The 54,879-nt window shown below is 64.4% G+C and carries 60 protein-coding genes, 4 tRNA genes and 1 pseudogene (2 of these 65 running past the window's edge); 4 read left to right on the plus strand and 61 right to left on the minus strand.

The features are described 5' to 3' along the window. The 15 genes and pseudogenes from rpsM to ABE85_RS20220 all read right to left on the minus strand — a co-directional run. Nucleotides 1–305: the 5' portion of a 30S ribosomal protein S13 gene (gene rpsM, locus ABE85_RS20160; protein ID WP_067278817.1), read on the minus strand. It extends 61 nt beyond the left edge of the window; 305 of the gene's 366 nt are visible here — the first part of the coding sequence; the start codon lies at nt 303–305; its stop codon lies off the left edge, out of view. 36 nt (nt 306–341) lie between these two features. After that, nucleotides 342–455: a 50S ribosomal protein L36 gene (gene rpmJ / locus ABE85_RS27110; protein WP_058933616.1), complete on the minus strand. Its 114-nt coding sequence runs from the start codon at nt 453–455 to the stop codon at nt 342–344. Nucleotides 456–517: 62 nt separating this feature from the next. Next, nucleotides 518–695 (minus strand): annotated as a pseudogene (gene infA, locus ABE85_RS28105) (translation initiation factor IF-1). A 59-nt stretch (nt 696–754) separates the two neighbouring features. After that, nucleotides 755–2,065 (minus strand): preprotein translocase subunit SecY, encoded by a 1,311-nt coding sequence (gene secY / locus ABE85_RS20165; RefSeq protein WP_067278819.1) that lies wholly within the window; start codon nt 2,063–2,065, stop codon nt 755–757. A gap of 26 nt (nt 2,066–2,091) precedes the next feature. After that, on the minus strand, nt 2,092–2,523 hold the full coding sequence (gene rplO, locus ABE85_RS20170; protein ID WP_067278821.1) for a 50S ribosomal protein L15: 432 nt from the start codon (nt 2,521–2,523) through the stop codon (nt 2,092–2,094). 25 nt (nt 2,524–2,548) lie between these two features. Continuing rightward, the gene (gene rpmD, locus ABE85_RS20175; protein ID WP_067278823.1) at nt 2,549–2,731 is read right to left on the minus strand and encodes a 50S ribosomal protein L30; all 183 of its coding nucleotides are present in this window, start codon (nt 2,729–2,731) and stop codon (nt 2,549–2,551) included. A gap of 16 nt (nt 2,732–2,747) precedes the next feature. Continuing rightward, complete coding sequence (rpsE, locus tag ABE85_RS20180) at nt 2,748–3,266, minus strand: 30S ribosomal protein S5 (protein WP_067278825.1); 519 nt, start codon at nt 3,264–3,266, stop codon at nt 2,748–2,750. 18 nt (nt 3,267–3,284) lie between these two features. After that, complete coding sequence (gene rplR, locus ABE85_RS20185) at nt 3,285–3,644, minus strand: 50S ribosomal protein L18 (protein ID WP_067278827.1); 360 nt, start codon at nt 3,642–3,644, stop codon at nt 3,285–3,287. Nucleotides 3,645–3,655: 11 nt separating this feature from the next. Then, nucleotides 3,656–4,189 (minus strand): 50S ribosomal protein L6, encoded by a 534-nt coding sequence (gene rplF / locus ABE85_RS20190; protein ID WP_067278830.1) that lies wholly within the window; start codon nt 4,187–4,189, stop codon nt 3,656–3,658. A gap of 18 nt (nt 4,190–4,207) precedes the next feature. Next, entirely contained in the window at nt 4,208–4,603 is a 396-nt protein-coding gene (rpsH, locus tag ABE85_RS20195; protein WP_058933609.1) for a 30S ribosomal protein S8, read from the minus strand. Between the two features lie 23 nt (nt 4,604–4,626). Next, nucleotides 4,627–4,932: a 30S ribosomal protein S14 gene (gene rpsN, locus ABE85_RS20200; protein WP_067065192.1), complete on the minus strand. Its 306-nt coding sequence runs from the start codon at nt 4,930–4,932 to the stop codon at nt 4,627–4,629. 8 nt (nt 4,933–4,940) lie between these two features. Next, nucleotides 4,941–5,480 (minus strand): 50S ribosomal protein L5, encoded by a 540-nt coding sequence (rplE, locus tag ABE85_RS20205; RefSeq protein ID WP_067278833.1) that lies wholly within the window; start codon nt 5,478–5,480, stop codon nt 4,941–4,943. A 10-nt stretch (nt 5,481–5,490) separates the two neighbouring features. Continuing rightward, complete coding sequence (gene rplX, locus ABE85_RS20210) at nt 5,491–5,808, minus strand: 50S ribosomal protein L24 (protein ID WP_067278835.1); 318 nt, start codon at nt 5,806–5,808, stop codon at nt 5,491–5,493. A 25-nt stretch (nt 5,809–5,833) separates the two neighbouring features. Further along, on the minus strand, nt 5,834–6,202 hold the full coding sequence (gene rplN / locus ABE85_RS20215) for a 50S ribosomal protein L14 (RefSeq protein ID WP_058933605.1): 369 nt from the start codon (nt 6,200–6,202) through the stop codon (nt 5,834–5,836). 258 nt (nt 6,203–6,460) lie between these two features. Further along, on the minus strand, nt 6,461–6,970 hold the full coding sequence (locus ABE85_RS20220; protein ID WP_067278838.1) for a peroxiredoxin: 510 nt from the start codon (nt 6,968–6,970) through the stop codon (nt 6,461–6,463). Between the two features lie 29 nt (nt 6,971–6,999). On the opposite strand from ABE85_RS20220, the gene ABE85_RS27725 reads away from it, so the two are divergent. Further along, nucleotides 7,000–7,146 (plus strand): hypothetical protein, encoded by a 147-nt coding sequence (locus ABE85_RS27725; protein WP_157522673.1) that lies wholly within the window; start codon nt 7,000–7,002, stop codon nt 7,144–7,146. Here ABE85_RS27725 and rpsQ read toward each other — a convergent pair. The 15 genes from rpsQ to rpsL form a co-directional block, all read right to left on the minus strand. Continuing rightward, complete coding sequence (rpsQ, locus tag ABE85_RS20225; protein WP_067278841.1) at nt 7,134–7,403, minus strand: 30S ribosomal protein S17; 270 nt, start codon at nt 7,401–7,403, stop codon at nt 7,134–7,136. The two genes, ABE85_RS27725 and rpsQ, sit on opposite strands and share 13 nt — an antisense overlap. Next, nucleotides 7,400–7,597 (minus strand): 50S ribosomal protein L29, encoded by a 198-nt coding sequence (gene rpmC, locus ABE85_RS20230; RefSeq protein ID WP_067278845.1) that lies wholly within the window; start codon nt 7,595–7,597, stop codon nt 7,400–7,402. Before rpmC ends, rpsQ begins: the two co-directional genes overlap by 4 nt. Before the next feature lie 14 nt (nt 7,598–7,611). Then, a complete protein-coding gene (gene rplP, locus ABE85_RS20235; protein WP_067278848.1) occupies nt 7,612–8,028 on the minus strand; it encodes a 50S ribosomal protein L16 in 417 nt (138 codons plus the stop codon). Nucleotides 8,029–8,040: 12 nt separating this feature from the next. Next, complete coding sequence (rpsC, locus tag ABE85_RS20240) at nt 8,041–8,850, minus strand: 30S ribosomal protein S3 (protein WP_067278851.1); 810 nt, start codon at nt 8,848–8,850, stop codon at nt 8,041–8,043. Nucleotides 8,851–8,865: 15 nt separating this feature from the next. Further along, a complete protein-coding gene (gene rplV / locus ABE85_RS20245; protein ID WP_067283213.1) occupies nt 8,866–9,195 on the minus strand; it encodes a 50S ribosomal protein L22 in 330 nt (109 codons plus the stop codon). A gap of 11 nt (nt 9,196–9,206) precedes the next feature. Further along, entirely contained in the window at nt 9,207–9,485 is a 279-nt protein-coding gene (gene rpsS / locus ABE85_RS20250; RefSeq protein WP_058933599.1) for a 30S ribosomal protein S19, read from the minus strand. Between the two features lie 13 nt (nt 9,486–9,498). Next, nucleotides 9,499–10,323, minus strand: coding sequence for a 50S ribosomal protein L2 (gene rplB, locus ABE85_RS20255; RefSeq protein WP_067278854.1), 825 nt, complete (start codon nt 10,321–10,323; stop codon nt 9,499–9,501). Continuing rightward, nucleotides 10,323–10,637, minus strand: coding sequence for a 50S ribosomal protein L23 (gene rplW, locus ABE85_RS20260; RefSeq protein WP_067278857.1), 315 nt, complete (start codon nt 10,635–10,637; stop codon nt 10,323–10,325). Before rplW ends, rplB begins: the two co-directional genes overlap by 1 nt. Beyond that, a complete protein-coding gene (rplD, locus tag ABE85_RS20265) occupies nt 10,634–11,254 on the minus strand; it encodes a 50S ribosomal protein L4 (protein ID WP_067278862.1) in 621 nt (206 codons plus the stop codon). Before rplD ends, rplW begins: the two co-directional genes overlap by 4 nt. Next, nucleotides 11,254–11,925 (minus strand): 50S ribosomal protein L3, encoded by a 672-nt coding sequence (rplC, locus tag ABE85_RS20270; protein WP_067278865.1) that lies wholly within the window; start codon nt 11,923–11,925, stop codon nt 11,254–11,256. Before rplC ends, rplD begins: the two co-directional genes overlap by 1 nt. 306 nt (nt 11,926–12,231) lie before the next feature. Further along, entirely contained in the window at nt 12,232–12,546 is a 315-nt protein-coding gene (gene rpsJ / locus ABE85_RS20275) for a 30S ribosomal protein S10 (RefSeq protein WP_067278868.1), read from the minus strand. A gap of 134 nt (nt 12,547–12,680) precedes the next feature. Beyond that, nucleotides 12,681–13,871 (minus strand): elongation factor Tu, encoded by a 1,191-nt coding sequence (gene tuf / locus ABE85_RS20280; RefSeq protein WP_067278870.1) that lies wholly within the window; start codon nt 13,869–13,871, stop codon nt 12,681–12,683. A gap of 158 nt (nt 13,872–14,029) precedes the next feature. Next, nucleotides 14,030–16,132, minus strand: coding sequence for an elongation factor G (gene fusA, locus ABE85_RS20285; RefSeq protein WP_067278872.1), 2,103 nt, complete (start codon nt 16,130–16,132; stop codon nt 14,030–14,032). Between the two features lie 69 nt (nt 16,133–16,201). Continuing rightward, nucleotides 16,202–16,672 (minus strand): 30S ribosomal protein S7, encoded by a 471-nt coding sequence (gene rpsG, locus ABE85_RS20290; protein WP_067070490.1) that lies wholly within the window; start codon nt 16,670–16,672, stop codon nt 16,202–16,204. Nucleotides 16,673–16,831: 159 nt separating this feature from the next. After that, complete coding sequence (rpsL, locus tag ABE85_RS20295; protein WP_067278874.1) at nt 16,832–17,206, minus strand: 30S ribosomal protein S12; 375 nt, start codon at nt 17,204–17,206, stop codon at nt 16,832–16,834. 234 nt (nt 17,207–17,440) lie between these two features. Between rpsL and ABE85_RS20300 the strand changes: the two genes are divergently transcribed. After that, nucleotides 17,441–17,929 (plus strand): putative toxin-antitoxin system toxin component, PIN family, encoded by a 489-nt coding sequence (locus ABE85_RS20300; protein ID WP_197507086.1) that lies wholly within the window; start codon nt 17,441–17,443, stop codon nt 17,927–17,929. A gap of 99 nt (nt 17,930–18,028) precedes the next feature. On the opposite strand, the gene rpoC is transcribed toward ABE85_RS20300, so the two are convergent. The 13 genes from rpoC to ABE85_RS20365 form a co-directional block, all read right to left on the minus strand. Next, a complete protein-coding gene (gene rpoC, locus ABE85_RS20305) occupies nt 18,029–22,246 on the minus strand; it encodes a DNA-directed RNA polymerase subunit beta' (RefSeq protein WP_067278877.1) in 4,218 nt (1,405 codons plus the stop codon). Between the two features lie 18 nt (nt 22,247–22,264). Then, a complete protein-coding gene (gene rpoB, locus ABE85_RS20310) occupies nt 22,265–26,386 on the minus strand; it encodes a DNA-directed RNA polymerase subunit beta (protein WP_067278880.1) in 4,122 nt (1,373 codons plus the stop codon). Nucleotides 26,387–26,766: 380 nt separating this feature from the next. Continuing rightward, nucleotides 26,767–27,147 carry a 50S ribosomal protein L7/L12 gene (rplL, locus tag ABE85_RS20315; protein ID WP_067278882.1) on the minus strand — a complete coding sequence of 127 codons (381 nt, stop codon included), beginning with the start codon at nt 27,145–27,147 and terminating at the stop codon, nt 26,767–26,769. A gap of 49 nt (nt 27,148–27,196) precedes the next feature. After that, nucleotides 27,197–27,724, minus strand: coding sequence for a 50S ribosomal protein L10 (gene rplJ, locus ABE85_RS20320; protein ID WP_067278884.1), 528 nt, complete (start codon nt 27,722–27,724; stop codon nt 27,197–27,199). 289 nt (nt 27,725–28,013) lie between these two features. Continuing rightward, nucleotides 28,014–28,721 carry a 50S ribosomal protein L1 gene (gene rplA / locus ABE85_RS20325; RefSeq protein ID WP_067278888.1) on the minus strand — a complete coding sequence of 236 codons (708 nt, stop codon included), beginning with the start codon at nt 28,719–28,721 and terminating at the stop codon, nt 28,014–28,016. A gap of 1 nt (nt 28,722) precedes the next feature. Next, nucleotides 28,723–29,154, minus strand: coding sequence for a 50S ribosomal protein L11 (rplK, locus tag ABE85_RS20330; protein WP_067278896.1), 432 nt, complete (start codon nt 29,152–29,154; stop codon nt 28,723–28,725). 211 nt (nt 29,155–29,365) lie between these two features. Then, a complete protein-coding gene (gene nusG / locus ABE85_RS20335) occupies nt 29,366–29,950 on the minus strand; it encodes a transcription termination/antitermination protein NusG (RefSeq protein ID WP_067278900.1) in 585 nt (194 codons plus the stop codon). A 22-nt stretch (nt 29,951–29,972) separates the two neighbouring features. Further along, complete coding sequence (secE, locus tag ABE85_RS20340) at nt 29,973–30,356, minus strand: preprotein translocase subunit SecE (protein ID WP_067278903.1); 384 nt, start codon at nt 30,354–30,356, stop codon at nt 29,973–29,975. 146 nt (nt 30,357–30,502) lie between these two features. Continuing rightward, nucleotides 30,503–30,578: transfer RNA gene (locus tag ABE85_RS20345), tRNA-Trp, on the minus strand. Between the two features lie 17 nt (nt 30,579–30,595). Further along, nucleotides 30,596–31,786 carry an elongation factor Tu gene (tuf, locus tag ABE85_RS20350; protein WP_067278870.1) on the minus strand — a complete coding sequence of 397 codons (1,191 nt, stop codon included), beginning with the start codon at nt 31,784–31,786 and terminating at the stop codon, nt 30,596–30,598. A gap of 49 nt (nt 31,787–31,835) precedes the next feature. Next, nucleotides 31,836–31,910: transfer RNA gene (locus ABE85_RS20355), tRNA-Thr, on the minus strand. A 71-nt stretch (nt 31,911–31,981) separates the two neighbouring features. Further along, a tRNA-Gly gene (locus ABE85_RS20360) sits at nt 31,982–32,055 on the minus strand. Between the two features lie 83 nt (nt 32,056–32,138). Beyond that, a tRNA-Tyr gene (locus ABE85_RS20365) sits at nt 32,139–32,224 on the minus strand. Nucleotides 32,225–32,710: 486 nt separating this feature from the next. Here ABE85_RS20365 and ABE85_RS20370 point away from each other — a divergent pair. Then, nucleotides 32,711–35,350, plus strand: a complete 2,640-nt coding sequence (locus tag ABE85_RS20370; protein ID WP_067278906.1) for a TonB-dependent receptor — start codon at nt 32,711–32,713, stop codon at nt 35,348–35,350. Between the two features lie 136 nt (nt 35,351–35,486). On the opposite strand, the gene ABE85_RS20375 is transcribed toward ABE85_RS20370, so the two are convergent. The 15 genes from ABE85_RS20375 to trpE all read right to left on the minus strand — a co-directional run bounded on the left by ABE85_RS20375 (nt 35,487) and on the right by trpE (nt 50,951). Further along, entirely contained in the window at nt 35,487–36,197 is a 711-nt protein-coding gene (locus tag ABE85_RS20375) for a DUF6445 family protein (RefSeq protein ID WP_197507088.1), read from the minus strand. A gap of 27 nt (nt 36,198–36,224) precedes the next feature. Continuing rightward, nucleotides 36,225–37,298, minus strand: coding sequence for an acyltransferase family protein (locus tag ABE85_RS20380; RefSeq protein WP_067278910.1), 1,074 nt, complete (start codon nt 37,296–37,298; stop codon nt 36,225–36,227). 19 nt (nt 37,299–37,317) lie between these two features. Further along, the gene (locus ABE85_RS20385; RefSeq protein WP_067278911.1) at nt 37,318–38,217 is read right to left on the minus strand and encodes a glycoside hydrolase family 16 protein; all 900 of its coding nucleotides are present in this window, start codon (nt 38,215–38,217) and stop codon (nt 37,318–37,320) included. Further along, complete coding sequence (locus ABE85_RS20390; protein ID WP_067278914.1) at nt 38,214–39,545, minus strand: MFS transporter; 1,332 nt, start codon at nt 39,543–39,545, stop codon at nt 38,214–38,216. The genes ABE85_RS20385 and ABE85_RS20390 overlap by 4 nt, the downstream gene beginning before the upstream one ends. Before the next feature lie 46 nt (nt 39,546–39,591). Beyond that, entirely contained in the window at nt 39,592–41,073 is a 1,482-nt protein-coding gene (gene nagZ, locus ABE85_RS20395) for a beta-N-acetylhexosaminidase (RefSeq protein ID WP_067278917.1), read from the minus strand. Between the two features lie 68 nt (nt 41,074–41,141). Continuing rightward, on the minus strand, nt 41,142–42,152 hold the full coding sequence (locus ABE85_RS20400) for an SIS domain-containing protein (RefSeq protein WP_067278920.1): 1,011 nt from the start codon (nt 42,150–42,152) through the stop codon (nt 41,142–41,144). Next, nucleotides 42,142–43,281: an N-acetylglucosamine-6-phosphate deacetylase gene (gene nagA, locus ABE85_RS20405; RefSeq protein ID WP_067278923.1), complete on the minus strand. Its 1,140-nt coding sequence runs from the start codon at nt 43,279–43,281 to the stop codon at nt 42,142–42,144. Before nagA ends, ABE85_RS20400 begins: the two co-directional genes overlap by 11 nt. Continuing rightward, the gene (locus ABE85_RS20410) at nt 43,278–44,021 is read right to left on the minus strand and encodes a GntR family transcriptional regulator (protein ID WP_067278925.1); all 744 of its coding nucleotides are present in this window, start codon (nt 44,019–44,021) and stop codon (nt 43,278–43,280) included. The genes nagA and ABE85_RS20410 overlap by 4 nt, the downstream gene beginning before the upstream one ends. A 14-nt stretch (nt 44,022–44,035) precedes the next feature. Beyond that, on the minus strand, nt 44,036–44,980 hold the full coding sequence (locus ABE85_RS20415) for a BadF/BadG/BcrA/BcrD ATPase family protein (protein WP_067278928.1): 945 nt from the start codon (nt 44,978–44,980) through the stop codon (nt 44,036–44,038). 216 nt (nt 44,981–45,196) lie between these two features. Next, complete coding sequence (locus ABE85_RS20420; protein ID WP_067278932.1) at nt 45,197–45,898, minus strand: uracil-DNA glycosylase; 702 nt, start codon at nt 45,896–45,898, stop codon at nt 45,197–45,199. A 9-nt stretch (nt 45,899–45,907) separates the two neighbouring features. Continuing rightward, a complete protein-coding gene (gene trpC, locus ABE85_RS20425) occupies nt 45,908–46,699 on the minus strand; it encodes an indole-3-glycerol phosphate synthase TrpC (RefSeq protein ID WP_067278935.1) in 792 nt (263 codons plus the stop codon). A gap of 25 nt (nt 46,700–46,724) precedes the next feature. Then, nucleotides 46,725–47,765 (minus strand): anthranilate phosphoribosyltransferase, encoded by a 1,041-nt coding sequence (trpD, locus tag ABE85_RS20430; protein WP_082938794.1) that lies wholly within the window; start codon nt 47,763–47,765, stop codon nt 46,725–46,727. A gap of 13 nt (nt 47,766–47,778) precedes the next feature. After that, nucleotides 47,779–48,858, minus strand: a complete 1,080-nt coding sequence (gene ltaE, locus ABE85_RS20435; protein ID WP_067278944.1) for a low-specificity L-threonine aldolase — start codon at nt 48,856–48,858, stop codon at nt 47,779–47,781. Beyond that, nucleotides 48,855–49,439: an aminodeoxychorismate/anthranilate synthase component II gene (locus ABE85_RS20440; protein ID WP_067278947.1), complete on the minus strand. Its 585-nt coding sequence runs from the start codon at nt 49,437–49,439 to the stop codon at nt 48,855–48,857. Before ABE85_RS20440 ends, ltaE begins: the two co-directional genes overlap by 4 nt. A gap of 27 nt (nt 49,440–49,466) precedes the next feature. Next, complete coding sequence (gene trpE / locus ABE85_RS20445) at nt 49,467–50,951, minus strand: anthranilate synthase component I (protein WP_067278948.1); 1,485 nt, start codon at nt 50,949–50,951, stop codon at nt 49,467–49,469. Between the two features lie 393 nt (nt 50,952–51,344). Here trpE and ABE85_RS20450 point away from each other — a divergent pair, with 393 nt between their 5' ends. Then, complete coding sequence (locus ABE85_RS20450; protein ID WP_231993143.1) at nt 51,345–52,037, plus strand: chalcone isomerase family protein; 693 nt, start codon at nt 51,345–51,347, stop codon at nt 52,035–52,037. Between the two features lie 73 nt (nt 52,038–52,110). Here ABE85_RS20450 and gph read toward each other — a convergent pair whose 3' ends face one another. The 3 genes from gph to ABE85_RS20465 all read right to left on the minus strand — a co-directional run. Continuing rightward, nucleotides 52,111–52,770: a phosphoglycolate phosphatase gene (gene gph, locus ABE85_RS20455; RefSeq protein WP_067278950.1), complete on the minus strand. Its 660-nt coding sequence runs from the start codon at nt 52,768–52,770 to the stop codon at nt 52,111–52,113. A gap of 20 nt (nt 52,771–52,790) precedes the next feature. Further along, entirely contained in the window at nt 52,791–53,723 is a 933-nt protein-coding gene (locus tag ABE85_RS20460; RefSeq protein WP_067278953.1) for a LysR family transcriptional regulator, read from the minus strand. Between the two features lie 129 nt (nt 53,724–53,852). After that, nucleotides 53,853–54,879: the 3' portion of a methyl-accepting chemotaxis protein gene (locus ABE85_RS20465; RefSeq protein ID WP_067283221.1), read on the minus strand. 491 nt of this gene lie beyond the right edge of the window; 1,027 of the gene's 1,518 nt are visible here — the last part of the coding sequence; its start codon lies off the right edge, out of view; the stop codon is at nt 53,853–53,855.

Below are 54,879 nucleotides of genomic sequence, written 5' to 3' on the forward strand. Positions count from 1 at the left end.
GTACGCTGGCCGCGCACCGGCAGGCCACGGCGATGCCGGAAGCCACGATAGCAACCCAGATCCATCAGGCGCTTGATGTTGATGGACATCTCGCGACGCAGGTCGCCTTCGATGGTCATGCGGCCGACTTCCTCACGAATCTTTTCCAGATCGGAGTCGTTCAGGTCCTTGACCTTCTTGTCCAGCGGGATGCCGCAGTTGTTGCAGATCTTCTGCGCGGTCATACGGCCAATGCCGTAGATCGAAGTCAGACCGATCTCCGTGTGCTTATGCGGCGGAATGTTGATACCAGCAATACGTGCCATGTGCGTCCTCTAATTCGCTTGCAGTCGTTAGGCCAATCAGCCTTGGCGCTGCTTGTGCCGCGGATCGGTACAGATCACACGCACCACGCCATTACGACGGATGATCTTGCAATTGCGGCACATCTTCTTGACAGATGCCGAAACTTTCATGGTCTGCTCCTTGACCTACTCTGTTCGCTCAATCAGCGTTGATCCGGGGGTTGCTAAAAAGCTCACTTCGCCCGGAACACGATGCGAGCACGACTCAAATCGTACTGCGTCAGTTCATCGGTCACTCTGCCCTGAAAGCGGGATGGAGCGATCGAGAACGACGTAACTGCTTTCCAATTCGGTTTGGAAGGTCGCATTGGGAAAGTCCTCAAGAACTCCCTTTGCATTCGAATGACGCATCTCTCGTCATACCTTCACATTCGCCAAATTGGATCCAATATTTCTATTTGCCCAGCGTCTCAGTTGGCCTTGAAACTGGCCTTCTTCAGCAACGACTCGTACTGCTGGCTCATCACATAGGACTGAACCTGAGCCCAGAAATCCATTGTGACGACCACGATGATCAGCAGCGAAGTGCCACCGAAGTAGAACGGTACGTTGTACTTCAGCGTGAGGAACTCAGGCAGCAGGCACACGCCAGTGATATACACCGCGCCAGCCAGCGTCAACCGCGACAGGATCTTGTCGATGTGCCGAGCGGTTTGATCACCAGGACGAATCCCAGGAATGAACGCACCACTCTTTTTCAGGTTGTCTGCGGTCTCACGGCTGTTGAACACCAGCGCCGTGTAGAAGAAGCAGAAGAACACGATCGCTGCTGAATACAGCAGCACATAGATCGGCTGCCCCGGACGCAGTGCATCCGAGATGTCCTTCAACCAGCGCATGCTGTCACCCGTCGCAAACCAACTCACGAGCGTGGTCGGCAGCAGGATGATCGACGACGCGAAGATCGGCGGAATCACACCCGACATGTTCAGCTTCAGCGGCAGATGCGAGCTTTGGCCGCCATACACCTTGTTCCCAACCTGTCTCTTGGCGTAATTCACCAAGATCTTTCGCTGACCACGTTCCACGAACACAACCAGATAGGTCACGCCGATGATGATTGCAATCACCAGCAGGCAGGAGATCACGCTCATCGCGCCGGTCCGAACCAACTCGAGAAGACCACCGATGGCACCCGGCAGACCTGCGGCGATACCGCCGAAGATCAGGATCGAAATACCATTACCCAGACCGCGCTCGGTGATCTGCTCACCCAGCCACATCAGGAACATCGTGCCGGCCACCAAACTCGTCACCGCAGTGATGCGGAAGCCGAAGCCCGGGCTCAGCACCAGCCCAGGCGAGCTTTCCAGCGCGAAAGCAATGCTCAAGCTTTGGAAAATCGCCAGACCCAAGGTGCCATAGCGCGTGTACTGCGTGATCTTGCGACGCCCCGCTTCGCCTTCCTTCTTCAGCGCCTCCAAGCTCGGCACCACGTATGTCATCAACTGCATGACGATCGAGGCCGAAATGTAGGGCATGATGCCCAGCGCGAAGACGGTAAAGCGCGACAGCGCACCGCCAGAGAACATGTTGAACAGGCTCAGGATGCCGCCCTGCTGACCCTTGAACAGCTGCTGGAGCTGCGTCGGATCGATGCCGGGTACAGGGATGTGAGCCCCAACGCGGTAGACGACCAGCGCGAGCACCAGGAACACAAGCCGGCGACGCAGGTCGCCGAACTTGCCACTCTTGGCCAACTGTGATGCGTTGCTTGCCACTGCTGCCTAGTCCTGTGCTTGGATGATCAAGCGACGGAGCCGCCGGCGGCTTCGATCGCCGCCTTCGCGCCAGCCGTCACGCCCAAGCCTTTGATGCTCACCTTGCGAGTGATCTCACCGGACTTGATGACCTTGACAGCCTTCGCCAGCTCGGACACCAGGCCAACGGCCTTGAGCGTCAGCAGGTCAATCTCTTCGCCGGTCAGCTGGTTCAGTTCCGACAGCGTCACTTCCGCATTGAACGGACGAGCCAGCGACTTGAAACCACGCTTGGGCAAGCGACGTTGCAGCGGCATCTGGCCGCCTTCGAAGCCCACCTTGTGGAAGCCACCGGCGCGCGACTTCTGACCCTTGTGCCCACGGCCTGCGGTCTTACCCAGACCGGAGCCAATGCCACGGCCCACGCGACGCTTGGCGTGCTTGGAACCGGTGGCTGGCTTGATGGTATTGAGTTGCATGTTGTGTTCCTCGTCGATGCCGTGCTTACAGCACCTGCACCAGGTAGGCAATCTTGTTGATCATGCCGCGGACCGCCGGGGTGTCCTCCAGCGTCTTCGTGCTGTTCAGCTTGCGAAGACCCAGGCCAACCACCGTCGCGCGATGATCCTCGCGGCAGCCGATCGGGCTACGGACCAGCTTGACCGTGAGCGTTTTCTTTTCAGACATCTCGATCTCCTGGCGCTCAGTTGAAGATTTCTTCAACCGTCTTGCCGCGCTTCGCTGCCACTTGGGCAGGCGTGGAGCAGCGCTTGAGCGCGTCCAGCGTGGCACGGACCATGTTGTAAGGGTTGGTCGAACCGTGGCTCTTGGTCACGATGTCGGTCACACCCATCACTTCGAAGACGGCGCGCATGGGACCGCCTGCGATCACACCGGTACCGGCCGGAGCCGGAGCCATGATCACGTGCGCCGCACCGTGCTCACCCACCACGTTGTGCTGGATGGTGCCGTTACGCAGCTGAACCTTGACCATGTTGCGGCGGGCCGATTCCATTGCCTTTTGCACGGCAACCGGAACTTCCTTGGCCTTGCCCTTGCCCATGCCGATGCGGCCATCGCCGTCACCGACCACGGTCAGCGCAGCGAAGGACAGCGTGCGGCCGCCCTTCACAACCTTCGTGACGCGGTTGACCGCGATCATCTTTTCCTTCAGGCCGTCGTCGTTGCCTTCGGTCTGAGCGCGGGGTTGAAACTTTGCCATTTCCTAATCCTTTGAGCGTCAGAACTGCAGGCCGGCTTCGCGAGCGGCTTCAGCCAAGGCCTTGACACGACCGTGGTAGGCGAAGCCCGAGCGATCGAAAGCCACCTTCTCGACGCCAGCAGCCTTCGCCTTTTCGGCGATGCGCTTGCCGATCAGGCTCGCGGCGGCGACGTTGCCACCCTTGCCGGACAGCTGCGTACGCACTTCCTTCTCGGCAGTCGAGGCGGAAGCCAGCACGCGCTGACCGTCTTCGGAGATGACCGAAGCGTAGATGTGCAGGTTCGAGCGGAAGACCGTCAGACGGGCCACGCGCTGCAGGGCGATGCGAGCACGCGTTTGACGCGAACGACGCAGGCGTTGTTCCTTCTTGTTCAGCATGGCGCGGCTCCTTACTTCTTCTTGGTCTCTTTGAGGGAGACCTTTTCGTCGGCGTAGCGGATGCCCTTGCCCTTGTAGGGCTCCGGCGGACGGATCGCACGCACTTCAGCGGCAATCTGACCGACGACTTGGCGATCGGCACCCTTGATCAGGATTTCCGTCTGCGTCGGGCATTCGACCTTGATACCAGCCGGCATGTCCTTGACGACCGGGTGCGAGAACCCGATCTGCAGATTCAGCTTCTGACCTTGAGCCTGGGCGCGGAAACCCACGCCGACCAAGTTCAGCTTCTTTTCGAAGCCCTTGCTGACGCCGTTGGCCATGTTGGCCAGCAAGGCACGCATCGTGCCGCTCATCGCATCAGCTTCCGCCGATTCGTTGACCGGAACGAACGTCAGCTTGCCGCCTTCGAGCTTGACCGTGACCAGAGGGTTCACCGCCACGAACAGAGTGCCCTGGGCACCCTTGACGCTGATCTTCTCAGCAGTGATCGTCACTTCCACGCCTTGCGGGAGGACGACCGGCATTTTTCCAACGCGGGACATTGTCTGTCTCTCCTTGGCTTATGCGACGTAGCAGAGCACTTCGCCGCCGACACCGGCTTGACGTGCTTTGCGGTCGGTCATCACGCCCTTCGGGGTGGTGACGATCGCCACACCCAGGCCATTCATGACCTGGGGAATATCGTGGCGGCCCTTGTAGATGCGCAGGCCGGGACGGCTCACGCGCTCGATGCGCTCGATCACCGGACGGCCGGCGTAATACTTCAGCGCGATCTCGAGCTCCGGGCGGGCTGCATCGCCACGCACCGCGAAATCATCGATATAGCCTTCATCCTTCAGGACCTTGGCGATCGCGACCTTCAGCTTCGACGAAGGCATCACGACGCTGGCCTTCTCAACGCTCTGGGCGTTGCGAATGCGGGTCAGCATATCGGCGATAGGATCACTCATGCTCATACGAAATCTCCTAAACCTGCCGATTACCAGCTGGCCTTGACGACACCGGGGATGTCGCCCTTGAAGGCCAGCTCACGAATCTTGTTACGTGCCAGGCCGAACTTGCGGAACGTACCGCGGGGGCGGCCGGTCAGCTCGCAGCGGTTGCGCTGGCGGGTCGGGTTGGCGTTGCGGGGCAGCTTCTGCAGCTCCAGGCGGGCCAGATAGCGCTCTTCGTCCGACTTCTTGCTGTCGTCGATGATGGCCTTCAGTTCCGCGTACTTCTTCGCGTACTTGGCGACCAGTTGGGCGCGCTTCAGCTCACGTTGCTTGATCGAGAGTTTTGCCACGGGTCACCTCAGTTCTTGAACGGGAACTTGAACGCAGCCAGCAGTGCCTTGGCTTCGTCGTCCGTCTTGGCAGTCGTCGTGATGCTGATGTTCAGACCACGCAGAGCATCCACCTTGTCGTATTCGATTTCGGGGAAGATGATCTGTTCCTTGACGCCGATGTTGTAGTTACCGCGACCGTCGAACGAACGACCCGAGATACCACGGAAGTCACGCACGCGCGGCAGGGCCACGGTCACGAAACGGTCCAGGAATTCGTACATCGTGGCGCCACGCAGGGTCACCATGCAGCCGATAGGCACGCCGTCACGAATCTTGAAGCCGGCGATCGCCTTCTTCGACTTCGTAACGACCGGCTTCTGGCCAGCGATCTTGGTCAGGTCGCCCACGGCGTGGTCCATGACCTTCTTGTCGGCGACCGCCTCGCTCACGCCCATGTTCAGCGTGATCTTGGTGATGCGCGGCACTTCCATCACGGACTTGTAGCCGAACTTCTCGGTCAGACCGGGGACGACTTTCTCGCGATAGAACTCTTGCAAACGAGCCATGTCTTACCCCTTAGGCCTTGATCTCTTCGCCGGTCGACTTGAACACGCGCACCCGCTTGCCATCGGCGCCGAGCTTGATGCCCACGCGATCGGCCTTGCCGGAAGCGGCGTTGAAGATCGCCACGTTGGATTGATGGATGGGCATGGACTTGTCAACGATGCCGCCAGTCGTACCCTTCAGCGGATTCGGCTTGACGTGCTTCTTGACGACGTTGATGCCGTCGATGACGACATGGTCAGCGTCCACACGCAGCGTAACGGTGCCGCGCTTACCCTTGTCGCGGCCGGTCAGGACGATGATCTCGTCGCCTGTGCGAATCTTGTTCATGGCAATACCTTTGTCTGAGCGGGGCTTAGAGCACCTCAGGCGCCAGCGACACGATCTTCATGAAGCGCTCGGTACGCAGTTCACGCGTGACCGGGCCGAAGATGCGGGTGCCGATGGGCTCCAGCTTGGCGTTCAGCAGCACGGCGGCATTGCCGTCGAACTTGACCAGGGAGCCGTCTTGGCGGCGCACACCCTTGGCAGTGCGCACGACCACCGCGTTATAGACCTCGCCTTTTTTGACGCGGCCTCGCGGCGCAGCTTCCTTGATGCTGACCTTGATGATGTCGCCAATATGTGCATAACGACGCTTGGAACCACCAAGCACCTTGATGCACATGACGGACTTGGCGCCAGTGTTGTCCGCGACGTCGAGTCGCGATTGCATTTGGATCATGTCTGTCCCCAACTTTTCCCGCTAAGGCAACTGCGACCATCGCAGCCATCCAGAGAGCGGTCAGTCTTGGGCCCGTAAGCCAATCACCTGTCACCTTGCGGCGACCCGCGTCTGGCCTAAATGGGCAAGAAACCTAGAACCGAAGGCTGCTGTCCTGTGCGCTGGTCACAGAACCCGTCGAGCGACGGAGCCACCATTCGGCGAAGCTGCGGATTATGCGGCAAGCACAATCCGCCTGTCAACTGATGTTGTTGCTCGTCAGAGCGATTGCGCCTGCTTGAGCAGCGTTCCCGCATCGCTGACCTCGAATTTGCCCGGCGCCTCAATGTTGAGACTCTTGACCACGCCGTCCTTGACCAGCATCGAGTAGCGCTGCGAGCGCAGGCCCATGCCGCGCGCGACAAGGTCGAGCGTCAAACCAGTGGCTTGGGTGAACGTGGCGCTGCCATCAGCCATCATGCGGACCTTGCCGGCGGTCTTCTGTTCACGACCCCAGGCCCCCATCACGAACGCATCGTTGACGGACACACACCAGATTTCATCCACACCCGCAGCCTTGAGCGCATCAGCCTCCGCGACATAGCCGGGGACATGCTGCGCGGAGCAGGTCGGCGTGAACGCGCCAGGCAGCGCGAAAATCGCCACCGTCTTTCCCGCAGTCAGCTTCTCAATGTCGAAACTGTTCGGGCCGAGCGAGCAACCCTCGCCCTCGACCTCGATGAATTCCTGCAAATTACCGGCCGGCAGTTGATCGCCCACTTTCAGCATGTCGCGCTCCTGATTCTGTTGTCGGTTGAATGAAAGCGGCAGAGTGTGCCGCGAAAAATGAAAAATGGCTGGACACCGGGAATTCCGATGTTCCAGCCATTTCCGGCCAGGTCGCGGTCTCCCGCGCGTGGCACATGTCGCGCTCGCTGCGCGACATTGGCGATCAGACCAACTGAGCCTTCTGGACCAGGCGGGTCACAACCCAGCTCTTGGTCTTCGAAAGCGGACGGCCTTCGGCGATCTCGACCACGTCACCCATCTTGTACTCGCCATTTTCATCATGGGCGTGGTACTTGCGGGAACGGGCCACGATCTTGCCGTAAAGCTCGTGCTTGGCACGGCGCTCAACCAGCACGGTGATCGTCTTGGCGCGCTTGTCGCTGACGACGCGACCGATCAGGGTGCGGGTGTTCTTCTCTTGAGCTTGCGTCATTTCGCGGCTCCCTTCTTCTCGGCCAGGATGGTCTTGGCGCGGGCGATGTCACGACGCGTATTGCCCAACACCGAAGTGTTGGTCAGTTGTTGCGTCGCCTTTTGCATGCGCAGACCAAAGTGGGCCTTCAGCAGATCGGTGACTTCCTTCTTCAAGGCGGTCACGTCTTTCGCGCGCAGTTCAGATGCTTTCATGGGGTGTTCTCCAATCAGGCGCCGAGCTGGCGGGCCACGAAGGTGCAGCGCAGGGGCAGCTTGGCAGCGGCCAGCGTGAACGCCTCGCGCGCCAGAGCCTCAGGCACGCCATTGACCTCGTAGAGCACCTTGCCGGGCTGGATCTCAGCCACGTAGTACTCCGGATTTCCCTTGCCGTTGCCCATACGGACTTCGGCGGGCTTTTGCGAGATCGGCTTATCCGGGAAGATCCGGATGAAAATCCGGCCACCGCGCTTGATGTGACGCGAGATGGCGCGGCGAGCCGCTTCAATCTGACGAGCCGTGATGCGGCCGCGTTCGGTGGCCTTCAGGCCGAAGTCACCGAAAGCAACGGTCGCGCCGCGGGTCGCAACACCAGTGTTGCGGCCCTTTTGCTCCTTGCGGTATTTGCGACGAGCGGGTTGCAGCATGTTGAGTTCTCCTTACGCCTGGCCGCCGTCAGCGGCGGGCTTGCGCACCACACGCTTCGCAGCAGGCTTGTCGCCGCCTTCGGCAGGCTTGTCGCCACGACCACGGCCACCCGGCGCGCCCGGACGGGCATTGCGACGGGGACGACGATCATCTTCGGCACCCGGGGGGGTGTTGATCACGGGGGCCTCGCCATTGGCCAGGCGGTCACCGCGGTACACCCACACCTTGACGCCGATCACGCCGTAGGTGGTCTTGGCTTCGGAGAAGCCGTAATCGATGTCAGCCTTCAGGGTGTGCAGGGGCACACGGCCTTCGCGATACCACTCGGTACGAGCGATTTCGATGCCGTTCAGACGGCCGGCAGACATGATCTTGATGCCCTGCGCGCCCAGACGCATCGCGTTCTGCATCGCGCGCTTCATGGCACGACGGAACATGATGCGCTTTTCGAGCTGCTGGGTGATCGAGTCGGCGATCAGCTGGGCATCGATTTCAGGCTTGCGCACTTCCTCGATGTTGACCGCCACAGGCACGCCCAGACGCTTGGTCAGTTCGGCCTTCAGGTTCTCGATGTCCTCGCCCTTCTTGCCGATCACCACGCCCGGACGGGCCGAGAAGATCGTGATGCGGGCGTTCTTCGCAGGACGCTCGATCAGGATGCGCGAAACGGCGGCGTTCTTCAGCTTGGCCTTCAGGAACTCGCGAACTTGCAGATCTTCGGCCAGCATCGTGGCGAAGTTCTGGTTGTTCGCGTACCAGCGCGACGCCCAGTTACGGGTGACGGGCAGGCGGAAGCCAGTCGGATGAATTTTCTGTCCCATAGTCTTCCTTCAGGCTCAGTGGCCGACGGTCACGTAGATATGGCAGGTCGGCTTGCTGATGCGATTGCCGCGGCCCTTGGCGCGCGCGGAGAACCGCTTCAGCGTGGTGCCCTGCTCCACGTAGATCGAAGTGACCTTCAGCTCGTCAATGTCGGCACCGTCGTTGTGCTCGGCATTGGCGATCGCCGATTCCAGCGCCTTCTTGATGATCAGCGCGGCCTTCTTCTGGGTGAACTCGAGGATGTTCAGCGCTTGATCCACCTTCTTGCCGCGGATCAGGTCCGCCACGAGGCGGCCCTTATCAAACGACAGGCGGACGCCACGAACGATTGCTTTGGTTTCCATCGTCGTCATCCTTACTTCTTGCCGGCCTTCTTGTCGGCCGGGTGGCCTTTGAAGGTACGGGTCAGAGCGAACTCACCCAGCTTGTGACCAACCATCTGGTCGGACACATAGACCGGCACGTGCTGCTTGCCGTTGTGCACAGCGATCGTCAGACCGATGAACTCGGGCAGGATCGTCGAACGGCGCGACCAGGTCTTGATCGGCTTCTTGTCCTTGATGGCAACAGCCTTGTCGACCTTGGCCATCAGGTGATGGTCCACGAAGGGACCCTTCTTGAGGGAACGAGCCATGTTGGTCTACCCCTTACTTCTTGCGACGCGAGACGATGAAAGTCTGCGTGCGCTTGTTGTTGCGAGTGCGGTAGCCCTTCGTCAGGGTGTTCCACGGCGACACAGGGGCCTGACCTTCACCCGTACGACCCTCACCACCACCGTGCGGGTGGTCGACCGGGTTCATGGCGGTACCACGCACGGTCGGGCGGATGCCCTTCCAGCGGATGGCGCCGGCCTTGCCGTACTGGCGCAGGCTGTGCTCTTCGTTGCTCACTTCACCGATGGTGGCGCGGCAGTCGATGTGCACGCGGCGGACTTCGCCGGAGCGCAGACGGATCTGGGCGTACGAACCATCACGCGCCATCAGCACCACGGAGGTACCAGCGGAACGCGCGATCTGGGCACCCTTGCTCGGCAGCAGTTCCACGCAGTGGATCGTCGAACCCACGGGAATGTTGCGGATAGGCAAGGTGTTGCCGACCTTGATCGGAGCCTCAGCGCCGCTCAGGATCGTCGAGCCGACTTCCAGATTGCGCGGAGCAATGATGTAGCGACGCTCGCCGTCGGCATAGCACACCAGAGCGATGTGGGCCGTACGGTTCGGGTCGTACTCGATGCGCTCGACCTTCGCCGGGATGCCATCCTTGTTGCGACGGAAGTCGACCACACGGTAGTGGTGCTTGTGACCACCGCCCTTGTGGCGCATCGTGATGTGACCGTTGTTGTTACGGCCGGAGTTCTGCTTCTGGGGCTCGAGCAGCGAAGCCTCGGGAGCGCCCTTGTGCAGGTGCTTATGCACCACCTTCACCACGCCACGACGGCCTGGCGAAGTCGGCTTGACTTTAACGACGGCCATTACGCAGCCTCCCCGGAGAAGTTGAGCTCCTGGCCAGCCTTCAACGACACATACGCCTTCTTGACGTGGTCGCGACGGCCTTGACGGCCACCGAAGCGCTTGGTCTTGCCCTTGACGTTGACGACGTTCACAGCGTCGACCTCGACCTTGAACATCAGTTCAACAGCGGCCTTGATCTCGGGCTTCGTCGCATCGCGCAAGACCTTGAACAGGACTTGGTTGTGCTTTTCGCCAGCCATCGTGGCCTTCTCGGACACGATCGGAGCGAGCAGCACCTTGGCCAGACGGCCATCAGCAAACTTGGGCGCGCTCATGCCAGCATCTCCTTCAATTGCTCGATCGCAGCCTTCGTCACCAGGATCTTCTTGTAGAAGACCAGCGACAGCGGATCGACGTAACGCGGCTCGACCACCAGCACGTTCGGCAGATTGCGCGAAGCGAGCAGCAGGTTGTCGTCCACTTGGTCGGAGATCACCATGACGTGATTCAGACCCATGCCCTTGAGCTTGGCAGCCAGCAGCTTGGTCTTGGGCGCCTCGATCGAGATCGAGTCCACCACAGCCAGACGGCCTTCACGGGCCAGTTGCGACAGGATCGCAACCATGCCAGCGCGGTACATCTTCTTGTTCAGCTTGTGCGAGAAGTTCTCGTCAGGCTTGTTCGGGAAGATGCGACCGCCCCCACGCCACAGCGGCGAGGACGTCATACCAGCACGCGCGTTGCCAGTGCCCTTTTGACGGAACGGCTTCTTCGTCGAGTGACGAACTTCAGCACGAGTCAGCTGGGCGCGGGTACCTTGACGGGCATTGGCCTGATAGGCCACGACCACCTGGTGCACCAGGGCTTCGTTGTAGTCACGAGCGAAAAGGGTATCGGGAGCGTCGACCTTCGACGTCGCCTGACCCTGCTCATTCAGGAGCTCGAGTTGCATCAGTTGGCTCCCTTCTTGGCCTTGACCTTGACGGCCGGATGGATCACGACGAATCCTTCCTTCGCGCCAGGAACGGCGCCACGCACCAGCACCAGCTGACGGGCTTCGTCGATGCGGACGACATCCAGGTTCTGGACGGTCACGGTGACGTCACCAAGGTGGCCCGACATCTTCTTGCCCGGGAACACGCGACCCGGATCCTGCGCCATCGAGATGGAGCCAGGAACATTGTGCGAGCGGCTGTTACCGTGCGAAGCGCGTTGCGAACTGAAGTTGTGGCGCTTGATGGTGCCTGCGAAGCCCTTACCGATCGAGGTGCCCTGCACGTCGACCAGTTGGCCGGCGGCGAGCAGCGTCACGGGGACTTGAGCGCCGGCCTTGTATTCGGCGGCGACCGCGGCATCCACGCGGAATTCTTTGATGATTTCACCGGCTTCAACACCAGCCTTGGCGAGGTGACCCGCTTGCGGCTTGGTGACGCGCGATGCCTTGCGAGCACCGTACGTCACCTGGATGGCGCTGTAGCCGTCGGTTTCTTCGGTCTTGATCTGGGTCACGCGGTTGTTGGACACGTCCAGCACGGTCACGGGGACGGTATCACCGTCAACCGTGAACACACGCATCATGCCCACCTTGCGGCCCAGCAATCCGAGACGATTGCTAAGACTCATGGTTTTCTCCTGACCCCGAACGCTTCGACGGAGACACCGCCGAACGCCTGAAGTCATTTCACACACCCGACATCGATTGGCCGGGCCGACAAGCATCGCTCCTTCGATGAGGACAGGGGTAAAGGCCCCAAACCCCTTCGACGGCGATGCGACGAAGCCGCGCCAGGGAATCCCGGCGCGGAAAAGCTGCGGAGTATAGCGCCAACCCTGACCGCACCGCAAGCCGAGCGCCACCTGCGCCCAAAGAAAAAGGCGACCCGAAGGTCGCCTTTCAATAAGCAGCCGGATCGCTCCGGCGCGACTGCATTACTGCAGCTTGATCTCGACGTCCACGCCGGCCGGCAGGTCCAGCTTCATCAGCGCGTCGACGGTCTTGTCGGTCGGGTCGACGATGTCCATCAGACGCTGATGGGTGCGGATTTCAAACTGGTCACGCGACGTCTTGTTGACGTGCGGCGAACGCAGGATGTCGAAACGTTCCTTGCGGGTCGGCAGGGGCACGGGACCCTTGACGATCGCGCCAGTGCGCTTGGCGGTTTCCACGATTTCCAGGGCCGATTGGTCGATCAGCTTGTAATCGAAGGCTTTCAGCCGGATGCGGATCTTTTGCTTGGTAGACATGACTTTTCCTTCAAAGAGCGACGCAATGCTCGAGGCATCGCGGAGGCAGCGATGGCGCCGCCGAGTGGGGGACGAGCCACCCGCCGAAGTGGGCGACTCGTCTCACCGGTACCCGACGGGTACCAGCAAAAGATTTACTCGATGATGGTGGCCACGACGCCCGAGCCGACGGTACGACCGCCTTCACGGATGGCGAAGCGCAGACCCTGCTCCATGGCGATCGGAGCGATCAGCTTCACGGTGATGCTGACGTTGTCGCCAGGCATGACCATTTCCTTGTCCTTCGGCAGCTCCACGGCGCCAGTCACGTCCGTCGTGCGGAAGTAGAACTGGGGGCGGTAGTTGTTGAAGAACGGGGTGTGACGGCCGCCCTCTTCCTTGCTCAGAACATAGATCTCAGCGGTGAAGTGGGTGTGCGGCTTGATCGAGCCGGGCTTGGCCAGCACTTGGCCGCGCTCGACGTCTTCACGCTTGGTGCCGCGCAGCAGGATACCGACGTTGTCGCCAGCTTGGCCCTGGTCCAGCAGCTTGCGGAACATTTCCACGCCGGTCACGGTCGTCTTCTGGACTTCGCGGATACCGATGATCTCGATTTCCTCGCCGACCTTGATGATGCCGCGCTCGACACGGCCCGTCACCACGGTGCCACGGCCCGAGATCGAGAACACGTCTTCCACCGGCAGCAGGAACGCGCCGTCAATGGCACGGTCCGGCTGGGGGATGTAGGTGTCCAACGCGTCAGCCAGACGCATGATGGCCTGCTCGCCCAGATCGCCCGTGTCGCCTTCCAGCGCCAGCTTGGCCGAACCCTTGATGATCGGGGTGTCGTCGCCGGGGAAGTCGTACTTGCTCAGCAGCTCGCGGACTTCCATTTCCACCAGCTCCAGCAGCTCGGCGTCGTCCACCATGTCGCACTTGTTCAGGAAGACGATGATGAACTTCACACCGACCTGACGCGCCAGCAGGATGTGCTCGCGGGTCTGGGGCATCGGGCCGTCAGCGGCCGAGCACACCAGGATCGCGCCGTCCATCTGCGCCGCGCCAGTGATCATGTTCTTCACATAGTCAGCGTGCCCCGGGCAGTCAACGTGCGCGTAGTGGCGGTTGGCCGTCTCGTACTCGACGTGCGCGGTGTTGATCGTGATACCACGAGCCTTCTCTTCCGGCGCCGCGTCGATCTGGTCGTAAGCCTTGGCTTCGCCGCCGAACTTCTTCGACAGCACGGTCGCGATCGCGGCCGTCAGCGTCGTCTTGCCATGGTCCACGTGACCAATCGTGCCCACGTTCACGTGCGGCTTGGTACGTTCAAACTTGCCTTTTGCCATTTCAATTCTCCAAAAAGAGCATCTGCCCGGTCTGTTGGTTTAGCGTTTCCGCAGTGTCCTGATGCCCCGGCGACCGGCAACCGGGAGGAGTCACTGCGAAGACGATTCGGTGATCGAAAACGAAGCGAGCCGGCGCGCAGGAGCACCGGCTCAGGTCATCACTTCGCGCGAGCGGTGACGATCGCGTCGGCGACGTTCTTCGGAGCTTCGCTGTAGTGCTTGAACTCCATCGTGTACGTCGCACGGCCCTGCGTGGCCGAACGCAGCGAGGTCGAGTAACCGAACATCTCGGACAGAGGAACTTCTGCCTTGATGATCTTGCCACCACCGATCATGTCGTCCATGCCTTGCACCATGCCGCGACGGCTGGACAGATCGCCCATCACCGTACCAGCATAGTCTTCCGGCGTTTCGACTTCCACGGCCATCATCGGCTCGAGGATGACCGGGCTGGCGCGACGGCAGGCTTCCTTGAAGCCCATCGAGGCAGCCATCTTGAACGCGTTTTCGTTCGAGTCCACATCATGGTACGAACCGAACGTCAGCGTGACCTTCACGTCCACAACCGGGTAACCGGCCAGCACGCCATTCGGCAGGCTGTCGACGACACCCTTCTCGACCGCGGGGATGAACTCGCGAGGCACCACGCCACCCTTGATGGCGTCGACGAACTCGAAGCCCTTGCCGGCTTCTTGCGGCTCCAGCGAGAAGACGACGTGACCGTACTGGCCCTTGCCGCCCGACTGACGCACGAACTTGCCTTCGACGTCGGTGACCGACTTGCGGACCGTTTCGCGATAAGCCACCTGCGGCTTGCCCACGTTGGCTTCAACGCCGAACTCACGCTTCATGCGGTCGACGATGATTTCCAGGTGGAGCTCGCCCATGCCCGAGATGATGGTCTGGCCGGACTCTTCGTCGGTACGCAGGCGGAAGGACGGATCTTCGGCAGCCAGACGGCCCAGCGCGATACCCATCTTTTCCTGGTCAGCCTTGGTCTTCGGCTCGACAGCCTGCGAGATCACCGGCTCCGGGAACACCATGCGCTCGAGCGTGATGATGCTGTCGGGATCGCACAGGGTTTCGCCCGTGGTAACGTCCTTCAGACCCACGCATGCAGCGATGTCGCCCGCCAGAATTTCCTTGATTTCCTCACGCTGGTTGGCGTGCATCTGCAGGATCCGGCCGATGCGCTCTTTCTTGCCGCGGACCGGGTTGTAGACGGTCGCACCCGACTGCAGCACGCCCGAATAGACGCGCACGAAGGTCAGTTGGCCGACGTACGGGTCGGTCATCAGCTTGAAGGCCAGGGCCGAGAACTTCTCTTCGTCAGTACGCTGACGCGAGATCGGCTGATCATCTTCGTCCGTGCCCGAAACCGGCGGGATGTCCAGCGGCGACGGCAGGAAGTCGATGACGGCGTCCAGCATGCGCTGCACGCCCTTGTTCTTGAACGCGGTGCCGCACAGCATCGGCTGGATCTCGGTCGCGATGGTGCGCTTGCGGATCGCGAGCTTGATTTCTTCCTCGGTCAGGTCGCCCGTCTCAAGGTACTTGTTCATCAGCTCTTCGGTGGCTTCCGCAGCAGCCTCGACCATCTTCTCGCGCCATTCGTTGGCGGTGTCGACGAGGTTTGCCGGAATGTCCTGGTACTCGAACTTCATGCCCTGCGAAGCCTCGTCCCAGATGATGGCCTTCATCTTGAGCAGGTCCACGACGCCGGTGAAGTTTTCTTCAGCACCGATGGGAATCACGATGGGCACCGGATTCGCCTTCAGGCGGGTCTTCATCTGGTCGACGACCTTGAAGAAGTTGGCACCGGTACGGTCCATCTTGTTCACGAACGCCAGACGCGGCACACGGTACTTGTTGGCCTGGCGCCAGACGGTTTCCGACTGGGGCTGCACGCCGCCGACGGCACAGTACACCATGCAGGCGCCGTCCAGCACGCGCATCGAACGCTCGACTTCAATCGTGAAGTCAACGTGTCCGGGGGTGTCGATGATGTTGAAGCGGTGCTCAGGGTAGGACATGTCCATGCCCTTCCAGAAGCAGGTCGTCGCAGCCGACGTGATCGTGATGCCGCGCTCTTGCTCCTGCTCCATCCAGTCCATCGTGGCAGCGCCGTCGTGCACTTCACCGATCTTGTGGTTCACACCGGTGTAGTACAGGATGCGTTCCGTCGTGGTGGTCTTGCCGGCATCGATGTGCGCCGAGATACCGATGTTGCGGTAGCGCTCGATGGGGGTCTTGCGGGACATGGTGTCACTCCAAATGCATGGAGCCGCCATCGGGTCAGTAGTAACCCGAGGCGGCCAGAGAGGTCTTGATTAGAAGCGGAAGTGCGAGAACGCCTTGTTGGCGTCTGCCATGCGGTGGACTTCGTCGCGCTTCTTCATCGCGCCACCACGGCCTTCAGAGGCCTCCAGCAGTTCGTTGGCCAGACGTTGGGCCATCGACTTCTCACCGCGCTTGCGCGCGGATTCCTTCAACCAGCGCATGGCGAGGGCCAGACGGCGGACGGGGCGAACTTCCACGGGAACTTGGTAGTTCGCACCGCCAACACGGCGGGACTTCACTTCGACCATGGGCTTCACGTTGTTGATCGCGATCATGAAGATCTCGAGCGGGTCCTTGCCGGACTTCTGCTCGACTTGCTCCAGGGCGCCGTAAATGATGCGCTCTGCAACAGCCTTCTTGCCCGATTCCATGATGACGTTCATGAACTTGGACAGATCAACGCTACCGAACTTCGGGTCCGGGAGGATCTCGCGCTTGGGTACTTCGCGACGACGTGGCATGGATTCTTCCTTCAATGCTTCAGTTGGTCAGGGCTTTCACCCCGCCGGGGATCTCCACCGACATCTGGGGGGATCCACTTACTCGGCTTCCGGTGCACAAGCACTCGGGCCGCAAATATTCGATGACCTCTCGGCCACCAAGACCTTGGCTGTGAAGCCTTACTTCTTCGGGCGCTTCGCGCCGTACTTGGAACGCGACTGCTTGCGATCCTTGACGCCTTGCAGGTCGAGCGAACCGCGCACGATGTGGTAACGCACACCCGGCAAGTCCTTGACCCGGCCACCGCGCACGAGCACGACACTGTGCTCTTGCAGGTTGTGGCCTTCACCGCCGATGTACGAGATGACCTCGAAACCGTTGGTCAGACGCACCTTGGCGACCTTACGAAGCGCCGAGTTCGGCTTCTTCGGCGTGGTGGTGTACACGCGGGTGCAGACGCCACGACGTTGCGGGCACGACTGCATAGCCGGCGACTTGGATTTCGTCACCTCGGTCTCACGACCGTGGCGAACGAGCTGATTGATGGTTGGCATAAGTAACTTGTTCCCGTTTGAAGTCACAACCCCAGCACGCCCTGGCCTTCCGGAAGCCCGCGAGATCGAGGGCCTTCCACAAGCGACAAAAGCGCAGCACCTTGCGGCACCACGCTCGAATCAACCCCAGCCCGGTTCGAAACCTGGACTCGGGACGCATCAAGACATGCTGGAGAGCCGGCGATTGTAGGCGAGTTCATCCCGAACACACAAGACGCTATGCTCCCGGACCCTATGAACGACGCCGCTTCGACCGCTTTTCCGCTGCATCCGGACAACGCCCACACCGCCAGTCCGCTGGTCATCCTGGACACGCAGATCGTGATGGACTGGCTGGTCTTCGATGAGGCCAGCCTGGTTCCGCTGATTGCAGCCGTAGTAAGCCGGCGCTTGAATTGGACCGCAACGTTCGCCATGAAGGGGGAGCTCCTCCATGTCATCAGCCGCGGCGTAGCCGCGCGTTATGCGCCGGATCTCGCGCGCATCCATGAAGCCTTCGAACAGCATTGCCACTTCGTGGAGGAGCCGGAGCTCGGCATCGCTCGCCCGCGCTGCAGTGACACCGACGACCAGAAGTTCATCGATCTTGGCCTCGCCTTGGCCGCCTCGCGGCCGACAACCCTCATCTCGCGCGATCGGGCCGTCCTCAAGGTGGCCAAACGCGCGGCGAAGCTCGGGCTCCCCATCCTGTCCCCCGCGGCCTGGCTGAAGCTCAACCCTTGACGCCCGACGGTTGATTCCGTCGGGCCAATGAAAAAAGGCTGCCGCCCTTGCGGGACGGCAGCCTCCGGATCAAGCCGCAAGCGGCTCGATGTCTTGCGCTTACTCGTTGGCGCCGGCGTCGCTGGCCGCGTCGAGCGCGGACAGTTGCACCGCTGCCATTTCCTCGGCTTCCTGGATGGCGATGGAACGGCGCTCGGCGTCGTCCATTTCTTCCTTGGCGCGACGCGCCTGGTGGAAGGCCATGCCGGTGCCGGCAGGAATCAGACGACCCACGATGACGTTCTCCTTCAGACCACGGAGTTCGTCGCGCTTGCCCATGATCGCGGCTTCGGTCAGCACGCGTGTCGTTTCCTGGAACGACGCCGCGGAGATGAACGAGTCCGTCGACAGCGAGGCCTTCGTGATACCCAGCAGCACGTCGGCATGCGTGACCGTCAGCTTGCCTTCGCCGCGCAGGCGGTCGTTGGTGTCCAGCAGTTCCGAACGCTCGACCTGCTCGCCGGCGATGTAGGCCGAGTCGCCCGGGTTGACGATCTGCACGCGACGCAGCATCTGGCGAACGATCACCTCGATGTGCTTGTCGTTGATCTTCACACCCTGCAGACGGTACACGTCCTGCACTTCGTCGACGATGTAGCGCGCCAGCTCCTCGATGCCCAGCAGACGCAGGATGTCCTGCGGATCGGCCGGACCGTCGACCACCAGTTCGCCGCGGTTCACCACCTGGCCTTCGTGCACCAGGATGTTCTTTTCCTTGGGCACCAGCAGCTCGTGCTTGCGACCTTCCGGATCGGTGATCTCGAGGCGGACCTTGCCCTTGGTCTCCTTGCCGAACGAGACCGTGCCGGTCTGTTCCGCCAGGAAGCCGGCGTCCTTCGGCGAACGGGCTTCGAAGAGCTCGGCGACACGCGGCAGACCGCCGGTAATGTCACGGGTCTTCTGACCTTCCACCGGGATACGCGCCAGCACTTCACCAGGAGCCAGTTCCTGACCGTCGCGGATCTGGACCAGCGAGCCGACCTGGAAGCCGATCGTCACCGAGTGATCGGTGCCGGGGATCTTCACTTCCTGGCCGTTGGCGTCCAGCAGCTTGACCTGCGGGCGGATGACCTTGGCAGCGCCACGGCGCTTCGGGTCGATCACGACCAGCGTGGACAGGCCCGTCACTTCGTCGACCTGCTTGGCCACGGTGACGCCTTCCTCGACGTTCTCGAACTTCGCCTGACCGGCGAATTCCGTGATGATCGGGCGGGTCAGCGGGTCCCAGGTCGCCAGGATGGTGCCGGCCTTGATGGTCTGGTCAGCCTTGATGTTCAGCAGGGCGCCGTAAGGCACCTTGTGACGCTCGCGCTCACGGCCGTGCGGGTCCGAGATGACGATTTCGCCGGAACGCGAAATCACCACCAGCTCGCCCTTGCCGTTCGTGACGTAGCGCATCGTGGCGTTGAAGCCGATGATGCCGTCCGACTTCGCTTCCACGCTCGAAGCCACCGCTGCACGCGACGCCGCACCGCCGATGTGGAAAGTCCGCATCGTCAGCTGGGTGCCGGGTTCGCCGATCGACTGGGCGGCGATGACGCCGACCGCTTCGCCGGTGTTCACCATGCCGCCACGACCCAGGTCGCGGCCATAGCACTTCGCGCACAGGCCGAAACGGGTACCGCAGGTCAGCGGGGTGCGGACCTTGACCTCGTCCACGCCGGCAGCTTCCAGCATGTCCAGGATGTCCTCATCCAGCATGTTGCCGGCGGTCAACAGGACGCCTTGCGTTTCCGGATGCATGACGTCGATCGCGGCCACGCGACCGAGGATGCGGTCACGCAGGGACTCGATCACCTCACCGCCTTCGACCAGGGCGCGCATGTTGATGCCGTTGTCCGTGCCGCAATCGGTCTCGGTCACGACCAGATCCTGCGTCACGTCGACCAGACGACGGGTCAGGTAACCCGAGTTCGCGGTCTTCAGCGCCGTGTCCGCCAGGCCCTTACGAGCACCGTGGGTGGAGATGAAGTACTGCAGAACGTTCAGGCCTTCGCGGAAGTTCGCCGTGATCGGCGTCTCGATGATCGAGCCGTCCGGCTTCGCCATCAGGCCGCGCATGCCGGCCAGCTGACGGATCTGCGCCGCGGAACCCCGCGCACCCGAGTCGGCCATCATGTAGATCGAGTTGAACGACTCCTGCTCGACTTCCTTGCCGTGGCGGTCCAGGATCTTTTCCTTGGACAGCTGCGACATCATGACCTTGCCGACTTCGTCGCCGGTCTTGCCCCAGATGTCGACGACCTTGTTGTAGCGCTCGCCGGCGGTCACGAGACCCGAGACGTACTGCTGCTCGATCTCCTTGACTTCCTTCTCGGCGCGGTCGATCAGCTCGACCTTCTGCTTCGGCACGAGCATGTCATCGATGGCGATCGAGATGCCTGCGCGCGTGGCCAGCTTGAAACCGGCCTGCAGCAGCTTGTCTGCCAGCACCACGGTTTCCTTCAGGCCGCACTTGCGGAAGGACGTATTGATCAGCTTCGAGATTTCCTTCTTCTTCAACGCCTTGTTGATGTTGGAGAAGGGAAGGCCCTTGGGCAGGATCTCGGACAGCAGCGCACGGCCGACGGTCGTGTCGGTCAGCTTGGTCTGGGCAACCCATTCCTCGCCTTCCTTGACGTACTCGGTCAGGCGCACGCCGATCTTGGCGGTGATTTCCACCGCGCCGTTTTCCAGCGCGCGGATCATCTCGGGGATGTCCGAGAAGATCATGCCCTCGCCCTTGCCGTTCGTGCGTTCGCGGGTCGCGTAATACAGACCCAGCACCACGTCTTGCGACGGCACGATCGACGGCTCGCCCGACGCCGGGAACAGCACGTTGTTCGAAGCCAGCATCAGCACGCGGGCTTCCATCTGCGCTTCGATCGACAGCGGCACGTGGACGGCCATCTGGTCACCGTCGAAGTCGGCGTTGAACGCCGCGCAGACCAGCGGATGCAGCTGGATCGCCTTGCCTTCGATCAGCACCGGCTCGAACGCCTGGATGCCCAGACGGTGCAGCGTCGGCGCGCGGTTCAGCAGGACCGGGTGCTCCTTGATGACCTCTTCCAGGATGTCCCAGACGACCGGGGTGCCGCTCTCGACTTCCTTCTTCGCGGCCTTGATCGTGGTCGCGATGCCCATCGCTTCCAGGCGCGAGAAGATGAAAGGCTTGAACAGCTCCAGCGCCATCAGCTTCGGCAGGCCGCACTGATGCAGCTTGAGCGTCGGACCGACGGTAATGACCGAACGACCCGAGTAGTCGACGCGCTTGCCCAGCAAGTTCTGACGGAAACGACCGCTCTTGCCCTTGATCATGTCGGCCAGCGACTTGAGGGCACGCTTGTTCGCGCCGGTCATCGCCTTGCCGCGGCGGCCGTTGTCCAGCAGCGAGTCGACGGCTTCCTGCAGCATGCGCTTTTCGTTGCGCACGATGATCTCAGGAGCCTTCAGCTCGAGCAGACGGGCCAGGCGGTTGTTGCGGTTGATGACGCGGCGGTACAGGTCGTTCAGGTCCGACGTGGCGAAGCGGCCGCCGTCCAGCGGCACCAGCGGACGCAGGTCCGGCGGCAGCACCGGCAGCACTTCCAGCACCATCCAGTTCGGCTTGATGCCCGAGCGCTTGAAGGCTTCCATCACCTTGAGGCGCTTGGAGTTCTTCTTGATCTTCAGCTCGGAGCCGGTCATGTCGTTGCGCAGGCGGTCGATCTCGACGTCGAGATCCATTTCCGCCAGCAGCTTCTGGATGCCTTCGGCGCCCATCAGCGCGATGAACTCGTCACCGAACTCGATGCGCTTCGCGTCGTAGTCGTCCTCGGACATGATGCTGAACTTCTTCAGCGGGGTCATGCCCGGATCCACCACGACGTACGCTTCGAAGTACAGCACGCGTTCGATGTCGCGCAGCGTCATGTCGAGCACCAGGCCCAGACGCGACGGCAGCGACTTCAGGAACCAGATGTGCGCGCAAGGAGCGGCCAGCTCGATGTGGCCCATGCGCTCACGGCGCACCTTGGTCTGGGTGACTTCGACGCCGCACTTCTCGCAGATCACGCCACGGTGCTTCAGGCGCTTGTACTTGCCGCACAGGCACTCGTAGTCCTTGATCGGGCCGAAGATCTTGGCGCAGAACAGGCCATCACGTTCCGGCTTGAACGTCCGGTAGTTGATGGTCTCGGGCTTCTTCACTTCACCGAACGACCACGAGCGGATCTTCTCGGGCGAGGCCAGCCCGATCTTGATCGCGTCGAAATGCTCGTCCGGCGTGAATTGCTTGAACAGGTCCAACAAACCCTTCATACGATTCTCCTGTTCTCTTTAGTTGCGCTCGAGCTCGATGTCGATGCCCAGCGAACGGATTTCCTTCACCAGCACATTGAACGACTCGGGCATGCCGGCTTCGATCGAGTGCTCGCCCTTGACGATGGACTCGTACACCTTCGTACGGCCGTTCACGTCGTCGGACTTCACCGTCAGCATTTCCTGCAGGATGTACGAAGCGCCGTAGGCTTCCAGCGCCCACACTTCCATCTCGCCGAAACGCTGTCCGCCGAACTGCGCCTTGCCGCCCAGCGGCTGCTGCGTGACCAGCGAGTACGGGCCGGTGGAGCGGGCATGCATCTTGTCGTCGACCAGGTGATGCAGCTTCAGCACGTGCATGTAGCCGATCGTCGTGGGACGCTCGAACTGCTCGCCGGTGCGGCCGTCATACAGGAAGGCCTGCGTGCGGGTAGGCGTGAGGCCCTTCTTCGCGGCGATGTCGTCCGGATAGGCCAGCTTCAGCATCGCGCGGATCTCGCTTTCCTTCGCGCCGTCGAAGACGGGGGTCGCGAAAGTCGCGCCGTGCTGCAGGTTCTGCGCCATGCCGAGGATCTCGTCATCGCTCAGTTGCGCCAGCTCCTCGGACTTGCCGCCGTTCTGGTTGAACAGCTGGTCCATGAAGTCGCGCAGCTCGGCCACACGGGCTTCGCGTTGCAGCATGTCGCCGATGCGTTGACCGATGCCCTTGCCAGCCCAGCCCAGATGGACTTCGAGCACCTGGCCCACGTTCATCCGCGACGGGACGCCCAGCGGGTTCAGCACGATGTCGGCAGGCGTGCCGTCGGCCATGTAGGGCATGTCTTCGATCGGGGTGATCTTGGACACGACGCCCTTGTTGCCGTGACGGCCGGCCATCTTGTCGCCAGGCTGCAGACGACGCTTGACGGCCAGGTACACCTTGACCATCTTCAGCACGCCGGCCGGCAGCTCGTCGCCCTGCGTCAGCTTCTTGCGCTTCTCGTCATAAGCCAGGTCGAAGCTGTGACGGGTCTGCTCGAGCGAGTTCTTGATCGACTCCAGCTGGTTGGCGATGTCGTCCTCGGCGGGACGGACGTCGAACCAGTGGAACTTCTCGACCTCGGCCAGATAGTCCTTCGAGATGACCGTGCCCTTGGTGATCTTCTTCGGACCGCCATTGGCGACCTTGTTCACCAGGAGCTTCTCGACGCGGTCGAACGCGTCGGCTTCCACGATGCGCAGCTGGTCGTTCAGGTCCAGGCGGAAACGCTTCAGCTCGTCGTCGATGATCTGCTGGGCGCGCTTGTCGCGCTGGATGCCTTCGCGGGTGAACACCTGCACGTCGATGACCGTGCCGTTGGTACCCTGGTCCACGCGCAGCGACGTGTCCTTCACGTCCGACGCCTTCTCACCGAAGATCGCTCGCAGCAGCTTCTCTTCCGGCGTCAGCGTGGTCTCGCCCTTCGGCGTGACCTTGCCCACCAGCACGTCGCCCGGGTTCACCTCGGCACCGATGTACACGATGCCGGATTCGTCCAGACGAGCCAGTTGCTGCTCGCTCAGGTTCGGGATGTCGCGGGTGATTTCCTCGCTGCCGAGCTTCGTGTCACGCGCCATGACCACCAGTTCCTCGATGTGGATCGAGGTATAGCGGTCTTCGGCCACCACGCGTTCGGAGATCAGGATCGAGTCTTCGAAGTTGTAGCCGTTCCACGGCATGAACGCGACCAGCATGTTCTGGCCCAGGGCCAACTCACCCAGATCGGTCGACGCGCCGTCGGCAATGATGTCTTCCGCGCCGACCTTGTCGCCACGCTTGACGATCGGACGCTGGTGGATGTTGGTGTTCTGGTTGCTACGCTGATACTTGATCAGGTTGTAGATGTCGACACCGACTTCACCGGCCACGGTTTCGTCGTCGTTCACACGGATCACGATACGGTTCGTGTCCACGTAGTCGACCACGCCGCCGCGGCGAGCCGCGACCACCGTCCCCGAGTCCTTCGCGGCCACGCGCTCGACGCCCGTGCCCACGAACGCCTTTTCAGGACGTAGGGTCGGAACGGCCTGACGCTGCATGTTGGCGCCCATCAACGCGCGGTTCGCGTCGTCGTGCTCCAGGAACGGCACCAGCGAAGCCGCGACCGACACGATCTGCGTCGGCGCCACGTCCATGTACTGGATGCGTTCCGGCGAGGTCAGCACCGATTCGCCGTTCTCACGCGCGGAGACCAGCTCGTCGACCAGTTGACCGCCTTCGTTCAGCGACGCGTTCGCCTGGGCGATCACGTACTTGCCTTCTTCGATGGCCGACAGGTAGTCGATCTGGTTGGTGACCTTCGAGTCCACCACGCGGCGGTACGGGGTCTCCAGGAAGCCGTACTCGTTCAGGCGCGCATACAGCGCCAGCGAGTTGATCAGGCCGATGTTCGGGCCTTCCGGCGTTTCGATCGGGCAGACGCGGCCATAGTGGGTCGGGTGCACGTCACGGACTTCGAAGCCGGCGCGCTCGCGGGTCAGACCGCCCGGGCCCAGGGCCGAGACACGACGCTTGTGCGTGATCTCGGACAGCGGGTTGGTCTGGTCCATGAACTGCGACAGCTGCGACGCACCGAAGAACTCCTTCAGCGCCGCGGAGATCGGCTTGGAGTTGATCAGGTCGTGCGGCATCAGGGCTTCGGTCTCGGCCTGGCCCAGACGTTCCTTGACGGCCTTCTCGATACGGGCCAGACCCGAGCGGTACTGGTTCTCGGCCAGTTCGCCGACGCAACGGACGCGACGGTTGCCCAGATGGTCGATGTCATCGACTTCGCCGCGGCCATTGCGCAGCTCGACCAGGATCTTGACGACGTCGAGGATGTCCTCGTTCGACAGCGTCATCGCACCGGTCGGGATGTCGCGGCCCACGCGGGCGTTGAACTTCATCCGGCCGACGCGCGACAGGTCGTACGTGTCTTCGCTGTAGAACAGGCGGTTGAACAGCGCTTCGACCGCATCTTCCGTCGGCGGCTCGCCGGGACGCATCATGCGATAGATGGCCACGCGCGCGGCCAACTGATCGGCAGTCTCGTCCGACGCCAGCGTCTGGCTGATGTACGCGCCTTCGTCCAGTTCGTTGGTGAACAGCGCCTGGATGTCCTTGACGCCTGCGACGCGCAGCTTCTTCAGCAGCGAGTCGGTCAGCTCATCGTTGGCCTTCGCGATGATCTCGCCGGTGTCCGGGTCGACCATGTTCTTGGCCAGCACACGTCCGAGCAGGAAGTCTTCCGGCACGGTCACATGCTGCGTGCCGGACTGCTCCAGCTGACGCACGTGACGGGCGGTGATGCGCTTGTCCTTCTCGACCAGCACGTTGCCGCTCTTGTCGGTGATGTCGAAGCGCGCCACTTCACCCTTCAGGCGTTCGGCCACGAACTCCATCTGGGCGCCCGAGTCCATCAGGCGGAAATTGTCGAAGACGAAGAAGTGCGCCAGGATCTGCTCGGGATTCAGGCCGATGGCCTTGAGCAGGATCGTGACCGGCATCTTGCGGCGGCGGTCGACGCGGAAGTACAGGATGTCCTTCGGGTCGAACTCGAAGTCCAGCCACGAGCCGCGATACGGAATGATGCGGGCCGAGAACAGCAGCTTGCCGGACGAGTGGGTCTTGCCCTTGTCGTGTTCGAAGAACACGCCGGGCGAGCGGTGCAGCTGCGAGACGATGACGCGCTCGGTGCCGTTGATGATGAACGAGCCGTAGTCGGTCATGAGCGGAACTTCGCCCATGTAGACCTCTTGCTCCTTGATTTCCTTGACCGTCTTCGGCTGCGGGCTTTCCCGGTCGTAGATGATCATCTGCAGCTTCGCACGCACGGCGGCGGCGAAGGTCAGACCACGCTGCTGGCATTCGCGGACGTCGAACGGCGGCTTGGCGATGTTGAATTCGAGGAACTTCATTTCCACGAACCCGTTGTGCGACGTGATCGGGAACGTGGAGAGGAACGCCGCTTGCAGGCCTTCCGGTTTGCGCTTCAGGGGAGCGACATCCTTTTGCAGGAAGTCGACATACGACTCCTTCTGCATCGTCAGCAGGTACGGAACGTTGAGCACGCTCACGCGCTTGCCGAAGCTCTTGCGGATTCGCTTGCGCTCGGTGTAGCTGTAGGGGGTTGCTTGCGCCATAAAGACTCCGTGTCGAGCGCGCCCCTGGCCTGGAGGCGTGCTGCGTCGGCGACTGGCTGTTCGGGCGTTGCACCACGAAGCTTGGTGGTTGGCCACTACCAACCGCTGGCGGACAACCCCGATCACCGAACGGCACGGAGGGCGTTGCACCCCACGCGTGACGCACGGCTTGACCGCGGTCCGACCAAACCGTTCTCTGCAGTCGGATCAGAGAACACTCGAAAGAACCGTGCATGATACAGCACGATGCTTTCGATTGCACTTTGTCAACCGAAACCGCCCCAGGACAAACCCTGAAACGAGGAAAGGGGAGGCCCCATGGGACCACCCCTCTCGCGGTGCAGAACCCGGTGAACGCGTCACCGGATCCCCACAAGGTCTTACTTGAGTTCGACCTTGGCGCCGGCTTCTTCCAGCTTCTTCTTGGCGGCTTCGGCGTCGGCCTTGGCGATGCCTTCCTTGACGGGCTTCGGAGCGCCGTCGACCAGGTCCTTGGCTTCCTTCAGGCCCAGGCCGGTGATTTCGCGAACGGCCTTGATGACCGAGACCTTCTGAGCGCCGGCGTCGGTCAGGACGACGGTGAACTCGGTCTTTTCTTCAGCGGCGGCAGCGCCACCGGCGGCAGCGCCACCAGCAGCCGGAGCGGCCATCGAAGCGGCGGACACGCCGAACTTCTCTTCAATCGCCTTGACCAGGTCGTTCAGTTCCAGAACGGTCATGCTGTCCAGGGCAGCCAGGAAAGCGTCTTTGTCGAATGCCATGATAGGTTCCTAAATACAGAGAGATTTGAATGCGCGAATGCAGCGTCGATCAGGCCGCGGCGGGAGCTTCTTCGGCGACGGCTTCGGCGCCGCCACCCTTCTGCTGAGCCAGGGCAGCCAGCACGGCGGCGGTGCGTTGCACCGGCGACATGAGCAGGCCGGCGATCTGCGACAGCAGGACTTCCTTGCTCGGGACAGCCGCCAGCGCCTTCACGCCATTGACGTCCAGAGCCTTGCCGCCGTAGGCACCACCCTTGATGACGAGCTTGTCGTTGGTCTTGGCAAAGTCAGCGATGACTTTGGCAGCCGCGACAGCGTCTTCGGAAAAGCCGTAGATCAGCGGGCCGACCATGGCATCCGTTGCAGCTTCGAACGAAGTACCGGCGACAGCACGACGTGCCAGGGTGTTCTTCAGGACATGAAGGTACACGCCTTGGGCACGCGCGGTGACGCGCAGCTTGTTCAGGGCTTCAACGGTGAGGCCACGATACTCAGCCAACGCCAGCGTCTGGGACTTGGCGGCTTGCGCTGCCACGTCGGACACGACGGCTGCTTTCTCGTTGCGATTGAGACTCAAGGTCTACTCCTCACATTTCGCCCTTGACGCGATGTTTGACCACCGCGTCTCGGGCACCGGAATCAGCGACCTCCTGTCAGGAACCCATCGCGACGCATCGCGATTCGAATCCTTTCAGCGGGACCGCCATCTGCGCTGGCTGGAGGCCGGAGCCTCCGATTAAGCGATCTCCCCAGAACTGCGGGATCTCTCGCCAGCGGTCTTGGATGACCTGACCGGATTGCTCCAGCCAGCCCACCAATTCATCAGCATCACGCCAGACTCGCGCGACGCCTCAATTGAATGCAGCTTAGGCGGCGGCCGCGGCGTTGATCGTGCCGACATCCACGCGGGCGCCAACGCCCATCGTCGACGAGACAGCGACCTTGCGCAGGTAGATGCCCTTGCTCGAGGCCGGCTTGGCCTTGTTCAGGGCTTCGACCAGCGCGCGCAGGTTGCCTTCCAGCTTGTCGGTGTCGAACGAGCGACGGCCGATCGTGCCGTGGATGATGCCGGCCTTGTCGACGCGGAACTGGACTTGACCAGCCTTGGCGTTCTTGACGGCGGTGGCGACGTCCGGGGTCACGGTGCCGACCTTCGGGTTCGGCATCAGGCCGCGCGGGCCCAGGATCTGACCCAGGGTACCGACGACACGCATGGTGTCCGGCGAGGCGATCACGACGTCGAAGGGCATGTCGCCCGCCTTGACGCGTTCGGCCAGGTCTTCCATGCCGACGACGTCGGCGCCGGCGGCCTTGGCTTCTTCAGCCTTGGCGCCTTGGGCGAACACGGCGACGCGCGTGGTCTTGCCGATGCCGTTGGGCATCACGACGGCGCCACGGACCACCTGGTCCGACTTCTTCGCGTCGACACCCAGCTGGATCGACACGTCGATGGCTTCATCGAACTTGGCGGTGGCGCATTCCTTGACCAGGTTGAGCGCGTCGGACAACGCGTACAGCTTGGTCGATTCCACCTTGCCCTGCAGGGCTTGTTGACGCTTGGTCAGCTTGGCCATGTCAGACACCTTCCACGATGATGCCCATCGAGCGGGCGGAGCCGGCGATGGTACGGACTGCGGCATCCATGTCGGCGGCCGTCAGGTCCTTCTGCTTGGTCTTGGCGATCTCTTCCAGCTGGGCGCGGGTCAGCTTGCCGACCTTGTCCAGATGGGGGCGCTGCGAGCCCTTTTCGATCTTGGCTGCCTTCTTGATCAGCACAGTCGCCGGGGGCGACTTGATGATGAAGGTGAAGCTCTTGTCCGCGAAGGCGGTGATCACGACGGGCAGCTTGAGGCCCGGCTCATAGCTCTGCGTCTGGGCGTTGAACGCCTTGCAGAATTCCATGATGTTCAGACCACGCTGACCCAGCGCGGGACCGACCGGAGGCGACGGGTTCGCCTTGCCAGCCGGGATTTGCAGCTTGATGTAGCCGACAATCTTCTTGGCCATGTTTTCTCCTGATGGCAACGCGACGGCCACGCCGCATCGCCTGAGTGCTAACGCAAGGGGCTGGTCTGAGACTTACCCTTGCTCCTCTTGTCCGCCTCTCGTTGCGGACTGGTCACGGAAGGTTGTGCCGGCTTGCGCCGTCTAGCACCTTCAAGCTCTCAACTTTGAAACGGCCAATGGCGACCGAAGCCGCCATGCCGTTCTTGCGCGCTCAGACCTTTTCGATCTGCGCGAAATCCAATTCGACAGGCGTCGCACGACCGAAGATCGTGACCGAGACGCGCAGCTTCGACTTGTCGTAGTTGACTTCCTCGATGCTGCCGTTGAAGTCGGTGAACGGGCCTTCCTTGACGCGGACGATCTCGCCGACGATCCATTCAACCTTCGGACGCGGCTTGTCGACGCCTTCCTGCATCTGGTTGACGATCTTCATGACCTCGGCTTCCGAGATCGGCGCCGGGCGGTTCTTGGCGCCGCCGACGAAGCCGGTGACCTTCGACGTGTGCTTGACCAGATGCCAGCTGTCGTCGTCCATGAACATCTCGACCAGCACATAGCCGGGGAAGAAGCGGCGCTCGGTCACGGCCTTCTTGCCATTCTTGAGCTCGACGACTTCTTCGGTCGGCACCAGGATGCGACCGAACTTGTCCTGCATGCCAGCGCGGTCGATGCGCTCACGCAGATTGCGCTCGACAGCCTTTTCCATGCCCGAATAGGCGTGGACGACATACCAGCGCTTGGCCGGGCCAGCGGGCGCGGTCGACTCGGTCGCAACGACGTTTTGATCTTCGCTCATCTTGGTCCCTATCCGTTCCGACTCAGCGCTTCCAACCCAGGATCAGGTCGTAGAACACCCACTCCAGCGTCTTGTCGGTGAGCCACAGGAACAGCGCCATCACGACGACGAACGCGAATACGTACAGCGTCATCTGGCGGGCCTCCTTGTGGGTCGGCCAGACCACCTTGCCCACTTCCTTGATCGAATCCTGACCGTAGGCGATCAGCGACTTGCCGGATTCCGACGTGAAGAACGCAGCCACGGCGGCCGCCAGCAGGACCAGCAGGGCGCCCCATTGCACCCACGGACCCTGCTTGCTCAGCACATAGAACGCCACGATGGCCGCGACCAGCAGCACCACGGCGCCGGCCAGCTTGACCTTGTCGGCGCCCGTCGTGACGGTTTCGACTTGAGGATTGGACATTGAACTCACTTCCGTGCCACGACACGCTGTCGCAGCCTTTGTCCGTCCAAACATTTGGACGAACCCACCAGCAGCAAAGCCCGCCGAGATAACTCCCGCGGGCTTGCCTTGACCACTAGGACCAACGTTCGCTTATCGCTGATCGTTGGCAGGGGCAGAGGGTCTCGAACCCCCAACCTTCGGTTTTGGAGACCGACGCTCTGCCAATTGAGCTATGCCCCTGTGGCCTCAAACTTGAATTACTCGATGATCGTTGCCACGACGCCCGAGCCGACGGTACGACCGCCTTCACGGATGGCGAAGCGCAGACCCTGCTCCATGGCGATCGGAGCGATCAGCTTCACGGTGATGCTGACGTTGTCGCCAGGCATGACCATTTCCTTGTCCTTCGGCAGCTCCACGGCGCCAGTCACGTCCGTCGTGCGGAAGTAGAACTGGGGACGGTAGTTGTTGAAGAACGGGGTGTGACGGCCGCCCTCTTCCTTGCTCAGAACATAGATCTCAGCGGTGAAGTGGGTGTGCGGCTTGATCGAACCGGGCTTGGCCAGCACTTGGCCGCGCTCGACGTCTTCACGCTTGGTGCCGCGCAGCAGGATACCGACGTTGTCGCCAGCTTGGCCCTGGTCCAGCAGCTTGCGGAACATTTCCACGCCGGTCACGGTCGTCTTCTGGACTTCGCGGATACCGATGATCTCGATTTCCTCGCCGACCTTGATGATGCCGCGCTCGACACGACCCGTCACCACAGTGCCACGGCCCGAGATCGAGAACACGTCTTCCACCGGCAGCAGGAACGCGCCGTCAATGGCACGGTCCGGCTGGGGGATGTAGGTGTCCAGCGCGTCAGCCAGGCGCATGATGGCCTGCTCGCCCAGATCGCCCGTGTCGCCTTCCAGCGCCAGCTTGGCCGAACCCTTGATGATCGGGGTGTCGTCGCCGGGGAAGTCGTACTTGCTCAGCAGCTCGCGGACTTCCATCTCCACCAGCTCCAGCAGCTCGGCGTCGTCCACCATGTCGCACTTGTTCAGGAAGACGATGATGAACTTCACACCGACCTGACGCGCCAGCAGGATGTGCTCGCGGGTCTGGGGCATCGGGCCGTCAGCGGCCGAGCACACCAGGATCGCGCCGTCCATCTGCGCCGCGCCAGTGATCATGTTCTTCACATAGTCAGCGTGCCCCGGGCAGTCAACGTGCGCGTAGTGGCGGTTGGCCGTCTCGTACTCGACGTGCGCGGTGTTGATCGTGATACCACGAGCCTTCTCTTCCGGCGCCGCGTCGATCTGGTCGTAAGCCTTGGCTTCGCCGCCGAACTTCTTCGACAGCACGGTCGCGATCGCGGCCGTCAGCGTCGTCTTGCCATGGTCCACGTGACCAATCGTGCCCACGTTCACGTGCGGCTTGGTACGTTCAAACTTGCCTTTTGCCATCATGCGCTCCTGGCGATCAGATCAATCAAGAAACGGGATAGAAGAGTTGTGGTGCCCATGGCGCGGATCGAACGCGCGACCTCTCCCTTACCAAGGGAGTGCTCTACCACTGAGCCACATGGGCATCGACACAGGATTGATGACCTTATCAGCAAACCTGTGTCGATATCTCGACACGATACCTAGAACTTCCGATGGAGCGGGAAACGGGAATCGAACCCGTGTCATTAGCTTGGAAGGCTAAGGTTCTACCATTGAACTACTCCCGCCCGGGAGTTTTCCAATCCCCAACCGCTTGAACCGCGAAGCGGGTGACGATCACCCGCTTCGTTGCTCATGCATTGGTCTGCCTTGGTGGAGGAGGCTGGATTCGAACCAGCGTACGCGTTAGCGGGCAGATTTACAGTCTGCTGCCTTTAACCACTCGGCCACCCCTCCGAGGCAAGCCCACGACTATAGCACCGTTATTTTTTGGCGCAAACAAAAAATCCACTGAGGACCGCTCGCGTGCGATTGCCGTTCTCTAACGCGCAGCCTGGACAGCCGCTGTCGCTGAGCGCGCCCCCCACGCTGGATGCGCCCCAGCGCACACTCCCACACGCCGCGATACGGACCACTCTTAATACCAATTTACGACCAAGTGGTCTCCTCGACCGGCGGCTCCGCAGGCCGACCCCGACCCTGACCTCAGACACCCGGACACCGCTGTCCATGCGGGTCGCGGCGATGCCACAGCAGGGAAAACACCGGCCTGAAACTGGTAGCAAAGTGGCTTTACCGCTCGTTATAGTGGCATGGCATTGGTTGCATTGAGGTGTATCGGGGGCGCCAGCTGCATGCCACTCCGCCGAAGGGTGTCGTGATTTCAGGTGCCAAGTCTTCATCACGGCCACAACTCCCTGGCCACTCGAGGAGCAGTTCATCATGAAGGTCAACAAGACCCCAATCGCGGCGGCGGTGACGCTGGCGCTGCTGAGCGCGGCGTTCGCCGTGCAGGCGCAGGAACAGAAAAAAGACGACAACACGCAGCTGGATCAGGTGGTTGTCACCGGCATCCGCGCTTCGCTGGAATCGGCGGCCAACATCAAGAAGAACGCCAGCGCCGTCGTGGACGCCGTGACCGCCGAGGACGTGGGCAAGCTTCCCGACTCCGACGTCGGTCAGGCGCTGGGCCGGATCCCCGGCATTTCGGTTGGCCGGGCGTTCGGCCAAGGCGCCTCGGTGTCGATCCGCGGCACCGACCCGCAGATGACGTACACCACGCTGAACGGCCAGACCGTCGCGTCCACCGGCTGGTATGACCAGATGGACATCGACCGGTCGTTCAACTATTCGCTGCTGCCCTCCGAAATGATCGGCGGCATGGAGGTCTACAAGTCCTCGCAGGCCAACCTGACCGAAGGTGGCATCGGCGGCACGGTGATCGTCAAGACCCGCAAGCCCCTGGACCTGAAGGCCAACACGGTCTTCGGCAGCGTGCGTTATGGCGACGGCACCATCAGCGACTCGGAGAAGGAAGTCTCCGGGCTGTACAGCTGGCGCAATGAGGGCCGCAACTTCGGCGTGCTGGTCGCCGCCGGCCTGTCCAAGGGCGACTACATCCGCCGCGGCGTCGAGGCCGACAGCCGCTGGAACAGCGACGTGGCCCCCACCGCCTTCGTGGCGGAGCGCAAGCGCACCTCGTTCAACGTCGCCCTGCAGGCGCGCCCGGTCGAGGGCTTCGAAGTCGGCCTGAACCTGCTGAAGCTGAAGCTGGATTCCGACAGCTCCAACGCCAGCGACTACCTGATGCATGACGCGAATTGCGACAAGCGCAATACCGAGGTCAAGTCCGACTTCAACCCGAACGGGATGTGCCTGCACAGCACGACCACGGCCGCCAACCCGCTGCCGCACAAGTTCTTCCAGGTCTGGGCGCGCGGCGCCAGCATGGACTCGGAAAGCGCGGTGGCCGACGCCCACTACACCCTCGGCAGCGCCAAGTTCGACTTCGTCGTCGGCACGACCAAGGCTGACGGCGGCACGTCGGCGACCACCAACTACCAGACTGCCGCCTTCGATGGCGCTGCCGGCCCCTTCACGCGACCGAACTGGCAGGGCACGATCGACGCCACCGGCAAGCAGATCAGCATCAACCCGAGCAACAACCAGTCCTGGGGCGTCGGCGCCCTGCCGGCGCAGATGTCGCCGGAAACCTGGGCCACCTCCGCCGGCCCCAACAAGGACAAGGAGAAGTTCGGCCAGCTCGACGCCACCTTCGACCTGGACTGGGGCGTCATCAACGCCTTCAAGACCGGCGTGCGCTTTGCCGACCACACCTTCGAAAAGCGCAGCTTCCGCCCGATCTGGAACGCGACGATCACGCCGGTCGCCACCTCGGGCCTGTTCGACGGCTCGGTGAACGTCGGCGGTTGGACGGTGCCGCGCGCCAACATCGGCGCGATGCTGGACAACACCAACCGGAACATCGCCGGCTGGGTCGAAGACCGCTCCGGCTACGGCGAGCTGAACGAGAAGAACCGTTCGGCCTACGGCATGTTCGAGTTCGAGACCAAAGGCCTGCGCGGCAACTTCGGCGTGCGCTACGTCTCCACCAAGGCCACCAGCACCGGCTACAAGTTCGACGGCGTGACCCCGGCCGACCAGTACGCCGGCAACCAGAACTGGGCGACGACCACCGCGTCGACCAAGTCGTCCTACAACGACGTGCTGCCGAGCATCAACCTGGCCTTCGACCTGAAGAGCAACCTGGTGCTGCGTGCCACGGCGTCGCAGGCCATCACCCGCCCGAACTTCGCCAACATGTTCGGCGTGACGGTGTCCGGCTACAACGACGACCGCAACGGCAACGAGACCTGGACCATCGGCAACATCGGCCTCAAGCCGATGAAGTCGAGCCAGGCCGACCTCGGCCTGGAGTACTACTACGGCCGCGGCAACATGATGTCGGCCACCTACTTCGTCAAGGACATCTCCAACTTCGTCGTCGCCAACGCCACGCCGAACCAGAAGGTCGGCCTGGTCGATCCCAAGACCGGCGTCGACAACTGGACGGTGCAGAGCTTCCAGAACGCCGGCGGCGGCAAGATCCGCGGGGTGGAACTGCAGGCCAACCATGCCTTCGGCAACGGCTTCGGCGCGCAGGGCAACTACACCTTCACCGAAGGCACTGCGCCGGCCAGCAGCTACCTGGACCAGCTGAGCGTGTTCACCCAGTCCTCCAAGCACAACGTGAACCTGGTCGGCTACTACGAGACCGAGCAGTACTACGCCCGCCTGGCCTACAACTGGCGCTCGAAGTACATGATCCGCGAAGGCGCATTCTGGTACGGCAACCGCATGCACGATTCCTACGGCACGCTGGACGCCAGCGCGGGCTGGAACATCACCAAGAACCTGCGGCTGTCGTTCGAGGCGATCAACCTGACCAAGGAAGACGACGTCCAGTACGGCGCCGCCGCGGCCTCCAACACCGCCATCAAGGACCCGCTGCGCGCCGGCTACCCGGCCTGGAGCTTCAAGGGCGAGACCACCTACAAGGTGGGCCTGAGCGCGAAGTTCTGACCGACGCCGCTGCGTCATCTCGAAAGCCCGGTAACCGCCGGGCTTTTTTCATTGCACCGAGCGGCTGAGCAACCGAGCAGCAGAGCAGCCGCGCAAACAAGAGGCGCCTTGTCTGCCGTCCGGCGGCGCTCGTGCGCTAGAAGTCGTAGAAGGTGGTGATGGTCAGCCGCCCCCGGCGCGGGTCGCTGCTGAGCGCCGGCGCGGGGTTGACGATGGCCGAATGCAGCAGGCTGCCCCGGTAGGCAACCAGGCGGTTGAATCGCGCCGGCAGCATGCCCAGCAGCTCGAAGCAGTCGTCCGAGTCGCTGAAATAGCGCGGCGGTGCCGGGTTGCGCTCCATCTCCGCATAGATCAGGTCGCCGTAGCGTTCGCGCTGATCGGCGGTGATCTGCTGCAGGCCGCTGGCCTTGTGGCGGTAGAAGGCGGTGCCGCCATGGCGCTCGTCGCAGAGGTAGAGCATCACGGCCATGAAGTGCGGCGTGCTGGCATCGAAATGCGGCACCCGCTGCAGGGGCCCCAGGTCCTCGGGGGCCACCGTCGTCAGCGAGAAGGCGCACGGCGACTTGCGCAGCGGCAATTCCTCGGGAACGCCGAAGTTCAGCCGGATCAGCGGGTCAAGCAGCTCGGTCAGGCGTTCGGTATAGGCCGCAGGCACCGGCGCTCGCAGCCCGGGATAGCCTTTGCGCTCGTCGGCGCCCGGGCAGCGCTCGAAGCGGGCTTGGCAGGCCGCGTCGACCAGGGCCTGCGGATGCGCCATGAAATCGTCGATGACGACGACCGGGTGCTCGCCGACCCGCACCGAGCGGATGTCGGGCGGCATGCGGATGGCGAAGGTCTCCGGGCTCATGGCGCGTATTGTGCGGGCGCAGCCCGCTCAGATCTTCCAGTACCAGCGGCGCCGGTCGAGCTCACGCACGATCGCCCACCAGACGGCGACGAACACCAGCGCGAACGCCAGCGAGCGCCCGTACGGTCCGACGAGCGGCTCCAGCCAGCCGAAGCCGTGCGTATAGAGCGGATCCATCCAGCCGAAGCCGACGAGCGCGACGGTGCAGCACCATGCGCCGGCGTAGGCGGCGATCGCGTTGACACCGAAGCTTCGGAACAGCGGCGGCCAGCCGAGGCGATCGATCAGTCCGTGCGCGCCCAGCAACGCCAGCGCGGCGAGACCGCCGGTGAACAGGACGAACGACGGCGTCCACAGGTTCTTGTTGATCGGCATCAGGCCGATCGCATCGAGCGCGAAACCCGCTGCCGCAGCCGTGAGGCCGATGGTCGCGAGCTGCTTCAGCGCGCCGGTGCGCAGCGCCTCACCGCAGCGCCAGCCGAGCAGCGTCGTCGCGAGCGCACCCAGCGTGGCGACGATGCCTTCAGGATCGTGGCCGAGGCCGGTGACCGGATCCCACTCGTAGCCATGAGGCCCCAGCAGCCAGGCGTCGATGCGGCTGGCGATGTTGCCGGCCTTGTCGAGCGGACCGCCCCACAGCAGCAACGCGCCGTAGCCGAGCAGCAGCGCAGCGATCCACAGACGCTGACCCGTCGCCCGCCACTGGATGGCGATCAACCCGGTGAAGGCGAAGCACAGACCGATGCGCTGCAGCACGCCGGGAATGCGCAAGGCCGGCTTGCCCATCAGCCACCACGCCAGCGCGTGCAGCACCAGTCCGAGCACCAGGATGCGCAGCCCGCGCCTGATCACGGTGCCGCGCAGCGCATCGCCGCCGCCCGCCTCGATCCGTGCGCCCATCGCGAGCGACAGCGACACGCCCACGATGAACAGGAAGAACGGGAAGACGAGGTCGGTCGGCGTCCAGCCGTTCCAGGCCGCGTGCTCCAACGGCGCGTAGACGTAGCCCCAGTCGCCGGGGTTGTTGACCAGCAGCATTGCGGCCACGGCCAGACCGCGCAGCGCGTCGACGGACGCGATGCGTTTCGAAGGAGCGTTCATGGGAATGAGGTCGAAAGGATCAGAAGTCGCAGCGGCTCTCAAGCGCCGGCTCGGCAGCCGGCACCTGGTCGAGGCGCGCGACGCCGCCGGCACGCCAGCGCTTCACCTGCGCCTCCACCGCGGCCGGACTCAGCACCGTGTCCTTTGCATGGAAGACCCAGTCGACGTCCTCTTCGTACACCCGCGGCGGACCGCCGGCGGGCCCCTGCGGCAGCGGCCCCTCCGGCGAGAACCACAGGTTGACGTTGATCGACATCGGCACCACCGGATAGTTCCGGCCGCCGTGCTCGTCGATCTTCCGGCCGTCGATGAACCAGTGCGTGCGGCCGTTCGCGACCTGCATCACCAGCGTGTGCCAGTCCTTGCCCCGCTCACCCAGCGCGCCGAATTCCTCGTGCTGCTGGTTGAAGGCGAGCCAAGGGTCCAGCCGCACCGTCTGCCAGGTGATGCCATAGATCCGCGTCTTCTCGCTGCCCCAGCCGCCGTTGGGCAGGTACTCCCAGTCGAGCTCGCTGAACTCGGGATCGAAGTCGTGCTTCAGCGGGCTCACCGCGTAGAAGGTCTGGATCACCGGATCGCCGTCGGCGCCGCTCACCGGCTGGTCGCTGAAGCGCACGCGCGCGGCGTAGGTGCCTGCCAGGTACTTGCGCTGGTGACACACCTGCACCTGCGTCGTACCGGCGCCAGTGCCGTCCGTGGTTCCGCGCAGACGCAGCTTGCCGTCGACGAGGCTCAACGCTTCCGGCGCCCAGCGTGCGCCAGGCAGCCCCGGATGACCGGCCGCGCTGCGCGCCGTCCAGCCTTGCCTGAACATCGCCGCGGTGTCGGCGTAGCTGAAGTCGTCGAAGAAGAACTGAGGACTGGCGGCTTGAGCACTCGCGACGGTCAGGAGCGCAGCGGCGAGGACTGAGCACTTCATGTCGCGCTCTCGATCGGAGTGGCGGCCACCTCCGCAGGCTTGGCGCCCTTCCCGGGAATCCGGATGAAGGGCAGCATGAGCAGGACGGGCAGTCCGCAGAACAAGGTCCACAGGAAGAAGTGCTCGTAGCCCACCTTCACCTGGATATCCCCGCTGATGCTGCGCGAGAAGATAAAGCCCAGCTGCATCACGCCAGAACCCAGGGCGTAGTGGGCCGTCTGGAATCGCCCCGGAGCAACCGCCTGCATGATGTACAGGATCATCCCGACGAAACCGAAGCCGTAGCCGAACATCTCCAGCAATACCGCGCCGCCGATGTGCCACATGTCCTGTGGCTGGGTCACGCTGAGATAGTAGAACGTCGCGTTGGGCACGCACATCGCCAGAAGCAGCACCGGCATGGCTCGACGCAGGCTCAGCCATGCGGTGAAGTAACCGCCCAGCACGCTGCCGACGAGGAACGCACCCGTACCGACCCAGCCGTAAATGCCTGCGACGTCACCCTTGGTCAGACCCAGCCCGCCGGTCGATCGCGCATCGACCAGGAACAGCTGTCCCACCGTCTGGACCTGCCCCTCGGCGAAACGGAACAGCACGATGAACAGCACGGCCACCCAGATGCCCGGCTTTCGGAAGAACTCCACGATGATTTCGCGGGTCGTCTCCCAGATCGCCGCGGCACTCAGGTCGCTGTGCTCCGTGCTCATCCGACCAGGAAGCGCGCGCGTGTTGTATCCGGCGAGCACTGCCGCCACCGCCGCCAAGCCGATGAAGATCGCCGACCAGGCGTTGAACACGCCCATGGGCTTCTGCAGCACGTCGGCAACGGTGAGCACGCCGCCGATGATGAAGAATCGCCCGCCGTTGAAGAACGCGCCCTGCCAACCCGCATAACGCGCCTGCCGCTCATGATCGAGCGAACTCATGTACAGGCCGTCGCACGCGATGTCATGCGTCGCCGACGTGAAGGACATGACGAACAGGACGCACAGCACGCCCGCGAACCACCAGGGCGTGTGCAGCACCGCCGCGGCGAGCGCCAGCAACGCCGCACCGCTGAACTGCATCGCGACGACGATGATCTTCTTGCTGGAGAGCAGTTCCAGGAAGGGACTCCACACAGGCTTGAAGGCCCATGCGAGACCCAGCACGGCGGTCCAGCGGGTGATCTGCTCGTTCGGGACCCCCATGTCCTTGAACGTGTAGGTCAGCATCACGTTGATGGCGAAGAACTGCATGCCCTGCATGAAGTACAGGCTGGTCACCCAGCTCATCGGGCTGCGGTTGTCCCGCGCTTCTGCGGCGGGGGAAGTCTTCAGGGAGCTCATGGGGGAGGCCTCGGTGCGATGCGGTGCGGTGCGGCGCAAGCCGGCTTCAATCCAGCGTGACCGGCGACTGGCCGCCGGCCTCGCCGCGGCCTTGCAGCCAGGCGCCGAGCGCGCCCAGCGCGCCGTCGGCGTAGCCCCAGCTGATCACCGTCGGTGCCGAGACATCCAGCGCCTGGAACGGATTCCACAGCACCAGATGCAGGTCCGGTTGCCACGCGGCGGCGTTGGCGCCGTAACGCGCGCGGTGCGTCGAGGCCACGATCGTGAAGCGATCATCCTTCGGCACTTCCGACCAGTCGAGCGCCGCGATGTCGCCGAGCGACACGAACTCGACGTCGCCGTAGCCCTCGAAGAGCGCCCGCACCTGGGCACCGGTCGGGCCCGCCTCGGACACGCCGTCGGTCGGCACCTCGTCCTGCACCAGCACGCGGATCGGCCGGTCGACCGCCGGCGGCGTCGCACCGCGCAGCGCGCTCAGGCCCGCGGCCCAGGCGCGGCGCATCAGCACGTCGTCGGCCTCGCGCTGCGCGCCCTGGTAATCATCGAAACGGATGGGGAAATCGCGCGCCAGCTTGTCCAGCCGCGCTTCGGCCTGGCGACCGCGCTCGACGCTCAAGCCGCCGCGCGAAAGCGCATCCTGCAGCGCATGGATCGCCTGCGCCTGCTCGTCCAGCGAGCCCTGCGCGAGGATCATGTCGGCGCCCGCGTTGATCGCCAGCACCGCCGCCTTCGCGTAGCCGTAGCGCTCGGCGATGGCCTTCATCATCAGCGCGTCGGTGATGACGACGCCGTCGTAACCGTACTCGTCGCGCAGGATGCCGCCCAGGATCGTCTTCGACAGCGTCGCCGGATATTGCGGATCGATCTTCGGATAGACGATGTGCGCCGTCATGATCGACGGCGCCACGTCGCGCAGCGCCTGGAAGGGCTTGAGCTCGAGCGCATCCAGTTCGGCGCGGGACTTCTCGACCGTCGGCAGGTCCAGGTGCGAGTCGACGTGCGTGTCGCCGTGCCCCGGGAAGTGCTTGATGCAGCACGCGACGCCCGCCGCCATCGAGCCCTTCATCCACGCGCCGGCCAGGCGCGTGACCGTGCCCGCGGTCTCGCCGAAGCTGCGCTCGGCGATCACCGGGTTGGCCGGGTTGTTGTTGATGTCGGTGACCGGCGCGAAGTTCCAGTTGATGCCGATGCCGCGCAACCCGCGCGCCACCGCGGCGCCGACCTGCTCGGCCAGCCCTTCGTCACCCGCTGCGCCCAGCGCCATCGCCGATGGCGGCTGCGGCAGGAAGGTCGCCCGCACCACGGAACCGCCCTCCTGGTCGAGCCCGATCAGCGCATCCGCGCCCATTGCGTCGCGCAGGTCCTGCGTGAGCTTGCGGACCTCCGCCTCGGTGCCGAGGTTCTTGCGGAACAGGCACACCGCGCGGATCCTGTTGTCGCGCAGGAAGGCTGCGGTCGTCGCATCCAGCGTCTTGCCCTGGATGTCCACCATCACCAGCCGGCCCGGATGGAATGCTGTCTCGCTCATGTCGCTCTCTTCTGCCTGGCCCGCGGGTCGACGGCTGGGGATGGGGAAATGGATGCGCGGTGGCGCGGTCAATGCGTCTTGGTGACCTTGGCCAGATGCCGCGGCTGGTCAGGGTTCAGGCCCCGCGCCTGTGCCAGCGCCTCGACCATCGGATAGAAGCTCTGCACCGCCGCGATCGGATCCAGGTCCTCGTTGCCGGTGCAGGTCAGCGGCAGCTCGGCGCCCGGCGTGCCTTCGGGCGCCGCCAGCAGCACGCGCGCGCCACGCCCGCGCATCTCCTCGGCCAGCGCCAGCAGACCCGCCTGCGCCGGACCGCGCGGCGCGAAGACCAGCAGCGGATAGCCCTCCTCCACCAGCGCCATCGGGCCGTGCTTCACTTCGGCGCCGGAGAAGGCCTCGGCCTGGATGCCGCAGGTCTCCTTGAACTTCAGCGCCGCTTCCAGCGCGATCGGCAGCGAGGTGCCGCGGCCGATGACGAACAGCTTGTCCGCGCCCTTGAGCACGTCCACCGCCACGTCCCAGCGCTGCTTCGCGGCCTGCTCCATCGCCTGCGGCAGGGTCTGCAGCGCGGCCGACAGATCCTCGTCGCCCTGCCACGCGGCAACGACGCGCGCACCCGCCACCAGCTGCGCGATGTAGCTCTTGGTCGCGGCCACGCTCTGCTCCACGCCGGCATGCAGGCGGAACACGTGTTCGGCGGCGGCCTCCAGCGGCGAGCCGTCGGCGTTCACGAACGCGACCGTGCGCGCGCCGTTGGCGCGGAAGTACTGCGTCGGGGAGACCAGGTCCGGACTCTGGCCCGATTGCGAGAACGCGAAGGACACCAGGCCCTGGCTCTCGATCTTGCTCTGGTAGAGCGTGATCAGCGACATCGGCAGCGAGGTCACCAGCCGGCCCAGTCGCGCCATCAGCAGATAGGCGAGGTAGTGGGACGCATGGTCCGAGCTGCCGCGCGCGATCGTCAGCAGCGAGGTCGGCGGCTGCTCGCGCAGCGCCTCGCCCAGCGAGGCGTAGGCGTTCTGATCGGCGGCCAGTTGGCGGGCCACCACCTGCGGCGCGCTCAGCGCCTCATCCAGCATTCGCGAGGTCAATTGCTTCTCCTTCAACGACCACGCACTGCAACTGCAAGCCACGGTCCATCACAACGAAATCCGCCCAGGCGCCCGGAGCCAGCCGGCCCCGATCGTCCAGACCCAAATAGTCGGCCGCGTTCGTCGAGACACGCTTGGACGCGTCCTCGATCGGCAGGCCGAGTTTCAACACCAGGTTGCGCAGCGCCTGGTCCATCGTCAGCGTCGATCCGGCCAGCGTGCCGTCGGGCAGGCGCACGCCGCCCAGGCACTTGGTGACGCGGTGGCGGCCGAGGCTGTACTCGCCGTCGGGCATGCCGGCCGCGGCCGTCGAATCGGTGACGCAGAACAGATGCGGGATGCTGCGCAGCGCGACGCGGATCGCGCCGGGGTGCACGTGCAGCAGGTCCGGGATGATCTCGGCGTACTGCGCATGCGCCAGCGCGGCGCCGACCATGCCGGGCTCGCGGTGGTGCAGGCCCGTCATCGCGTTGAACAGATGCGTGAAGCCGCCGGCGCCGCGACCGAGCGCGGCCACGCCGTCCTCGTAGGTGCCCAGCGAGTGGCCGATCTGCACCTGGAATCCGGCGACGCGCAACTGCGTGACCAGGTCGAGGTGGCCGGGCAACTCCGGCGCCAGCGTGATCAGTCGGATCGGCGCGATCGCGTGCAGCTCGCGGATCTCGGCGATCGACGCGGCCTTGGCGAAGTCCGGCTGCGCGCCGAGCTTGCCGGGATTGATGTACGGCCCTTCGAGGTGCACGCCCAGCACGCGCGCACCGCCTTCAGGACGCACGACGCAGAGCTCGGCCAGCCCGCGCATCGCCTGCCGGATTTCGTCCAGCGGTGCGGTCATCGTCGTCGCGAGCAGCGACGTCGTGCCGTGTTTCGCATGCAGCTTCGCGAGCTGCGCGGCGGCGTCGCCGCCTTCCATCGTGTCGCGGCCGGCGCCGCCGTGGACGTGGGTATCGATGAAGCCCGGGAGGACGATGGGCAGGTCCTGCGCGCCGTGGCGCACGTCGTACTCCGGCGCGGGCGTCCCGTCGATGCGGACGACGCGTCCCTTGTCATGTTCCAGCACACCGCGGATGAACCCGCTGGGTGTCAATATGAATCCGTCGATGTGCTGGGTCGTCATCCGTCTCGCCTCATCTCCGCGACGAAGTCGTAGTAGTCGCTGCGGCAGTAGGAATGGGTGAGCTCCACGGCCTGACCCTGGTCGAGGTAGCCCACGCGGGTGATGAACAGCACCGCCTGTCCGACCGGCACCTGCAGCAGGCCGGCCAGACGCGAGTCCGCATTGATGGCGCGGATGTGCTGCAGCGCGCGCACCGGCGCGCCGCCGTGGCGGGCCAGGTGCTCGTACAACGAGGACTCGACCTTCTGCGGATCGGGCAGCACGGCCTCGGGCAGGATCGAGAGTTCATAGGCCATGACCACGGCGTCCGCCAGGCGCAGGCGTTCCAGGCGCGCGACGCGTTGACCGGTCGTCAGGCCGAGCGAAAGCTGCTCGTCCGGCGCCGCCATGGCGAAGCCGCGCGTCAGCCAGCGGCTGCTGGGCTTGAAGCCGCGTTGATGGAGTTCTTCCGAGAAGCTGGTCAGGCGCGACAGCGGCTGTTCGAGCTTCGGGGCGATGTAGTTGCCCGAGCCGCGCTTGCGCACGATGAGGCCCTGCTCGACGAGGCGGTCGATCGCCTTGCGCGCGGTGACGCGCGAGAGGTCGAGGGACTCCGAGAGCACGCGTTCCGACGGCAGGGCTTCGTCGGCCTGGTACTGGCCTTCGCGGATCGCCTGCGCCAGCTTGTGGGCCAGCTGCATGTACAGCGGCGAGGCGGCGGCGGGATCGGGCTTGAACTGGAAGGGCAGCTTGGTGCTCATCGGGCTTCTCGTCTTCAACGGGGGTCGGAGAGAGCGCCGCGGACCAGCCGCAGCGCACCGTCGGCCGAGTCGCCTTGGGGCGACACGCAACGGGCCCGAATGTTGCCTGAGAAAAGCGCGGCGAGCCGTTGCGCCACGCTGCCCGCGAGCGACAGCGGCAACTGCCGCGTCGGATCGAGTGCGAGCGCGAGCTGCTCCAGTTCCGCGACCGCCTGCGCGACAAGCGCGGCGGCGGCCGGATCGGCCTCCGACTGCTCGAACACCAGCGGCGCCAATTGCGCATACGCGTGCTGACCGGCCTGGGCGACCCAAGCGTTGATCGCATCGCGGTCCTCATGGTTCTGGCAACCGGCGGCCGCCCACACGGCGCGAGCCAGCGGTCCGGCGTCGATGCGGCCGTCCATGGCCTTCTGCGCAAGGCGCATCGCCTGGATGCCGAGCCACGCGCCGCTGCCTTCATCGCCGCCTATCCAGCCCCAGCCGCTGACGCAGACCATCGAGCCGTCCGAGCGCAGCGCCTCGCCCACCGTGCCGGTGCCGGCGGCCACCACGCCGCCGGGCCGGCCCGCATGCGCGCCGATCACGGTGGTGGTGCCGTCGTTCACGAGCTCGATGTGGGCGTAGCCGGGCTGTTGGGCAATGAAGGCCTGCGCCTGCGCCGCCACACCAGCGCCCGAGAGACCGAGGCCGATGGCCGTCTCACCCAGCGGCAGTCGATCGATGTTCGCCTTGGCCGCGGCTTCCTGCACGGCCATCTGGATGTGGCGCCAGGCCTGGGCGATGCCCTGCCCCAGCGCCGACGGTCCCGCCCATCCCTGTCCGAGCAGCTGTCCATCGACATCGCTGAGCCGGACCCGCGTGCCGGTGCCGCCGCCATCCACTCCCACCAGGAAGCGGACGCCCGCGAAGCGGGGTTGCAGAGGAGCGGACCAGGCGTCCGCCAGGGGGTGGCTTGTCATGATTAATACCAGTTTAGTACCAAAAAACGCAGAGCGTCAATTGGTAGCGCACTGGACTTAACCCTGATGTCGAAGCCCCTTTCAGAGGGGTTGCGTGGTTATGACCACCAACGTACCAGTTATAGCTCCGCGAGGAATCAAGCGGGTGCCTGTTTTACCCCCTCTCCCGCTTGCGGGAGAGGGTTGGGGTGAGGGCCAGCGGCCGCGGCAGTACGGTCAATCCAAGGACCAACCGAGCTCAACGCCCTGCCCTTTGAGCCAGCTGCTTGCGGCGGAGAAATGCCCGCAGCCGATGAAGGGCACAGGACCCCGCGTGGCCGAGAGCGGCGAAGGATGGTTGGCCTGCAGCACGAGATGCCGATGGCCCGCGGCTTCGATCAACGGCGCCTTCGCCTGCGCATGGGCGCCCCACAGCAGATAGACCTTGGGGGTCGGGTCTTGCGCCGTAGCCGCGATCAGCGCGTCGGTGAGCGACTCCCAGCCCTTCTTCGCATGCGAGGCGGCGGCGCCGTCCTCGACGGTCAGGCTGGTGTTGAGCAGCAGCACGCCGCGCCGCGCCCATTGACCGAGGTGCCCCGACATCGCCGGCTGCTGCCCCAGGTCGCGCTGCAGTTCCTTGAAGATGTTGCGCAGCGAAGGCGGGAGCTTTTCGCCCACCGGCACGGAGAACGAGAGTCCCTCCGCCTGCCCCGGCCCGTGGTACGGGTCCTGGCCGACGATGACGACCTTGACCTTCGTCAGCGGCGTGAGACGCAACGCGCGCAGCGGATCGGGCGGATAGATCACCGCGCCTTCGGCGAGGCGCGTCTTCAGCAGCGCCTCGATGCGCTGGCCGTCGGCGCTCGCGCGCCAGGCGTCGATGAGGGGCTGCCAGCCATCACCGGCCGACCAGTCGAGGGACTTGAGCGTGGCAGTCATCAGCGCGAATCAGCGGAACAGCGCCGACAACGCCACGCCCGGATCGGGCGCGCGCATGAAGGCCTCGCCGACGAGGAAGGCGTTGACCTGCGCGTCGCGCATGCGCTGCACGTCGACGGGGCCGAGGATGCCGGACTCGGTCACCAGCAGCCGGTCCGCCGGTACGTGCTTCAGCAGCCCGAGCGTCGTGTCCAGCGTGACCTCGAAGGTCTTCAGGTTGCGGTTGTTGATGCCGACCATCGGTGTCTTCAAGCGCAGCGCGCGCTCGAGTTCCGCGCCGTCGTGCACTTCGACCAGCACATCCAGGCCGAGGCCCAGCGCGCAGTCTTCGAGCTCAGCCATCAGGCCGTCGTCCAGGCTCGCCGCGATCAGCAGGATGCAGTCGGCGCCCATCACGCGCGCTTCGTAGACCTGGTACGGATCGATCATGAAGTCCTTGCGCAGCACCGGCAGCGCGCAGGCCGCGCGGGCCTGCTTCAGGAACTCGACGGAACCCTGGAAATGCGGCGCATCGGTCAGCACGCTCAGGCAGGCCGCGCCGTGCTGCTCGTAGCTGCGGGCGATGTCGGCGGGACGGAAGTCCTCGCGCAGCACGCCCTTGCTCGGGCTGGCCTTCTTCACTTCGGCGATGACGCCGCTGCGGCCCTCGGCGATCTTGGCGCGCAGCGCGCTCACGAAACCGCGCGTCGGTTCGGCGCGCGATTCGGCTTCGGCACGCAGCGCGGCCAGCGGCACGCGAGCCGATGCGGCGGCGACTTCCTCGCGCTTGACGGCGTTGATGCGATCCAGGATGTCAGACATACGACTCTCTCGATTCCAAGCTGCTTCAGGCGTGCGCGGCGGCCTGCGCCTGCGTCTCGGCCACGAACTGGTCCAGCTTCGCGCGGGCGGCGCCGGACTCGATCGCGACGCGCGCCTTCACGATGCCGTCAGCGATCGACTCGACCACGTTGGCCGCGTACAGCGTCGCGCCCGCATTCAGCAGCACGATGTCGCGCGCCGCGCCGGGCTCGTTGCCCAGCACGCCCAGCAGCACCTGACGGCTCTCCTCCGGACCGCTGACCCGCAGGTTGCGGCTCGCGACCATAGCCATGCCGAAGTCCTCGGGATGGACCTCGTACTCGCGGATCTCGCCGTTCTTCAGCTCGCCGACCAGGGTCGCCGCGCCCAGCGAGATCTCATCCATGTTGTCCTTGCCGTACACGACCACGGCGTGCTGCGCGCCCAGGCGCTGCATCACGCGGACCTGGATGCCGACGAGGTCCGGATGGAACACGCCCATCAGGATGTTGGGCGCGTCGGCCGGATTGGTCAGCGGCCCCAGGATGTTGAAGATCGTGCGCACGCCCAGCTCCTTGCGGACGGGCGCGATGTTCTTCATCGCCGGGTGGTGGTTGGGCGCGAACATGAACCCGATGCCGGTCTTGCGGACGCACTCGGCCACGGCCTGCGGCGGCAGCGACAGCGTGACGCCGAGCGCCTCCAGCACGTCGGCGCTGCCGGTCTTGGACGACACGCTGCGGTTGCCGTGCTTGGCGACCTGCGCGCCCGCCGCGGCCGCGACGAACATCGAGCAGGTCGAGATGTTGAAGGTGTGCGCGCCGTCGCCGCCGGTACCGACCACGTCGACCAGATGCGGGCCTGCCTCGATCGGCACCTTGACGGAGAACTCGCGCATCACCTGCGCGGCGGCGGTGATCTCGCCGATGGTCTCCTTCTTGACGCGCAGGCCGATCAGGATCGCCGCGGCGGTCACCGGCGAGATGTCGCCGCTCATGATGCGGCGCATCAGCGACAGCATCTCGTCGTGGAAGATCTCGCGGTGCTCGATGACGCGGGTCAGAGCCTCGTTGTCGGTGATGGGCATGGCGATCTCCCGCTCAGGCGTTGAAGAACCGGCGCGTCGCCGCGACCGCGCGGTCGACGCCCTCGGCGTCCACATCGAGGTGGGTCACGAAGCGCAGCTTGTACAGGCCGGTCGTGAGCACGCCTTCGGACTTCAGATGCTCGACCAGCTTCGCCGCAATGCCCTTGTCGACGTCGCAGAAGACGATGTTGGTCTGCGGTGCTTCGACGGTCAGCCCCGGCAGGCCTTGCAGTCCTTCAGCGAGGCGCTTCGCCAGCGCATGGTCCTCGACCAGGCGCTTCACCTGGTGGTCGAGCGCGTAGTGCGCCGCCGCCGCGAGCAGCCCGGCCTGGCGCATGCCGCCGCCCAGCATCTTGCGCCAGCGGTGCGCGCTCTTGATGAGCTCGCGCGAGCCGCACAGCACCGAGCCGACCGGCGCGCCCAGGCCCTTGGAGAAGCAGACCGACACGCTGTCGAAGTGCGAGCAGATGCGCTTCGCGGCGTCGTACGGATCGCTGCCGTCCTGCGCGGCGACCGCGACCGCCGCGTTGAACATCCGGGCGCCGTCGAGGTGGTGCGACAGGCCGTGCCGCTTCGCCAGGTCGGCGGCGGCGGCGAGGTAGTCCATCGGCAGCACCTTGCCACCGACCGTGTTCTCGAGCGCCAGCAGCCGCGTGCGCGCGAAGTGCGCGTCGTCGGGCTTGATGTTGGCTTCGATGTCGGCCAGCGGCAGCGAGCCGTCCGGCGCGTGGTTCAGCGGCTGCGGCTGGATCGAGCCCAGCACCGCGGCGCCGCCGCCTTCCCAGCGGTAGGTGTGGGCGTACTGGCCGACGATGTATTCATCGCCGCGCTGGCAATGCGCCATCAGCGCGCACAGGTTGCTCTGCGTGCCCGTGGGCATGAACAGCGCGGCCTCGAAGCCGAGCCGCTCCGCCAGCGCCGCCTGCAGCGCGTTGACGCTCGGGTCGTCGCCGAAGACGTCGTCGCCCAGCGCCGCGGACGCCATGGCCGCGCGCATGCCCGCGGTCGGCTGGGTGACGGTATCGCTGCGCAGATCGACGATCGCGCCGATGTTGCCGCCGCTCTGACCTGCTGCCTTGCTGCCTTCGTTCATCGTGCCAACTCCAGGAAGTTCTTGAGCATCGCGTGACCGTGCTCCGAGAGGATGGATTCGGGATGGAACTGGACGCCTTCCAGCGGCGTCGCCGTGCCGGCGAGCGCGCGGTGACGCACGCCCATGATCTCGCCGTCCTCGCTGCGGGCGCTGATCTCCAGCTCTTTCGGGATCGTCGATTCCTCGATCGCGAGCGAGTGGTAGCGGATCACGTCGAAGCGCCCGGGCAGACCGCTGAAGACGCCTTGGTTGTCGGTCGTGATCGTCGAGGACTTGCCGTGCATCTGCACCTTGGCGCGAATGATGTTGCCGCCCAGCGCGGCGCCGATGCTCTGGTGCCCAAGGCACACGCCGAGGATCGGCAACTTGCCGATGAAGCGCTGGATCGCCGGCACGCAGACGCCCGCTTCCTTGGGCGTGCACGGACCGGGCGAGAGCACCAGCTGCGTCGGGTTGAGCGCGGCGATCTCGTCCAGCGTGATCTGGTCGTTGCGGACCGTCTTCACCTCGGCGCCGAGCTCGGCGAAGTACTGCACCAGGTTGAAGGTGAAGCTGTCGTAGTTGTCGATCATCAGCAGCATGTTCTTGCTCCTTCGTTCACTTCAGCTTCAGAAGCCTTCTTCGACCAGTTCCGCGGCGCGCAGCAGCGCGCGCGCCTTGGCCTCGGTCTCCTTCCATTCGAGCTCGGGGACCGAGTCCGCCACGATGCCCGCGGCCGCCTGCACGTACAGCACCTGGTCCATGACGATGCCGGTGCGGATCGCGATGGCCAGGTCCATGTCGCCGCCGAAGCTCAGGTAGCCGCAGGCGCCGCCGTAGATGCCGCGCTTGACGGGTTCGAGCTCGTCGATGATCTCCATCGCGCGGATCTTGGGCGCGCCCGACAGCGTGCCCGCCGGGAAGCTCGCGCGGAACACGTCCATGTTGCCGACGCCAGGTTTCAGGATCCCCTCGACGTTGCTGACGATGTGCATCACGTGCGAGTAGCGTTCCACCGCGAAGGCGTCCGTCACCTTCACGCTGCCGGTCTGCGCGATGCGGCCGATGTCGTTGCGGGCCAGGTCGATCAGCATCAGGTGCTCGGCGCGTTCCTTCGGATCGGCCTTGAGCTCGACCTCCAGCGCCTGGTCCTGCTCCGGGGTGCCGCCGCGGGGACGCGTGCCGGCCAGCGGTCGGATCGTGACCTTGCGGCCGTCGGGCGTCTGCTCCTGGCGCACCAGGATCTCCGGCGAGGCGCCCACGATCTGGAAGTCCCCCATGTCGTAGAAGTACATGTAGGGGCTGGGATTCAGCGAGCGCAGCGCACGGTAGAGGCTCAGCGGCGACTCCGTGTAGCGCTTCTTCAGCCGCTGGCCGAAGACGATCTGCATGCAGTCGCCGGCCGCGATGTAGGCCTTGGCCTTGTCGACGGAAGCGAGGAAGTCGGCCTTCGCGAACTCCCGTTCGACCGGATGCGCCTGCGCCCGCGCGACGCGCGGCGCGGCGACCGAGTAACCCAGCTTGTCCTTCAGTTCGGTGAGGCGCTTCTTCGCCTTGAAGTAGGCCTCGGACTGGCCCGGGTCGGCGTAGACGATCAGGTAGAGCTTGCCCGACAGGTTGTCGATGACGGCGAGCTCCTCGCACTGCAGCAGCATCACGTCCGGCGTCGGCAGGCCGCCGTCGGGCGTGGACTCGGCCAGGCGCGGCTCGATGTAGCGGACGGCGTCGTAGCCGAAGTAGCCGGCGAGTCCGCCGCAGAAGCGCGGCATTCCGGGACGGAGCGCGACCTTGAAGCGCTGCTGGTAGGCCTCGATGAAGGCGAGCGGGTCGCCCTCGTGCGTCTCGATGACGGCGCCGTCGCGGATCACGCGGGTGACGGGGCCTTCGCTCTTCAGCACGGTGCGCGCGGGCAGGCCGATGAAGGAGTAGCGGCCGAAGCGTTCACCGCCGACCACCGACTCCAGCAGGAAGCTGTGGCGGCCCGGGCCGTTGCCGGCGCAGAGCTTCAGGTAGAGCGAGAGCGGGGTCTCGAGATCCGCGAAGGCCTCGCTGATCAGCGGGATGCGGTTGTAGCCGTCGGCGGCCAGGCTTTGGAATTCCAGTTCGGTGATCACGTCGTCAAACCTCTTGGCGGATGCGGCGTGTCGTCAGTGACGCAGGGCATCACGACGCGCGCGCAAGCGGTAACTCAGGTCGCCTGTTGGACCTGCCCCGTACGGTAGGGTGCAGAGGATGTGTGACGGTTCCCGCGTCCGGGGGATAGGGGTGGACGGCGGGTGGCAAGCATCAGGCGGCTTCAGGTGAAGTCGGACCAGGATCGCCAGGGCCAGGCTCCCCGGTCGTTCGACCCCTTGATGTGCTTGCGCGTGATAAACATGGTGTTGATCAGTGTAGCAGGCGACGTGGGCAGGAGGATTCCCGGAGGCCCGGCTTCGCATGGCTGTCGGATACTTCGCATCAGAGTCGACCGTGGAGTCGGCCGATCCTTCCGGAGGGAATGGAGACACATGTCCAAGCGCAAAGTCCTGATGGCCGCGGGCGTGCTCGCCGCCGCGATGCTGACGCCGATCGCCGCGTCGGCCCAATCGTCGCCTCCGGCGGCTTCCGCGGCCGCTGCGGCCGCCACCACGGCGCCGATCGAGCTGGCCGGCGTCAAGTACGACGGCACCGCCGAGGTGGCGGGCCAGAAGCTGCAGCTCAACGGGGCGGGGATCCGCTACAAGGCGATCTTCAAGGTCTACACGGCCGGCCTGTACATGAACGCCAAGGCCACCACGCCCGAGGCGGTGCTGGCCAACACCGGCCCGAAGCGCATGCACATCCAGATGCTGCGCGACATCGACGGCGAGGAGCTGGGCAAGCTCTTCACCAAGGGCATGGAGCAGAACGCGACGCGCGAGGAATTCGGGCGTTCGATCGTCGGCGTGCTGCGCATGTCGGAGATCTTCGTGCAGAAGAAGAAGCTCAAGACGGGCGAGAGCTTCGGCGTGGACTACATCCCCGGGACGGGCACGGTGGTCTTCGTCAACGGCCAGTTGATCCCCGGCGAGCCGATCAAGGGCGAGGACTTTTTCAACGTGCTGCTGAAGATCTGGCTGGGCAAATCGCCGGCTGACAGCGACCTGAAGGTGGCCTTGCTGGGCGGCGGCAAGGCGGCGCCGGTGACCAGCAACCGCAACGCGGCGGGCAGCAGCCGCTGAAGCCCCCAGGGCCGCCGGAGCCGGCACCCGACGATGCGCCGTTCCGCGTGATGCGGACGGCGCATCGTCGTTTTCAGCCCAGCAGTTCGTCGAGCCGGTCGATGTAGCGCTCCGCGGGCACCTCGCGGATGGGCTGTCCGTGGTTGTAGCCGTAGCTGACCAGCGCGATCGGGCAGCCGGCGGCATGCGCGGCGCGCGCGTCGTTGCTGGAGTCGCCGATCATCCAGGTCGTCGCCGGCGTTGAGCCCAGCGCCTCGCAGGTCTTGAGCAACGGCATCGGATCGGGCTTCTTGCGCTCGAAGTCGTCGCCGCCGAAGACACGGTCGAAGTAGCGGTCCAAACCCTTGCGCTTGAGCAGCTCACGCGCGAACGCGGCGGGCTTGTTGGTCAGGCAGGCCATCGGCAGGCCGAGCGCCTTCAGCGCATCCAGTCCTTCGATCACGCCAGGGAAAACGTCGGCGTGTTCGCCGTTGAGCACTTCATAGTGGCGCTGGTAGAGCGCCCAGGCCTGCTCGTAGTGCTGCTGGGGAGCGCCGACTTCGGCGAGCACGCTGCGGATCAGGTGCTCGCTGCCCTGACCGATCGTGTGCTCGACGAAATCGCGCTGCACGGAAGGCAGCGACATGTCGGCCATCACGCGGTTCAGCACCGCAACGAAGTCGCCCAAGGTGTCGACGAGCGTGCCGTCGAGGTCGAGCATGAAGGCGGTGGGAGTCGGATGGAGCAAAGGCATGCCGTCATCCTAGCCGCGCCTCAGGCCTTCTTCGTCGAAGGCACCTCGCCCTGCGCTTGCACCTCGGCCGCGACCTCCGCCACCAGCGCCCTCAACCAACGGTGCGCCGGATCGTCCCGGTATCTGACGTGCCACGCGATCTCCACCGGGAAGGTTCCCAGGTCCACCGGCGACGGCAGCACCTTCAGCCGCTTGTCCGACGCCAGCTTCCGGCAGATCTGCGCCGGCAGCGTCGCGCAGTAGTCGGTCACCGCGACCACTTCCGGCACCGCCAGGAAGTGCGTCACCGACACCGCGACCTCGCGCTTCAGTCCCTGCTTCTCCAGCGCCTGGAACAGGCCCACGCGCAGACGACCCGGCGGCAGCACGTTCACGTGCTTGAGCTGCTCGTACTGCTTGCGCGTCATCTTCCGGTCCACCGTCGGATGCCCGCGTCGCACGATGCAGGCGAGCCCGTCCTCCATCACGTGCTGCACGACGAGGTTGTCCGGCGGTTCGACCACCCGCCCCAGCACCATCGCCGTCGAGCCCGAGATCACGCCCGTCTCCGCCAGATCGGTACCGAACGGCGTGAGCCGCACCGCCATGTTCGGCGCCAGCTCCCGCAGCCGCGCGACGATGGCCGGCACCAGCACCAGCTCGACATAGCTGTTGGGCGCCAGCGTCACCAGCTGCGTCGACTTCGCCGGATCGAAGTCCCGCTGGCCGAGGATCGCCCCGTCCAGGCTGGCCAGCGCGGCGGCAATGATGGGCGCGAGTTCCTCCGCCTTCTGCGTGGGCTGCATGCCGTAGCGCTCGCGGATGAAGAGCGGATCCATCAGCATCGCCCGCAGCCGCGTCAACGCGTTGGACAGCGCCGGCTGCGTGATGCCCAGCCGCTGCGCCGCGCGGGTCACGCTGCGCTCCTCCATCACCGCCAGGAAGACCGGCAGCAGGTTCAGGTCGTATCGCATCCAGCCATGTTGCCCCATGCATATCTGTTGTTCAACGGATAAATCGGATGAATGCAACGGCAATGGAAACGGAAACGACAAGGGCCCGACGATCTTCCGATCGCCGGGCCCTGCGTCATCGAGCAACGATTACGAGAAGACGCCGACCGCGGTGACGAGCACCTGCGACTGCTGCTCCAGCGACTCCGCCGCGGCGGATGCCTGCTCCACCAGCGCCGCGTTCTGCTGCGTCGCCTGGTCCATCTGCGCGATGGCCTGGTTGATCTGCTCGATGCCCGCGGTCTGCTCCTGGCTGGCGCTGGAGATCTCGCCCACGATGTCGGTGACCCGCTTCACGCTGCCGACGATCTGCGACATCGTCGCGCCCGCCTGGCTCACCAGCGCACCGCCGGCCTCGACCTTCTGCACCGAGTCGCCGATCAGCGCCTTGATCTCCTTGGCCGCCGTCGCGCTGCGCTGCGCCAGCGTGCGCACTTCCGACGCCACCACCGCGAAGCCGCGGCCCTGCTCGCCCGCACGGGCCGCCTCCACCGCCGCGTTCAGCGCCAGGATGTTGGTCTGGAACGCGATCCCGTCGATCGTGCCGATAATGTCCACGATCTTGTTGGACGAGCTGCTGATCGACGCCATCGTCGCCACCACCTCGTCGACGACCTTGCCGCCCTGCACCGCGATCTCGGACGCGGACATCGCCAGCTGGTTGGCCTGACGCGCGTTGTCGGCGCTCTGCTTGACCGTAGCGGTCAGCTCTTCCATCGAGGCCGCCGTCTCTTCCAGCGCGCTCGCCTGGGACTCGGTGCGCGACGACAGGTCGCGGTTGCCGGCGGCGATCTCGCCGGCAGCGGTCGCGATCGTGTCGGTGGAACCGCGGATCTGGCCGACGGTCGTCGACAGGCTGCGCTGCATGCGGTCCATCGCGGAGAGCAGGCTGTCCGCATGCGCGTCGCGCAGGTCCACCGCCACGTTCAGGTCGCCCGCGCCGATGCGGTGGACGATGTCCGAGGCATAGGCCGGCTCACCGCCCAGCTGCCGGTAGATGCTGCCCGCCAGGCGCCAGCCCAGCACGCCCACCACCGCCATCAGCGCCACGCCGATGGACAGCAGCATCGTGGCGCTGCGCCAGAAGGCGTTGTCGATGTCGTCGATGTAGTCGCCG

Origin of the sequence: Mitsuaria sp. 7 (assembly GCF_001653795.1) — a bacterium.
Lineage (GTDB): Bacteria > Pseudomonadota > Gammaproteobacteria > Burkholderiales > Burkholderiaceae_C > Roseateles.

Bases quoted from the DNA above. Each gene is read 5' to 3' on its own strand.
- rpmD (WP_067278823.1), bottom strand. From the start codon at position 2,731: ATGTCTGAAAAGAAAACGCTCACGGTCAAGCTGGTCCGTAGCCCGATC.
- trpC (WP_067278935.1), bottom strand. From the start codon at position 46,699: ATGTCTGACATCCTGGATCGCATCAACGCCGTCAAGCGCGAGGAAGTC.
- ABE85_RS20440 (WP_067278947.1), bottom strand. From the start codon at position 49,439: ATGCTGCTGATGATCGACAACTACGACAGCTTCACCTTCAACCTGGTG.
- rplC (WP_067278865.1), bottom strand. From the start codon at position 11,925: ATGAGTCTTAGCAATCGTCTCGGATTGCTGGGCCGCAAGGTGGGCATG.
- rpmJ (WP_058933616.1), bottom strand. From the start codon at position 455: ATGAAAGTTTCGGCATCTGTCAAGAAGATGTGCCGCAATTGCAAGATC.
- ABE85_RS20220 (WP_067278838.1), bottom strand. From the start codon at position 6,970: ATGCTGAAAGTGGGCGATCAACTGCCGGCCGGTAATTTGCAGGAATTC.
- rpoC (WP_067278877.1), bottom strand. From the start codon at position 22,246: ATGAAGGGTTTGTTGGACCTGTTCAAGCAATTCACGCCGGACGAGCAT.
- rplL (WP_067278882.1), bottom strand. From the start codon at position 27,147: ATGGCATTCGACAAAGACGCTTTCCTGGCTGCCCTGGACAGCATGACC.
- fusA (WP_067278872.1), bottom strand. From the start codon at position 16,132: ATGTCCCGCAAGACCCCCATCGAGCGCTACCGCAACATCGGTATCTCG.
- rpmC (WP_067278845.1), bottom strand. From the start codon at position 7,597: ATGAAAGCATCTGAACTGCGCGCGAAAGACGTGACCGCCTTGAAGAAG.
- rplD (WP_067278862.1), bottom strand. From the start codon at position 11,254: ATGCAACTCGAGCTCCTGAATGAGCAGGGTCAGGCGACGTCGAAGGTC.
- ABE85_RS20410 (WP_067278925.1), bottom strand. From the start codon at position 44,021: ATGAGCACCAAGCTGCCCTTCCAGTTCAAGCCCGATCCCGCCGCCGCC.
- nagA (WP_067278923.1), bottom strand. From the start codon at position 43,281: ATGACGACCCAGCACATCGACGGATTCATATTGACACCCAGCGGGTTC.
- rplV (WP_067283213.1), bottom strand. From the start codon at position 9,195: ATGGAAACCAAAGCAATCGTTCGTGGCGTCCGCCTGTCGTTTGATAAG.
- rplF (WP_067278830.1), bottom strand. From the start codon at position 4,189: ATGTCCCGCGTTGGAAAAATGCCGGTCGTCCTCCCGCAAGGCGTGGAA.
- nusG (WP_067278900.1), bottom strand. From the start codon at position 29,950: ATGAGCGAAGATCAAAACGTCGTTGCGACCGAGTCGACCGCGCCCGCT.
- rplN (WP_058933605.1), bottom strand. From the start codon at position 6,202: ATGATCCAAATGCAATCGCGACTCGACGTCGCGGACAACACTGGCGCC.
- ABE85_RS20420 (WP_067278932.1), bottom strand. From the start codon at position 45,898: ATGACTGCCACGCTCAAGTCCCTCGACTGGTCGGCCGGTGATGGCTGG.
- rplK (WP_067278896.1), bottom strand. From the start codon at position 29,154: ATGGCCAAGAAGATTGTCGGCTACATCAAGCTGCAAATCCCGGCTGGC.
- ltaE (WP_067278944.1), bottom strand. From the start codon at position 48,858: ATGAACGAAGGCAGCAAGGCAGCAGGTCAGAGCGGCGGCAACATCGGC.
- tuf (WP_067278870.1), bottom strand. From the start codon at position 31,786: ATGGCAAAAGGCAAGTTTGAACGTACCAAGCCGCACGTGAACGTGGGC.
- gph (WP_067278950.1), bottom strand. From the start codon at position 52,770: ATGCCTTTGCTCCATCCGACTCCCACCGCCTTCATGCTCGACCTCGAC.
- ABE85_RS20415 (WP_067278928.1), bottom strand. From the start codon at position 44,980: ATGACAAGCCACCCCCTGGCGGACGCCTGGTCCGCTCCTCTGCAACCC.
- rplA (WP_067278888.1), bottom strand. From the start codon at position 28,721: ATGGCCAAGCTGACCAAGCGTCAACAAGCCCTGCAGGGCAAGGTGGAA.
- ABE85_RS20380 (WP_067278910.1), bottom strand. From the start codon at position 37,298: ATGAACGCTCCTTCGAAACGCATCGCGTCCGTCGACGCGCTGCGCGGT.
- tuf (WP_067278870.1), bottom strand. From the start codon at position 13,871: ATGGCAAAAGGCAAGTTTGAACGTACCAAGCCGCACGTGAACGTGGGC.
- rpsH (WP_058933609.1), bottom strand. From the start codon at position 4,603: ATGAGCATGAGTGATCCTATCGCCGATATGCTGACCCGCATTCGCAAC.
- rpsS (WP_058933599.1), bottom strand. From the start codon at position 9,485: ATGGCTCGTTCCCTCAAGAAGGGTCCCTTCGTGGACCATCACCTGATG.
- secE (WP_067278903.1), bottom strand. From the start codon at position 30,356: ATGTCCAATCCTCAAGTCGAAACCGTCACGACGGGCGCCGACAAGGTC.
- rpsL (WP_067278874.1), bottom strand. From the start codon at position 17,206: ATGCCAACCATCAATCAGCTCGTTCGCCACGGTCGTGAGACCGAGGTG.
- ABE85_RS20400 (WP_067278920.1), bottom strand. From the start codon at position 42,152: ATGCTGGATGAGGCGCTGAGCGCGCCGCAGGTGGTGGCCCGCCAACTG.
- rpsQ (WP_067278841.1), bottom strand. From the start codon at position 7,403: ATGACGCAAGCTCAAGAGAAGAACACCCGCACCCTGATCGGTCGCGTC.
- rplP (WP_067278848.1), bottom strand. From the start codon at position 8,028: ATGCTGCAACCCGCTCGTCGCAAATACCGCAAGGAGCAAAAGGGCCGC.
- ABE85_RS27725 (WP_157522673.1), top strand. From the start codon at position 7,000: ATGAAAGCGGCAGAGTGTGCCGCGAAAAATGAAAAATGGCTGGACACC.
- ABE85_RS20460 (WP_067278953.1), bottom strand. From the start codon at position 53,723: ATGCGATACGACCTGAACCTGCTGCCGGTCTTCCTGGCGGTGATGGAG.
- rplX (WP_067278835.1), bottom strand. From the start codon at position 5,808: ATGAACAAGATTCGCACAGGCGACGAGATCATCGTCCTGACCGGCCGC.
- rplB (WP_067278854.1), bottom strand. From the start codon at position 10,323: ATGGCCGTCGTTAAAGTCAAGCCGACTTCGCCAGGCCGTCGTGGCGTG.
- rpsJ (WP_067278868.1), bottom strand. From the start codon at position 12,546: ATGTCTACCAAGCAAAAGATCCGCATCCGGCTGAAAGCCTTCGATTAC.
- ABE85_RS20385 (WP_067278911.1), bottom strand. From the start codon at position 38,217: ATGAAGTGCTCAGTCCTCGCCGCTGCGCTCCTGACCGTCGCGAGTGCT.
- nagZ (WP_067278917.1), bottom strand. From the start codon at position 41,073: ATGAGCGAGACAGCATTCCATCCGGGCCGGCTGGTGATGGTGGACATC.
- rplW (WP_067278857.1), bottom strand. From the start codon at position 10,637: ATGAGCGCGCCCAAGTTTGCTGATGGCCGTCTGGCCAAGGTGCTGCTC.
- ABE85_RS20300 (WP_197507086.1), top strand. From the start codon at position 17,441: ATGAACGACGCCGCTTCGACCGCTTTTCCGCTGCATCCGGACAACGCC.
- rplO (WP_067278821.1), bottom strand. From the start codon at position 2,523: ATGCAACTCAATACCATCAAGCCAGCCACCGGTTCCAAGCACGCCAAG.
- rpoB (WP_067278880.1), bottom strand. From the start codon at position 26,386: ATGGCGCAAGCAACCCCCTACAGCTACACCGAGCGCAAGCGAATCCGC.
- ABE85_RS20390 (WP_067278914.1), bottom strand. From the start codon at position 39,545: ATGAGCTCCCTGAAGACTTCCCCCGCCGCAGAAGCGCGGGACAACCGC.
- ABE85_RS20375 (WP_197507088.1), bottom strand. From the start codon at position 36,197: ATGAGCCCGGAGACCTTCGCCATCCGCATGCCGCCCGACATCCGCTCG.
- ABE85_RS20370 (WP_067278906.1), top strand. From the start codon at position 32,711: ATGAAGGTCAACAAGACCCCAATCGCGGCGGCGGTGACGCTGGCGCTG.
- trpD (WP_082938794.1), bottom strand. From the start codon at position 47,765: ATGCCCATCACCGACAACGAGGCTCTGACCCGCGTCATCGAGCACCGC.
- rpsE (WP_067278825.1), bottom strand. From the start codon at position 3,266: ATGGCAAAGTTTCAACCCCGCGCTCAGACCGAAGGCAACGACGACGGC.
- ABE85_RS20450 (WP_231993143.1), top strand. From the start codon at position 51,345: ATGTCCAAGCGCAAAGTCCTGATGGCCGCGGGCGTGCTCGCCGCCGCG.
- rpsG (WP_067070490.1), bottom strand. From the start codon at position 16,672: ATGCCACGTCGTCGCGAAGTACCCAAGCGCGAGATCCTCCCGGACCCG.
- rplE (WP_067278833.1), bottom strand. From the start codon at position 5,480: ATGGCTCGTTTGCAAGAGTTCTATCGCGAGAAAGTCGTCCCCGGTCTG.
- rpsC (WP_067278851.1), bottom strand. From the start codon at position 8,850: ATGGGACAGAAAATTCATCCGACTGGCTTCCGCCTGCCCGTCACCCGT.
- rplR (WP_067278827.1), bottom strand. From the start codon at position 3,644: ATGCTGAACAAGAAGGAACAACGCCTGCGTCGTTCGCGTCAAACGCGT.